This is a genomic window from Lottiidibacillus patelloidae (assembly GCF_002262935.1).
GTDB lineage: Bacteria > Bacillota > Bacilli > Bacillales > SA5d-4 > Lottiidibacillus > Lottiidibacillus patelloidae.
This window is the reverse complement of the sequence record NZ_NPIA01000002.1, coordinates 403701-461371: the sequence shown is the minus strand read 5'-3', so window position 1 is coordinate 461371 and position 57671 is coordinate 403701. Positions and strand designations below refer to the sequence as shown.

General features: G+C 36.1%; 55 protein-coding genes, 1 pseudogene and 3 other annotated features (2 of these 59 cut by a window edge). Of the genes and pseudogenes, 48 read left to right on the top strand and 8 right to left on the bottom strand.

Annotated elements, in window-relative coordinates:
• Positions 1–677: the 3' portion of a hypothetical protein gene (locus CIB95_RS06355; RefSeq protein ID WP_094923352.1), read on the top strand. Its footprint begins 58 nt before the window's first position; 677 of the gene's 735 nt are visible here — the last part of the coding sequence; the start codon falls outside the window, past its left edge; it ends in the stop codon at positions 675–677.
• Positions 678–855: 178 nt separating this feature from the next.
• Positions 856–1026, top strand: coding sequence for a DUF3934 family protein (locus CIB95_RS06350; protein ID WP_094923350.1), 171 nt, complete (start codon positions 856–858; stop codon positions 1024–1026).
• Positions 1027–1360: 334 nt separating this feature from the next.
• Here the strand turns inward: CIB95_RS06350 and CIB95_RS06345 are convergent, their stop codons facing one another.
• Positions 1361–2476 carry a M24 family metallopeptidase gene (locus CIB95_RS06345; protein WP_094923348.1) on the bottom strand — a complete coding sequence of 372 codons (1116 nt, stop codon included), beginning with the start codon at positions 2474–2476 and terminating at the stop codon, positions 1361–1363.
• Between the two features lie 101 nt (positions 2477–2577).
• On the opposite strand from CIB95_RS06345, the gene CIB95_RS06340 reads away from it, so the two are divergent.
• The 4 genes from CIB95_RS06340 (at position 2578) to CIB95_RS06325 (ending at position 5559) form a co-directional block, all read left to right on the top strand.
• Positions 2578–3120 (top strand): cysteine hydrolase family protein, encoded by a 543-nt coding sequence (locus CIB95_RS06340; protein ID WP_094923346.1) that lies wholly within the window; start codon positions 2578–2580, stop codon positions 3118–3120.
• Between the two features lie 18 nt (positions 3121–3138).
• The gene (locus tag CIB95_RS06335) at positions 3139–3822 is read left to right on the top strand and encodes a metal-dependent hydrolase (protein ID WP_094923344.1); all 684 of its coding nucleotides are present in this window, start codon (positions 3139–3141) and stop codon (positions 3820–3822) included.
• Between the two features lie 101 nt (positions 3823–3923).
• Positions 3924–4169, top strand: coding sequence for a hypothetical protein (locus CIB95_RS06330; RefSeq protein ID WP_094923341.1), 246 nt, complete (start codon positions 3924–3926; stop codon positions 4167–4169).
• A 76-nt stretch (positions 4170–4245) separates the two neighbouring features.
• The gene (locus CIB95_RS06325; protein ID WP_094923338.1) at positions 4246–5559 is read left to right on the top strand and encodes a DRTGG domain-containing protein; all 1314 of its coding nucleotides are present in this window, start codon (positions 4246–4248) and stop codon (positions 5557–5559) included.
• Between the two features lie 13 nt (positions 5560–5572).
• On the opposite strand, the gene CIB95_RS06320 is transcribed toward CIB95_RS06325, so the two are convergent.
• Entirely contained in the window at positions 5573–5878 is a 306-nt protein-coding gene (locus CIB95_RS06320) for a YtpI family protein (RefSeq protein ID WP_094923336.1), read from the bottom strand.
• A gap of 92 nt (positions 5879–5970) precedes the next feature.
• Here CIB95_RS06320 and CIB95_RS06315 point away from each other — a divergent pair, with 92 nt between their 5' ends.
• Positions 5971–6909, top strand: coding sequence for a DHH family phosphoesterase (locus CIB95_RS06315; RefSeq protein WP_094923333.1), 939 nt, complete (start codon positions 5971–5973; stop codon positions 6907–6909).
• A gap of 28 nt (positions 6910–6937) precedes the next feature.
• Here the strand turns inward: CIB95_RS06315 and CIB95_RS16320 are convergent, their stop codons facing one another.
• The 3 genes from CIB95_RS16320 to CIB95_RS06300 are packed head-to-tail and all read right to left on the bottom strand — an operon-like array spanning position 6938 to position 8009.
• Complete coding sequence (locus tag CIB95_RS16320; protein WP_094923330.1) at positions 6938–7114, bottom strand: hypothetical protein; 177 nt, start codon at positions 7112–7114, stop codon at positions 6938–6940.
• Between the two features lie 59 nt (positions 7115–7173).
• A complete protein-coding gene (ytrI, locus tag CIB95_RS06305; protein ID WP_094923328.1) occupies positions 7174–7674 on the bottom strand; it encodes a sporulation membrane protein YtrI in 501 nt (166 codons plus the stop codon).
• A complete protein-coding gene (locus CIB95_RS06300) occupies positions 7674–8009 on the bottom strand; it encodes a YtrH family sporulation protein (protein ID WP_094923326.1) in 336 nt (111 codons plus the stop codon). Before CIB95_RS06300 ends, ytrI begins: the two co-directional genes overlap by 1 nt.
• A 130-nt stretch (positions 8010–8139) precedes the next feature.
• Between CIB95_RS06300 and CIB95_RS06295 the strand changes: the two genes are divergently transcribed.
• From CIB95_RS06295 to CIB95_RS06260, 8 genes are all read left to right on the top strand, one after another.
• Complete coding sequence (locus CIB95_RS06295) at positions 8140–11469, top strand: DNA polymerase III subunit alpha (protein WP_094923324.1); 3330 nt, start codon at positions 8140–8142, stop codon at positions 11467–11469.
• Positions 11470–11588: 119 nt separating this feature from the next.
• Entirely contained in the window at positions 11589–12824 is a 1236-nt protein-coding gene (locus CIB95_RS06290) for an NAD(P)-dependent malic enzyme (RefSeq protein WP_094923322.1), read from the top strand.
• A gap of 27 nt (positions 12825–12851) precedes the next feature.
• Complete coding sequence (locus tag CIB95_RS06285) at positions 12852–13493, top strand: FadR/GntR family transcriptional regulator (RefSeq protein WP_094923320.1); 642 nt, start codon at positions 12852–12854, stop codon at positions 13491–13493.
• A 32-nt stretch (positions 13494–13525) separates the two neighbouring features.
• Entirely contained in the window at positions 13526–14383 is an 858-nt protein-coding gene (gene accD, locus CIB95_RS06280; protein WP_094923318.1) for an acetyl-CoA carboxylase, carboxyltransferase subunit beta, read from the top strand.
• Positions 14383–15363, top strand: a complete 981-nt coding sequence (accA, locus tag CIB95_RS06275; protein ID WP_094923316.1) for an acetyl-CoA carboxylase carboxyl transferase subunit alpha — start codon at positions 14383–14385, stop codon at positions 15361–15363. Before accD ends, accA begins: the two co-directional genes overlap by 1 nt.
• Positions 15364–15487: 124 nt before the next feature.
• Complete coding sequence (gene pfkA, locus CIB95_RS06270; protein ID WP_094923314.1) at positions 15488–16447, top strand: 6-phosphofructokinase; 960 nt, start codon at positions 15488–15490, stop codon at positions 16445–16447.
• Between the two features lie 20 nt (positions 16448–16467).
• Positions 16468–18222, top strand: a complete 1755-nt coding sequence (gene pyk, locus CIB95_RS06265) for a pyruvate kinase (protein ID WP_094923312.1) — start codon at positions 16468–16470, stop codon at positions 18220–18222.
• Positions 18223–18308: 86 nt separating this feature from the next.
• Positions 18309–18707, top strand: a complete 399-nt coding sequence (locus CIB95_RS06260) for an FxsA family protein (RefSeq protein ID WP_094923310.1) — start codon at positions 18309–18311, stop codon at positions 18705–18707.
• 17 nt (positions 18708–18724) lie between these two features.
• On the opposite strand, the gene ytvI is transcribed toward CIB95_RS06260, so the two are convergent.
• Positions 18725–19846, bottom strand: a complete 1122-nt coding sequence (ytvI, locus tag CIB95_RS06255) for a sporulation integral membrane protein YtvI (protein WP_094923308.1) — start codon at positions 19844–19846, stop codon at positions 18725–18727.
• 170 nt (positions 19847–20016) lie between these two features.
• Here ytvI and CIB95_RS06250 point away from each other — a divergent pair, with 170 nt between their 5' ends.
• The 23 genes and pseudogenes from CIB95_RS06250 to CIB95_RS06140 all read left to right on the top strand — a co-directional run bounded on the left by CIB95_RS06250 (position 20017) and on the right by CIB95_RS06140 (position 43844).
• Positions 20017–20478 (top strand): DUF441 domain-containing protein, encoded by a 462-nt coding sequence (locus CIB95_RS06250; protein ID WP_094923306.1) that lies wholly within the window; start codon positions 20017–20019, stop codon positions 20476–20478.
• Between the two features lie 163 nt (positions 20479–20641).
• The gene (gene citZ / locus CIB95_RS06245; RefSeq protein ID WP_094923304.1) at positions 20642–21757 is read left to right on the top strand and encodes a citrate synthase; all 1116 of its coding nucleotides are present in this window, start codon (positions 20642–20644) and stop codon (positions 21755–21757) included.
• 86 nt (positions 21758–21843) lie between these two features.
• A complete protein-coding gene (icd, locus tag CIB95_RS06240; protein ID WP_094923302.1) occupies positions 21844–23112 on the top strand; it encodes an NADP-dependent isocitrate dehydrogenase in 1269 nt (422 codons plus the stop codon).
• Positions 23113–23140: 28 nt separating this feature from the next.
• Positions 23141–24079: a malate dehydrogenase gene (gene mdh / locus CIB95_RS06235; protein ID WP_094923300.1), complete on the top strand. Its 939-nt coding sequence runs from the start codon at positions 23141–23143 to the stop codon at positions 24077–24079.
• A gap of 84 nt (positions 24080–24163) precedes the next feature.
• Positions 24164–24640 (top strand): MaoC/PaaZ C-terminal domain-containing protein, encoded by a 477-nt coding sequence (locus tag CIB95_RS06230; RefSeq protein ID WP_094923298.1) that lies wholly within the window; start codon positions 24164–24166, stop codon positions 24638–24640.
• Positions 24641–24726: 86 nt separating this feature from the next.
• A complete protein-coding gene (locus CIB95_RS06225; protein WP_094923296.1) occupies positions 24727–25437 on the top strand; it encodes a response regulator transcription factor in 711 nt (236 codons plus the stop codon).
• 3 nt (positions 25438–25440) lie between these two features.
• A complete protein-coding gene (gene pnpS, locus CIB95_RS06220) occupies positions 25441–27153 on the top strand; it encodes a two-component system histidine kinase PnpS (RefSeq protein ID WP_094923294.1) in 1713 nt (570 codons plus the stop codon).
• Positions 27154–27168: 15 nt separating this feature from the next.
• A complete protein-coding gene (gene polA / locus CIB95_RS06215) occupies positions 27169–29802 on the top strand; it encodes a DNA polymerase I (RefSeq protein WP_094923292.1) in 2634 nt (877 codons plus the stop codon).
• A gap of 66 nt (positions 29803–29868) precedes the next feature.
• Positions 29869–30702 (top strand): DNA-formamidopyrimidine glycosylase, encoded by an 834-nt coding sequence (mutM, locus tag CIB95_RS06210; protein ID WP_094923290.1) that lies wholly within the window; start codon positions 29869–29871, stop codon positions 30700–30702.
• Between the two features lie 72 nt (positions 30703–30774).
• Positions 30775–31410, top strand: coding sequence for a sporulation membrane protein YtaF (gene ytaF / locus CIB95_RS06205; RefSeq protein ID WP_094923287.1), 636 nt, complete (start codon positions 30775–30777; stop codon positions 31408–31410).
• A gap of 31 nt (positions 31411–31441) precedes the next feature.
• Positions 31442–32044, top strand: coding sequence for a dephospho-CoA kinase (gene coaE / locus CIB95_RS06200; RefSeq protein ID WP_094923284.1), 603 nt, complete (start codon positions 31442–31444; stop codon positions 32042–32044).
• 98 nt (positions 32045–32142) lie between these two features.
• A complete protein-coding gene (locus CIB95_RS06195) occupies positions 32143–33165 on the top strand; it encodes a glyceraldehyde-3-phosphate dehydrogenase (RefSeq protein WP_094923281.1) in 1023 nt (340 codons plus the stop codon).
• A 312-nt stretch (positions 33166–33477) separates the two neighbouring features.
• Entirely contained in the window at positions 33478–33861 is a 384-nt protein-coding gene (speD, locus tag CIB95_RS06190) for an adenosylmethionine decarboxylase (RefSeq protein WP_094923278.1), read from the top strand.
• Between the two features lie 256 nt (positions 33862–34117).
• Positions 34118–34576 (top strand): annotated as a pseudogene (gene nrdR / locus CIB95_RS06185) (transcriptional regulator NrdR).
• 60 nt (positions 34577–34636) lie between these two features.
• On the top strand, positions 34637–36049 hold the full coding sequence (locus tag CIB95_RS06180) for a replication initiation and membrane attachment family protein (protein WP_094923275.1): 1413 nt from the start codon (positions 34637–34639) through the stop codon (positions 36047–36049).
• A gap of 16 nt (positions 36050–36065) precedes the next feature.
• Positions 36066–37010, top strand: coding sequence for a primosomal protein DnaI (gene dnaI / locus CIB95_RS06175; RefSeq protein WP_094923272.1), 945 nt, complete (start codon positions 36066–36068; stop codon positions 37008–37010).
• Positions 37011–37068: 58 nt separating this feature from the next.
• Positions 37069–38178 carry a cyclic dehypoxanthinyl futalosine synthase gene (mqnC, locus tag CIB95_RS06170; protein ID WP_094923269.1) on the top strand — a complete coding sequence of 370 codons (1110 nt, stop codon included), beginning with the start codon at positions 37069–37071 and terminating at the stop codon, positions 38176–38178.
• Positions 38179–38285: 107 nt separating this feature from the next.
• Positions 38286–38516 (top strand) — a binding site (T-box leader).
• A gap of 53 nt (positions 38517–38569) precedes the next feature.
• Complete coding sequence (gene thrS, locus CIB95_RS06165; protein ID WP_094923267.1) at positions 38570–40513, top strand: threonine--tRNA ligase; 1944 nt, start codon at positions 38570–38572, stop codon at positions 40511–40513.
• A gap of 274 nt (positions 40514–40787) precedes the next feature.
• Positions 40788–40921, top strand: a sequence feature (ribosomal protein L20 leader region).
• Between the two features lie 63 nt (positions 40922–40984).
• Positions 40985–41488: a translation initiation factor IF-3 gene (gene infC, locus CIB95_RS06160; RefSeq protein WP_094923265.1), complete on the top strand. Its 504-nt coding sequence runs from the start codon at positions 40985–40987 to the stop codon at positions 41486–41488.
• A gap of 22 nt (positions 41489–41510) precedes the next feature.
• Positions 41511–41711 (top strand): 50S ribosomal protein L35, encoded by a 201-nt coding sequence (gene rpmI / locus CIB95_RS06155; RefSeq protein ID WP_094923263.1) that lies wholly within the window; start codon positions 41511–41513, stop codon positions 41709–41711.
• Positions 41712–41743: 32 nt separating this feature from the next.
• Complete coding sequence (gene rplT / locus CIB95_RS06150; RefSeq protein ID WP_094923261.1) at positions 41744–42100, top strand: 50S ribosomal protein L20; 357 nt, start codon at positions 41744–41746, stop codon at positions 42098–42100.
• A 91-nt stretch (positions 42101–42191) separates the two neighbouring features.
• Positions 42192–42686 (top strand): dUTP diphosphatase, encoded by a 495-nt coding sequence (locus CIB95_RS06145; RefSeq protein WP_094923259.1) that lies wholly within the window; start codon positions 42192–42194, stop codon positions 42684–42686.
• A gap of 72 nt (positions 42687–42758) precedes the next feature.
• The gene (locus CIB95_RS06140; RefSeq protein WP_094923257.1) at positions 42759–43844 is read left to right on the top strand and encodes a M42 family metallopeptidase; all 1086 of its coding nucleotides are present in this window, start codon (positions 42759–42761) and stop codon (positions 43842–43844) included.
• 75 nt (positions 43845–43919) lie between these two features.
• Here CIB95_RS06140 and sspI read toward each other — a convergent pair whose 3' ends face one another.
• Positions 43920–44126 (bottom strand): small acid-soluble spore protein SspI, encoded by a 207-nt coding sequence (gene sspI / locus CIB95_RS06135; RefSeq protein WP_094923255.1) that lies wholly within the window; start codon positions 44124–44126, stop codon positions 43920–43922.
• 96 nt (positions 44127–44222) lie between these two features.
• On the opposite strand from sspI, the gene CIB95_RS06130 reads away from it, so the two are divergent.
• The 4 genes from CIB95_RS06130 (at position 44223) to CIB95_RS06115 (ending at position 49697) form a co-directional block, all read left to right on the top strand.
• A complete protein-coding gene (locus CIB95_RS06130) occupies positions 44223–44987 on the top strand; it encodes a TrmH family RNA methyltransferase (RefSeq protein WP_094923456.1) in 765 nt (254 codons plus the stop codon).
• Positions 44988–45037: 50 nt separating this feature from the next.
• Positions 45038–45274, top strand: a binding site (T-box leader).
• A 177-nt stretch (positions 45275–45451) separates the two neighbouring features.
• The gene (pheS, locus tag CIB95_RS06125) at positions 45452–46486 is read left to right on the top strand and encodes a phenylalanine--tRNA ligase subunit alpha (protein ID WP_094923253.1); all 1035 of its coding nucleotides are present in this window, start codon (positions 45452–45454) and stop codon (positions 46484–46486) included.
• Between the two features lie 14 nt (positions 46487–46500).
• Positions 46501–48930 (top strand): phenylalanine--tRNA ligase subunit beta, encoded by a 2430-nt coding sequence (gene pheT / locus CIB95_RS06120; protein WP_094923251.1) that lies wholly within the window; start codon positions 46501–46503, stop codon positions 48928–48930.
• A 323-nt stretch (positions 48931–49253) separates the two neighbouring features.
• On the top strand, positions 49254–49697 hold the full coding sequence (locus CIB95_RS06115) for a hypothetical protein (RefSeq protein ID WP_094923249.1): 444 nt from the start codon (positions 49254–49256) through the stop codon (positions 49695–49697).
• Positions 49698–49722: 25 nt separating this feature from the next.
• Here CIB95_RS06115 and rnhC read toward each other — a convergent pair whose 3' ends face one another.
• Entirely contained in the window at positions 49723–50658 is a 936-nt protein-coding gene (rnhC, locus tag CIB95_RS06110; protein WP_094923247.1) for a ribonuclease HIII, read from the bottom strand.
• 149 nt (positions 50659–50807) lie between these two features.
• Here rnhC and zapA point away from each other — a divergent pair, with 149 nt between their 5' ends.
• From zapA to CIB95_RS06075, 6 genes are all read left to right on the top strand, one after another.
• Positions 50808–51083: a cell division protein ZapA gene (gene zapA, locus CIB95_RS06105; protein ID WP_094923245.1), complete on the top strand. Its 276-nt coding sequence runs from the start codon at positions 50808–50810 to the stop codon at positions 51081–51083.
• Complete coding sequence (locus CIB95_RS06100; protein ID WP_094923243.1) at positions 51076–51627, top strand: CvpA family protein; 552 nt, start codon at positions 51076–51078, stop codon at positions 51625–51627. Before zapA ends, CIB95_RS06100 begins: the two co-directional genes overlap by 8 nt.
• A 97-nt stretch (positions 51628–51724) precedes the next feature.
• On the top strand, positions 51725–53443 hold the full coding sequence (gene polX, locus CIB95_RS06095; RefSeq protein WP_094923241.1) for a DNA polymerase/3'-5' exonuclease PolX: 1719 nt from the start codon (positions 51725–51727) through the stop codon (positions 53441–53443).
• Between the two features lie 12 nt (positions 53444–53455).
• A complete protein-coding gene (locus CIB95_RS06090; RefSeq protein ID WP_094923239.1) occupies positions 53456–55807 on the top strand; it encodes an endonuclease MutS2 in 2352 nt (783 codons plus the stop codon).
• Positions 55808–56006: 199 nt separating this feature from the next.
• Entirely contained in the window at positions 56007–56618 is a 612-nt protein-coding gene (locus tag CIB95_RS06080) for a hypothetical protein (RefSeq protein ID WP_094923234.1), read from the top strand.
• Between the two features lie 95 nt (positions 56619–56713).
• Positions 56714–57671: the 5' portion of a long-chain-fatty-acid--CoA ligase gene (locus CIB95_RS06075; protein ID WP_094923231.1), read on the top strand. The gene runs 728 nt beyond the window's last position; 958 of the gene's 1686 nt are visible here — the first part of the coding sequence; the start codon lies at positions 56714–56716; its stop codon lies beyond the right edge, outside the window.

Sequence of the window (57671 nt, the reverse complement as noted above, 5' to 3'; positions counted from 1 at the left end):
GTTCAGCAAACATGTCATTCGAAAACATCATCTCAAATGACATGGATGTAGTAGAAATAAATGCACGTAACTTTAATGGCTACTTTTATACAATGACTAATAAAGAAAAAATTAAAGAATTTCTAACAATTTTTCAAGAAACATCTTTCATAAAAACAGAGAAGGTCGACGTATTCGGTGGTGTCTCTTTACATTTAGTCGACGCGGAAGGTAATGAAATAACTAGTATATTTCCAGTAGATACAAATGTTTTTCGAATGGGAGAAACGTATTATCAATCAACAAGTGATATCGATGGAAAAGTAAATGCGTATATCGCTGAACATTTCAAACATGAAAACCTTGTTATTGAAGAAGGGATGGTCGTAAATTTAAATGTTGAAGAGATAGAAAAGGTAACGATAAAAGATTTCAAGAAAAATGTTTCAAAGGTAATAGATAATAAAGATTCCATTATAAGTATTGTCAACGTTTTCAACTCGACTAGAAAAGTGGAAGGTATAGTTAATATGGCAAAGCCAGATTACGTATTAAATTTTGGAATAGCTTCTTACTTTGTCTGGATAGATGGCGAAAATATAACGGTTCAAGATACAAAAAACACTCACACCATTTTTAGTTTATCATCAGAAACTGTTAAAGAGGTTAATGATATATTTATTGAGTTATTTAATTAGTTTCACTTTATCTTATTAAGAGTTGCAGATTAAAACTTGCGGCTCTTTTTTATTGTTTTCCATGAAAAGATTTTGTTTTAAACAGAGATATGCTGTGGTATGGTATATATCATTGTCCTATGGTGAAAATGAACGTAAAGGATAAATGAATTTTTTCGTAAATTAATGGAGTGATCATATGAGTAAAGCAAAAGGAAAAAGTGGCACAGGTCGTGGAACTGGTAAAAAAGGCTGGAATCGTTGGCAAAAAAGTTCTAAGAAAAAGAGTGCTAAACCTTATACTAGTAAAAATGTGAAACATGGTGATGCAAAGCCTGAAGGAAGTAAAGAAATAAAAAAGACAGATTAACATAGCAAAGTAAAGATGCTGGGAACATGTGTTTTAAGAATTGTAATAACCGGACTCATTTAGATTTACAATCTGTATGAATTCGGTTATTTTATTCTTTTATTCTCTAAGGAAATATATTAATGCTCCGCCAAAATCCTTCGCTTTCCACGGGCACGGCCTCAGCCTCCTAAGAAAGCAAAATCGCATTGCTTGCTTAGGGGGTCTTCGGACACGGGCTTTTCCGTAGGAGTCTCTGTATTTTGACTTCGCCACTTCTACTACAATTTTCCCAAGTGGAATGCATTTCTTTTCCTAGAACTCTTTTAGTTTTGTCCCAGCCGCTTGCTTTTTCTTACTTAATAATTTGTAATTCCTTCGGAAATTGCGTCAAACTTTCATAGCCATCTTTTGTAATTAATACGTCATCCTCAATTCGCACACCGCCAACTGAAGGAACGTAAATGCCAGGTTCAATCGTAAACGTCATTCCTTCTTGCAATAAGTCATTGTTCGTTTCATTCATTGATGGAAATTCATGAACGTCAATACCTAATCCGTGTCCTAAGCGATGCGGGAAGTATTCACCATAACCAGCCTCTGTAATAATTCCGCGGGCAATTTTATCTAAGTCGCCGATTCTCGTTCCAATTTTGCAAGCTTCAAGAGCTGACACTTCTGCTTTTAAAACGGTATTATAAATCTCTTTTTGCTTATCTGATACGTCACCGTAGGCAACAGTTCTCGTAATGTCTGAACAATAACCGTCAAGGACAACGCCTAAATCAAATAAGACGAAATCACCATTCGCTAACTTTTTCAATCCAGGATTCCCATGAGGGTCCGCCGACTTTTCTCCATAAAGAACCATTGTTGAAAAGGACATTTCTCGAATACCCTTTTTCTTTAATTCAAATTCTATTTGTGCCAAAACTTCCATTTCCGTTTTTCCGCTAGCAAGTGCTGAAACACCAACCTCTACTCCAAAGTCAGCGAGTTTCGCCGCTTCACGAAGAATTGAAATTTCCTGGTCATCTTTTACCATTCGCATGTAGTGGAGTTTTTCCTCAGCAGAAATAAATGTGGCTCCACCTAAAATGTGCCTTAATTGCTCACTGCGTTCATAAGTGAGATGACTACTTTCAATTGCGCATGAATTTACAGTTACATTCCGTTTTTGGATACTTTCTTGCATGAACTGCCACGGATTTTCTGTATCACTATACCCGATAATTTCAAAGTCCCATCCTGCAGCTCGAGCTTGCCCTACTTCCATTTTCGGACAAACTAAAAAAGGTTCCTCATTAGCAAAGATACCAATCCCTAATAATCTTTCGTGTGGATTAGAATAAAATTTACTTAAGTAAAATACATTTGGTGTTGATGTAATAAAAGAAAAATCAATATTTTTATCGTTTAGCCATTTTGTATATTGCTGAATTCTAGTATGCAAACTAACAAATCCCTTCATAGTTTCTTTCCTAAACTTTACCACGATTCCACAATAAAGGTAAAATAGCATTACCTAGCGAATTATTTTAACTAAAATAAAAATAAGGAGAGTGCCTTTTTATGAAAAAAGAAGCCTTATTAATTGTTGATATGAGTAATGATTTTGTCGCAGATGACGGCGGGTTAACAGCAGGTGAGCCTGCACAAAGAATAGTTCCTTATATTATTGACCAAGCTGATCAATTTTTAAAAAATGGTGGCCATGTAGTCGTTACAATGGATGCTCATGAAAAAAACGATCCACATTTTCAACTTTGGCCAGTCCATAATGTAATTGGAACAGAAGGCCAGAAACTTTTTGGTGATTTACACAAGTGGTACGATAAAAATGCTGGAAATGACTCAGTTCATTACGTACCGAAAGCAAATTACAATGCCTTTCACAATACAAATTTAGCTGAACTTTTACGAAGTCATGATGTAGAAAAGGTACATATAGTTGGTGTTTGTACAGATATTTGTGATTTCCTAACGGTTGCCGGCGCAGATGCAGAAGGATTTAAAACAGTTGCACATAAACGAGGGATGGCGACATTTACAGAAAACCATGAATTATTTACTAATCATATGAAACTATGTTTTCACACAGAAATCATTGAATAATAATTTGGAGGTTTTTTAATGAATATTACTTATTATGGACATTCTGTAGTATTAATTGAAGCTGGTGGAAAGAAGATAATAATTGATCCTTTCATAACTGGAAACGGGCTATGCCCTATTAAACAAGAAGACTTACAAGCAGACGTTATATTATTGACGCATGGGCATAATGATCATGTAGGTGATACGGTAGAACTCGCAAAGCGTAACAATGCTATCGTTGTAGCTCCGTTTGAATTAGCAACATATTTAAGCTGGAAAGGAATTACTACCCATCCGATGCATATCGGTGGCTCGTACACTTTCGATTTTGGTAAAGTAAAATTAACGCCTGCTTTCCATGGCTCGAGCTATGAAGAAGAAGGACAAAAGATTATTTATACTGGAATGCCTTCAGGAATCTTATTCACTCATAATGATAAAACAATTTATCACGCCGGGGACACAGCATTGTTCTCGGATATGAAGCTGATCGGAGAGCTAAATTCGATTGAGATGGCATTTTTACCGATTGGCGATAATTTTACGATGGGTCCTGAAGATGCTGCGCTTGCCGCCCAGTGGCTTCGAGCAAAAACTATAGTACCAATTCACTTTAATACTTTTCCTGTAATCGAGCAAAGCCCGGAACAATTTATTGAGCGTTTACCGGATAACAATGGGCTTATATTGAAGCCAGGCGAGTGTATTACGCTTTCATAAATAGTAAAGAAGTGCTGATCAACTTTGAAACGCACTTCTTTTTTTAGATTAAAATCATAATCTAAAATAAACATAATTTTTTATGAAAGAGGGTAATTAATATGAGACAACGTTATTTATTATCATTACTTTGTGCAATCGCAATGCTTTATTACGCACTTCCTCAACTCCCGTTTTTTAGTGGGAACGAAGCTGCTCAACTTTTTGCAGTAACATGGTTTCTATTTGCACTTGTTGTAATAGGTGGAAACCTTTCAGCTATTTTATTTCAAAAGGAACGAAAACAAGCAACTGTCCACAAAGAAGTTACTATGAAAAATAAAGGTAGATTACGCTCCTATCATTGATGTAAATTCTTTTCTTTATGTATAATAGTGGCATTAGGTCACGTTCGTTGGCGGTAGAAAGTACGGTGAAGGTAGATTGACGACTAAACATGAATTAATTATTCAACATATTATCGATCTTGAAGTAGGTAGTAAAATATCGGTTCGGCAAATTGCCAAAGAAATGTCCGTTAGTGATGGAACTGCTTATCGAGCAATAAAAGAAGCCGAAAATCAAGGTCTTGTAAGCACGATTGAAAGAGTTGGCACGATTCGAATTAAACAAAAACTAAAAGAAAACATTGAAACATTAACGTTTGCTGAAGTTGTGAAAATTATTGAAGGACAAGTTTTAGGTGGTAAAGAAGGACTTTATAAAACCTTAAATAAGTTTGTTATCGGGGCAATGGAAGTAGAAGCTATGATGCGCTACATTGATGCGGGTAGTCTTTTAATTGTAGGTAATAGGGAAGAAGCTCACAGGTTAGCACTTGAAAGTGGAGCGGCTGTATTAATCACTGGTGGATTTGATACGAGTGAGGAAATAAAGCGTTTAGCAGATGAAAAACATTTGCCCATTTTATCAAGTACTTACGATTCTTTTACTGTGGCGACGATGATAAATCGAGCAATCTATGATCAATTAATAAAAAAAGAAATTGTTTTAGTATCGGATATATTAATTCCGATTGGTGAAACGCACTTATTACATACACAAGATACTGTTGAAAAGTGGCACCAATTAAACCAAGAAACAAATCATAGTCGGTACCCTGTAATCGATATTTCAATGAAAGTAGTTGGAGTAGTAACTTCAAAAGATATCATTGGCAGTGAACGCACAACTCCAATTGAAAAAGTAATGACAAAAAACCCAATTACAGTCCAAGAAAATACATCACTAGCAACAGCTGCTCATACGATGATTTGGGACGGAATCGAGCTTTTACCAGTAGTTAATCAGTCTAGTAAATTACTTGGAATTATTAGTCGGCGTGATGTTTTAAAAGCGCTCCAAATGATAAAGCAGCAGCCACAAGTTGGCGAAACATTTGAAGAATTAATTGCTAGCCGAATTCAAGAGGTTGAAGCTGGTAACAATGTATACTACCGTTCAGAAGTAACTCCGCAAATGACGAACCATTTAGGGACAATTTCTTATGGCGTATTTACATCATTAGTAACGGAAGCGGGAAGTCGTGCGTTAAGGAAACATAAAAAAGGCGAGCTAGTTGTAGAAAACTTAACATTATATTTTATTAAGCCAGTTCAAATTGATGCAACGATAGATATTTTTCCGCGTGTATTAGAAGTAGGAAGGAAATTTGGAAAAGTCGACGTTGAAATTTTCCATAAAGGGACAGTTGTCGGAAAAGCAATGCTAATGGCACAGCTTATTGATAGGCATTAAAAAAAGCAGCCATTTATGACTGCTGTTCATTTTCTTCAATTGCTTTTGGTAAAAAGAAACGGTAAGCACGGTAGCCTAAAACTACATTTGCACTTCCAAGAATGATAAATATGATGCTAATTACTAAATAAAGCATCTTATCACCATCATGGTAAAGTTGGTTTATCGCAAAAAAGATTAAGAAAAAGCCAATTGCAATAGATGCTTTACTATTTGCCCAACGTTGACGATATGGGAATTTTTTCACTCGGAATGATTTTAATTTGTAGAAGAGATATAAAAATGCTGATAGTACAGTTAATAGACCAATAATTTGCATTGCAAACACCTACTTATCTTTTTATAATCGTTTCATTTCTAATCATTATAATTGTCTACTATATCAAATAGACAGTCAAAAAGGAGTATACGATGAAAGAATTAATTTTGCAAGAAATCAAAGCATTTGACAAAATTGTTATTCACCGTCATGTTCGCCCAGACCCTGATGCACTTGGCTCACAAGGTGGGCTTGCTGAAATAATTAAAGCTAGCTTTCCTAGTAAAACGGTAAAGGTTGTCGGTGACGAAGATCCTTCACTTCAGTTTTTAAATGAAATGGATCAGATAGATGATTCGTTTTATGAAGATGCCCTTGTTATCGTTTGTGATACTGCTAATCAAGAGAGGATTAGCGATGAGCGATATACGCTTGGAAAGAAACTAATTAAAATTGATCATCATCCAAATGATGATGCATACGGCGATATTTTATGGGTGGATACAAATGCTTGTTCAGTTAGTGAAATGATTTATCAGTTTTATTTGTTTGCTAAAGAAGAATTGACTTTAACAGATAATGGGGCAAGGTTAATATATGCAGGTATTGTTGGTGACACAGGAAGATTTTTGTTTCCAAGTACAAATCCAGAAACTTTTCAATATGCAAGTGAGCTTGTGAAATACAATTTCTCCTTTACTGACATTTATCGAGAGATGTACAAAATAAATGTAAATGTTGCTAGGTTACAAGGCTATGTACTTAATAACTTTTCATTGACAGATGAAGGTGTTGGTTTTGTGACACTTTCTGCAGATAAGTTGAAAGAATTTGATGTTGGCCCTAGTGAAGCTTCGCAATTAGTAGGATCATTAGGCAATATTGAAGGGATTAACGCTTGGGCATTTTTCATTGAGGAGCCTGATCAAATTAGAGTAAGGCTACGTTCAAAAGGACCTGTAGTAAATAAAATTGCCAACCGTTACAACGGTGGAGGTCATCCGATGGCAGCTGGAGCAACAATCTATAATTGGGATAAAGTTGAAGAAGTTGTTGGAGATTTAGTCGAAGCAAGTAAAGCGAATAAATAATAAAAAAGCATCCATGCGTGGATGCTATTTATTTTGGTATGAACCAACTTCCAAATTCAGTCACATCTTCGTGAACTTGAATGTTCATTTTCTCTAATTCTTTTTTAAGATAGTCAGCAACTTCTTTTGTTTCTGCAAATGCAGAATAGCCAGCTTTAATTTTTTCGATTTTCTTCATGGCCATTTCTTTTCTACTAATTAACATGACTTTTCCTCCTTTGTTCTAATCTTATTTTATCTGATTTTTATTAAAATTGCGACTTATTATTCGACATGTTTAATTCTTAAGTGCAATTCTAATGTCGTAAATAAGAAGAAGTGCTCTACACGCAGTTGGTATTTTTGGTCATCAATCGTAAATGTTTTTTCTTCTATCGTTTTCATAATAAACTCTTTATTGTTTGCAACTGTTTCAATATCTTTTTTTATTAAATCTCTTAAAAAATCTTTTGTTTGCTGCTGTAATTTTTGGACTGTTAGCATGCTAATTTTATCAGAGTGCTCTAGGTTTATTTCTATATCTTGCACTTTTAATAGCCTTTGATTCTCTTTGTTACATTCTTCATAGTCTTTTTTCCAAATTTCATCAATATCTTTCTTTAAATCATTTATTTCAGCTTGTTTGTTTTTCAGAGCAATGACGTGTCGATCAATCGTGTTTCCATAAAAAAATAAAAAAAGTACCCAACCAAGTAATGTACCTAAGAACACACCAGCTAAAAATCGTTGCCAATGAGGGTTTTTATAATAGGGTGGAATACGCATTATGAAATCGTCTCCTGCGTTAACCATTGTAATATCATCGCACCAGACTGTGCGCCTGCCATTGCCGATAATATAAATATTAACTGTTTAATTAAAATTAAGTGAGTGCCTTCGAAGAAACCACGTTCTAAGTTAGTAAATGTGTCGAAAGTACCACCAATGGCTGCCACTAGTGCCCAAATTTTCAAGCTTCCGGATAGTGCATTTATTTTATGCATTGGTGGTTGATTAACGAGGAAAGCACCAATACCACCAATTAAGGCACCACCAAGAATTACTCCGAATGCAACAAAAAAGGATATTATTATTCTTTCTATAAATAGTTCATCATTCATTTTGACACTCCTAACAGTTTGTCTTACTAAGATATTTATGGGAATTTTACATTTCCTATGCTTGTTTTTCGATGAGATTAGCCGTATCGTTTATAATAGTATTGGAAGAGAAATACAGGGGGCTAGGTCGATGGAATTTGTTCATTTACATGTACATAGTGAATATAGCCTTTTGGAAGGCGCATGCCGAATCACGCAAACAGTAGAAAGAGCAAAAGAGTTAGGTTTTTCTGCTATAGCAATTACAGATAGAAATGTAATGTACGGAGCAATTCCTTTTTATCATGCCTGCATGAAAGCTGGTATTAAACCTATTATCGGGTTGGAATTAGCTGTAGAAGATCTTAAACTCGTGCTCATTGCAAAAAACAATAACGGCTATAAACAATTATTAAAAATTAGTAGTTATATAAATACAGTAGAACATATAAATGATTTAGAGATTTGGGATATTCTTTCGGAAAATAGCAGTTCTCTATTTTGCATTACTCCTGGCTTAGGAGGTCAAATTGAAAACTACGTTATGAAAGATAAGAAAGAAGAAGCAATTTCTACTTTAAATAAATATAAAGAAATTTTTAGTAATCGTTTATTTTTTTCAATCCAAAATCATCGAACAACATCAGAAAAAATATTAAATGAAAAATTAATAGTCTTCGCAAGGGAAAATGCAGTAAAATGTATTGCTACAAATAATGTGTATTACTTACATAAAGAAGACGCGTTTGCACAGGAATGTTTGTTAAGTATTCGAGATGGTGTAACAGTTACTGATGAAAATCGGAAAAGGTTACCGACCGAGGAATATTATTTAAAAAGCGCTGAAGAAATGTTAGAAGTTGTTGATGACCAAGAGTTTTTAACGACAACAAAACGAATTGCCGATGCCTGTAACCTTGATTTTCAGTTTGGTGAGTACCAAATTCCAAAGTACCCACTACGAGAAGGGTTAACAAGTAAAGATTGCCTCAGTAGATTATGTGAAAAAGGCCTATTAGATCGCTATAGTGATGTAACTTCTGAAATAAGAGAGCGATTAAAATTTGAATTAGAAGTTATTAACGAAATGCAATTTAATGATTATTTTTTAATTGTTGCAGATTTTATGAATTATGCTCATAAACAAGGTATTATTACAGGGCCTGGACGTGGATCAGCAGCTGGTTCCCTTGTTGCATATGTATTAAAAATTACAGACGTCGATCCAATAAAACACGGGCTATTATTTGAGCGTTTCTTAAATCCCGAGCGAATATCGATGCCAGATATCGATATTGACTTTGAAGATACTAGGCGAGATGAAGTGATCCATTATGTTGCTGAGAAATATGGACATAGTCATGTAGCTCAAATTATTACGTTCGGAACATTAGCTGCCAAAGCTGTTACCCGTGACGTAGGTAGAGCATTAGGCGTAGAGCTTAAGGAAGTTGACCGGCTTGCAAAAATGATTCCTTCTCAAGTCGGAATAACCTTAAGGACTGCAATAGCGCAAACACCTACTTTAAAACAAGCAATTCAAGAAAAACAAGAGTATAAAAAAATAATAGAAATTGCTTTAAAACTTGAAGGACTTCCGCGCCATAGTTCTACTCATGCGGCTGGTGTTATCATAAGCCGAGAACCATTAACAGAGATGGTTCCATTACAACAAGGTCAAAGTGGAATGATGTTAACCCAGTATCCTATGGATACGTTAGCAGATCTTGGATTATTAAAAATGGACTTTTTAGGGTTAAGAAATTTAACGTTAATACGACATACTGTAAGGCTAATCGAAAACATAACTAAAAAGAAATTTAGTTTAAAAAATATTCCACTCGGAGATGAAAAGGCATTTCATTTATTAGGAGAAGGTAACACAACAGGGATTTTCCAACTTGAATCAGCAGGTATGCGACGTGTACTTCAACAACTTAAACCAAGTGAATTTGAAGATATTGTTGCAGTTAATGCTTTATATAGGCCTGGTCCAATGGAAAGCATTCCAGATTATATAAAAGCAAAACATGGTAAGGTTACTATTTCTTATCCTCACCCTGTCTTAGAAGAAATTTTAAAACCAACATATGGATTTATCGTATATCAAGAGCAAATTATGCAAGTCGCAGCCAAAATGGCAGGTTTTTCTTTAGGACAAGCTGATATCTTACGTAGAGCAGTTTCCAAGAAGAAAATAGAGGACCTTAATAATCAAAGAAAGCACTTTGTTGATGGCTGCTTAGCAAAAGGATTCGATAACGATACAGCGAATACCGTGTACGATTTAATTGTTAAGTTTGCAAACTATGGATTTGCGAGGAGCCATGCTGTTGCTTATAGTATGATTGCCTATCAATTGGCTTATTTAAAGGCTAACTATCCGTTAATGTTTACTGCATCGCTATTATCAAGTGTTATCGGTAATGAGGACAAAACAGCGCAATATATTGCTGAAGCAAAAACGAAAAAATTAAGCATCCATCCTCCTTCGATTAATAAAAGTGAAATAGCTCATACAATTGTAAATAACGGTATTCAATTTAGTTTAGCTGCAATCAAAAATGTTGGCATTCAAGCTGTAAAAATAATCTTACAAGAGCGCAGAAAAAAACCTTTTAGTGATTTTTATGATTTTTGTGCAAGAGTTCCACAAAAAGTTGTCAATCGCAGAACAATAGAATCATTAATTTATGCAGGTTGTTTTGATGAGTTTAATAATAATCGAGCAAGTTTGCTAGCGAGCATAGACCCAGGTATCCAGTATGCAGAATTAATTCAAGCTAGTAATAGTGACAATCAACTAGGATTATTTCCGGATGAAGCTTTACAAATGAAACCTAAATATATTGAGGTACCACCATTTACATCAGAGGATCAATTGCAATTAGAAAAAGAAGCATTAGGATTTTACTTATCTGGCCATCCAATTGAGTCTTTTCAGGACATATTAAGTGATTACGGTGTCGTGAAAAAAGCAATACTTGAAACTGTGTCTGATCAATCTAAGCAAAAGATTGCTGGATTAGTAACAAGTAGCAAAGTCATTAGAACAAAAAAGGGCGAACAAATGGCTTTTATTACGATAAGTGATGAAACAGGAGAACTTGAAGTTGTTATTTTTCCAAATATATATAAGAGACAGCCTACGTTATTTACAAAAGGAAAATTACTTTTTATTGAAGGTTCGATTGAGAATAATCGAGACAGTGTTAAATGTATAGCAAAAGAGGTTAGACTAGTAAAAGAATTAAATACGCGTCTATTCATTAAAGTTAAAAATCAAGATACAGAAAAAATGGCAAAATTAAAACAAATAATATCAAAAAATAAGGGGCTAGTCCCTATAACAATTTATTATGAATCTGAGAAAAAAGCGATGAAGCTTGCTAGTGAGTACAATGTCGATACAAATGAAAGATGCTTACAATTATTGAAGGAACAATTTGGAAATGAGCATGTCGTCCTAGTATCGAAATAAATTACTTTACAGGTTAATAACATTTGTTATAATGAAGAAAGTTACTAGGTGGTCAGACCACTAAAATGACTACAAATAGTACTTTCCAACTGCCTCAAAGAAAAAAGGAGAGAATAGTTTTGACTATTAGAGAAGAAGCACTCCATATGCACCGTGTTAATAAAGGGAAATTAGAAACAACATCAAAGGTACCAGTTAAAAATGCAACAGATTTAAGCTTAGCTTATTCCCCTGGTGTAGCTGAACCATGTAAAGATATTTATGATGACAAAAGTAAAGTATACGAATATACGATGAAAGGCAATACAGTTGCAGTCGTTACTGACGGAACAGCAGTTCTTGGACTAGGAAATATTGGTCCTGAAGCGGCAATGCCAGTAATGGAGGGGAAAGCAGTTTTATTTAAAAGTTTTGCTGGAGTAGATGCTTTTCCAATCTGCCTAAACACTACTGATGTTGATAAAATTGTTGAAACTGTAAAATTACTAGAACCAACTTTTGGTGGAATTAATTTAGAAGATATTGCAGCACCAAATTGCTTTGCTGTTGAGGAGCGTTTGAAAAAAGAGACGAATATCCCAATTTTTCACGATGACCAACACGGGACAGCAATTGTTACAGCAGCAGGTCTTGTAAACGCGCTAAAAATGGTTGGAAAATCAATGTCAGAAATTAGAGTAGTAGCAAACGGTGCTGGAGCAGCAGGGATAGCTATTTTAAAACTTCTAAGAAACTTTGGAGTTCGAGATATTATTATGTGTGACTCTAAAGGTGCCATTTATGAAGGAAGACCATTCGGGATGAATGCAATTAAAAAGGAAATGTCTGAAATTACAAACCTTGATCGTAAAGAAGGATCACTTTCAGATGTCATAGTAAATGCAGATGTATTTATCGGTGTTTCTGTTGAAGGAGCCCTTACTAAAGAAATGATTTCTTCAATGAACGCAGACCCTATTATTTTTGCAATGGCTAATCCAAATCCAGAAATTATGCCACAAGAGGCGAAAGAAGCTGGGGCGAAAGTTATTGGTACAGGTCGTTCGGATTTTCCTAACCAAGTAAATAACGTACTTGCCTTTCCAGGAATTTTCCGAGGGGCATTAGATGTTCGTGCAACGCATATAAATGAAGAAATGAAGAAGGCAGCTGTACATGCTATTGCTAGTCTCGTAAATGAGGACGAACTATCAGATGATTATGTTATTCCAGCTCCATTTGATCCACGAGTAGCTCCTGCGGTTGCAGCAGCTGTGGCAAGAGCAGCAATGGAAACAGGTGTTGCAAGAAGACAAGTTGATCCAGAAGAAGTTGCTGAAAAGACTAGAAGACTTGCAATAATCGGAAAAGAGTAATTTTAGGAAAGTGAGTGATGAACGGCTATGTCATCACAAAAAAAAGTATATATTGAAATATTAAATAAAATCCACGACATTATTGAAACTGATGGTCTTCAAGCTGGAGATAAACTACCTTCTGAACGAGAACTTTCCGATCGACTTAATGCAGGTCGGTCTTCTGTTAGAGAAGCACTACGTTCATTAGAACTATTAGGTTTGATTGAAACTAGACGTGGTGAAGGTACGTATATTGTTGATGCTAATGAATATCGCCTAATCGAAATACTCGGTAGTTTCATTTTGCAAAATGATAAGGTAGTTGAGGATTTAATAGAACTTAAAGATATCATTGAAATGACTGCCTTACCACTTGCTTGTCAGCGGTTGAGCGATAATGAGCTGGATGAACTTCTTCAATTAGGTGAACAAATTTTTAATGAACCTAATGAAGATACATTACAAGCATTTCATCGACGTATTGTAGAAGGTAGTAAAAACAGACTGCTATTTAGAGTTTGGAATATTTTATATCAATATTATAAAAACACAGGTCATCAACTGCAATTAGTAGATAAAGACTCTTACAGCTCCTTGCTTCGTGCTTTAAAAGAGAGGGAAACTAGCAAAGCTTCTGAATTACTAAGTAGAATACTAAGCGTTAATTCAACAACAAGCGCTTTATAAGTAATTCCCAAGTAACAAGGGAGGAAAAACAAATGTTAAAGGATTTATTTGTTAAAAAGAAAAAGTATGCAACGATACCTTCTGAACATGCAAAACAAGAAGTACCAGAAGGGTTAATGACAAAGTGTCCACAGTGTAAAAAAATAATGTATACGAAGGAAATTCAAAAAGCATTGAAGGTTTGTATGCATTGTAATTATCATCACCAAATGTCTGCACCAGAGAGAATAGCAAGCCTTTTAGATCATGATACGTTTGTTGAATATGACAAAAATATGATCTCTGAAAATCCGTTAAACTTTCCAGACTATGAAGACAAGCTTAAAAAAGACCAGAAAAAGACGGGTCTGAATGAAGCAATTGTCACAGGTGAAGGTACGATGGATGGACAAGAAGTTGTCATTGCTGTGATGGATGCTCGTTTCCGAATGGGAAGTATGGGATCAGTTGTAGGAGAAAAGATTACTAGAGCAGTAGAACGTGCAATGGATAAGAAAGCACCATTTATTATTTTCACAGCATCTGGTGGTGCTAGAATGCAAGAAGGTATTTTGAGCTTAATGCAAATGTCTAAAGCGAGTGTAGCCTTAAAAGCGTTTAGCAATCAAGGTGGACTATATATTTCCATTATGACTCACCCTACGACTGGAGGAGTATCAGCAAGTTTTGCTTCTGTAGGCGATTACAACTTTGCTGAGCCAGGTGCATTAATCGGGTTTGCAGGTCGAAGAATTATTGAACAAACAATCAGAGAAGATTTACCTGATGATTTCCAAACTGCTGAATTCTTATTAAAGCATGGTCAACTTGATGGTGTATTACATCGTTCTGATATGAAAGAAACCTTAACGAAAATATTACACATACATCGACGTGGAGGTGAGCAATAATGGCAGTTGGTTTAGATTTTGAGCGTCCAGTTGTAGAACTTCGTGAAAAGATAAAAGAATTAAAGACATTTACAGCAGAAAAAGATATCGACTTATCTGATGAAGTGAGAAGACTTGAGGAACGTTTAATTAAATTAGAGCAAGATATTTATGGTAATATGACTCCTTGGGACCGTGTCCAGCTTGCTCGTCATCCTGAAAGACCTACGTCACTAGATTACATTGAATTACTATTTTCTGATTTTATAGAGTTGCATGGTGATCGTGCATTTGGTGATGATAAAGCAGTTGTTGCTGGGATCGCAACATTTAAAGGGCAACCAGTAACTGTTATTGGTGAACAACGTGGTCGTGATACGAAGGAAAATATATTACGTAATTTTGGAATGCCTCATCCAGAAGGCTATCGAAAAGCGCTTAGACTAATGAAACAAGCAGAAAAATTTCAAAGACCAGTTGTTTGTTTTCTTGACACAAAGGGTGCGTACCCTGGTAAAGCTGCTGAAGAAAGAGGACAAAGCGAAGCGATTGCACGTAACCTTGTAGAAATGGCTGGCTTAACAGTTCCGATTATATGTATTGTAATCGGCGAAGGTGCTAGTGGTGGTGCATTAGCTCTAGGCGTAGGTAACCATGTTCATATGTTAGAGAACTCTTGGTACTCAGTAATTTCACCAGAAGGTGCAGCAGCTTTACTTTGGAAAGATTCTTCTCTTGCTAAAAAAGCGGCCGACACAATGAAGATTACTGCTCCCGATGTAAAACAATTAGGAATTATTGATGAAATTGTTCCTGAAGTTAAAGGTGGAGCTCACCGAAATGCAAAGGAACAAGCGAAAGCAATCGAAGCTATCTTAGATTCTTCTTTACAACAGTTACTACCAATGTCAAAAGAAGAAATCGTTGCTCACCGATATGAGAAATTTCGCACAATCGGTACATTTGCTTTTGTTCAAGATGAAAAAATTAATAATAATTGATAAAATGTGCTTTAGTCAAAGACTAAAGCACATTTTTATGTGAGCGTGAGTATTGTTATGACAAGATGGAAATGGTATGTTTATACAAGTAGTTTTCCAATGATTTAATATTGAGGTGCTAAATATGAAAAAGATTGGTGTTCTAACAAGTGGTGGCGACTCACCAGGTATGAATGCAGCTATACGTGCTGTGGTAAGAAAAGCAATTTACCATGATATTGAAGTGTATGGTGTTTACCATGGATACACTGGTTTAATTAAAGGTGATATTAAGAAATTAGAAATTGGTTCTGTAGGCGATATTATTCATCGAGGTGGAACAATGCTTTATACAGCTCGAAGCGATGAATTTAGAACTGCTGAAGGTCAGAAAAAAGCAATTGACCAGTTAAATAAATTTGGAATAGAAGGACTAGTAGTTATCGGTGGAGATGGCTCGTTTCGTGGTGCAGAAAAATTAACGGAACACGGATTTCCGGCAATTGGGGTACCAGGGACGATAGATAACGATATCCCTGGAACAGATTTTACGATAGGGTTTGATACAGCATTAAATACAGTTATAAATGCGATTGATAAAATTAGAGATACAGCAACATCACATGAACGTACATATGTCATTGAAGTCATGGGTAGAAATGCCGGTGACATTGCACTTTGGTCTGGATTAGCTGACGGAGCAGAGTCAATATTAATCCCCGAAGAAAAATTTCAACTCGAGGATGTCGTTTCTAGATTAATGCGAGGGCATGAACGAGGGAAGAAGCATAGTATAATTGTCGTTGCCGAAGGTGTTGGTAGCGGAGCTGAAATAGGGAAACAACTTCAAGAGGCAACAAACTTAGAAACGAGAGTATCTGTTTTAGGATATATTCAACGAGGTGGAACACCAACTGCATTTGACCGTGTTCTTGCAAGTCGTCTTGGAGCAAAAGCAGTAGATTTATTATTAGAAGGTAAAGCAGGACGCATGGTTGGAATTGAGCAAAATCAAATTGTAGACCATGACATTTCTGAAGCTTTATCGAAAACACATCAAATTGATAAAAAAATGTATGAGTTATCTCAGCAGTTATCTATTTAATTATTTAGGAGGAAATCAACATGCGTAAGACCAAAATTGTATGTACAATAGGACCAGCAAGTGAAAGTGTTGAAACACTTGAAAAACTAATGAAAGCTGGAATGAATGTTGCAAGACTAAATTTCTCACACGGTGATCACCAAGAGCATGGCCAACGAATTATTAATATTCGTCAAGCTGCAGAAAATGTTGGGAAAACGGTAGCAATTCTTCTTGATACTAAAGGACCAGAAATTAGAACACAACAAGTTGAAAACGGTGAAGTGGAGCTAGTTGCAGGCGAAGAACTTATCGTATCGATGGAAGAAGTAATGGGAACAAAAGAGAAAATTTCCGTTACATATCCTGGTTTAATTGAAGATGTAACGATTGGCTCAAACATTTTATTAGATGACGGTCTAATTGGACTAGAAGTTATTGAGAAACGTGAAAAGGAATTAGTGACGAAAGTATTAAATTCTGGAACATTAAAAAATAAAAAAGGCGTTAATGTTCCAAATGTTAGCGTAAAACTACCTGGAATAACGGAAAAAGATGCTGAAGATATTATGTTCGGTATTGAACAAGGAGTAGATTTTATTGCCGCTTCGTTCGTGCGTAGAGCATCTGACGTTTTAGAAATTCGCGGACTTCTAGAGAAAAATGATAGTGCTTCTATTCAAATCATTCCTAAAATAGAGAATCAAGAGGGTGTCGATAATATTGATGAAATTCTTGAAGTATCTGATGGGTTAATGGTTGCGCGTGGAGATCTAGGTGTAGAAATTCCTGCGGAAGATGTACCATTGGTGCAAAAACAATTAATTAGACAGTGTAATATGCTTGGCAAGCCAGTTATAACAGCAACTCAAATGCTAGATTCTATGCAGCGCAATCCACGCCCAACACGTGCGGAAGCAAGTGATGTAGCGAATGCGATCTTTGATGGAACAGATGCAATCATGCTCTCAGGTGAAACGGCTGCTGGGAAATATCCTGTTGAGGCAGTTAACACGATGAATGCCATTGCTAAAAAAACGGAAAGTGCATTGCAATACCGTGAATTACTATCACTTCGCAGTAAAGAAATTGGAATATCTATTACCGATGCAATTAGCCAATCGGTTACACATACTGCACTTAACTTAAATGTCGCAGCTATTATTACTGCAACGCAAAGTGGTCATACTGCGCGTATGATTGCAAAGTACCGTCCTAAAGCACCGATTGTTGCTGTAACAAATTCGGAGTCTGTTTGTCGTAAGCTTGCTCTCGTATGGGGAGTAGTAGCACAATTAGGCGTTACTGCACATTCAACGGATGAAATGTTAACAGTATCTGTTGAAGAAGCGCTAAAAACTGATGTTGTTAATCATGGTGATTTAGTCGTTATTACTGCAGGTGTACCTGTTGGTGAAGTTGGCACGACAAACTTAATGAAGGTGCATTTAGTTGCGGATGTTTTACTAAAAGGGCAAGGACTTGGAAAAAAATCGGTTTATGGTGAAGTTGTAATTGCAAACAACTCTGAAGATGCGATTAGTAAAATGAAAGATGGCGCTATTCTTGTCACGTTAGGGACAGATAAAGAAATGATGCCAGCTGTTCATAAAGCTTCAGCAATCATTACAGAAGAAGGTGGCTTAACTAGTCATGCTGCAGTTGTTGGATTAAGCTTAGGCATTCCAGTAATTGTTGGTGTACAAGGAGCAACTTCGAAATTAAAAGATGGGCAAGACATCACAGTGGATAGTGTCGGGGGAGAAATTTACTTCGGTCGTACTACTATCATTTAACTTTAATTTATGAGAGAAGGAGTTGGCTCCTTCTCTTTTTTTCGTTTACAATAGAAAAGAGATAGAAATGAAAAAAGGGGAAATTAATGATGAGATGGCTAGTACTTCTATTTATATTCGTTCCTGCTTTAGAAATTTTTCTACTAATTTGGTCTGGACAAACGATAGGTGCATTTAATACTTTTCTTTTAATTATTTTTACAGGGTTTGTTGGAGCTTGGTTAGCTAAAAGAGAAGGTGCAGAAGTTTTGCGTCTAACACAAATGCAATTGCAACGTGGTGAAATTCCAAGTCACTCACTATTAGACGGTATTTGTATTTTTGCAGGTGGACTAGTCCTTTTAACACCTGGTTTTATTACTGATGCGCTAGGATTTTTATTGTTATTTCCATACAGTCGTGGCGTAATAAAGCTGTGGCTATCAAAGTGGTTTAAAAAACGTATTCAAAATGGTAATGGTAATTTCATATATTGGAAAATGTAAAAAACAAGATAGGTTCCCTATCTTGTTTTTGTTTTCCCTATTATAAAGTTCCATAAATTTTCAAAAACACCTGCGCTTTGAAGTGCGTTAATTATAACTAATAGAACAGGACCGATAATTAATCCAAGGAAACCAAATAGTTTAAATCCAACGAACAAAGCAACGAGTGTTGCTAGAGGGTCGAGTCCGATATTAGAAGATAAAATTTTCGGTTCCATTACTTGGCGTTGCACGACAACGATAATGTATAAAATAGCAAGTCCAATTGTAGTTGGATAATCTCCTGTTATAAATGTGTAAATAATCCAAGGTACGAATACCGCTCCTGTACCTAAGTATGGTAATAAGTCGACAATACCAATAATAATCGCAATCGTGATAGCATACTCTACACGCAATATTAATAAGCCAATTAATACAATTACTGCCGTTATAGAAATTAAGGTAAATTGAGCTTTAATAAAGCCAAAGAAAGCTTTTTTTAGTTCATTTATTACACTTTGACTACTTTTATGAGCACTAGCAGGGATTAAGTTGTTTATCTTATCGCCAAGACGGTACCAATCTTTGCTGATAAAAAAAGTTGCTAATAATGAAAAAATAAGGACAGTAGCTGCATTTGGTAAACCTAGAAGGAGACTTTGAAAAGCCCCTAAAATAGTAATAAGTATGGTTGAGAAACCATCTACTACAGTAGCGCCAAACTCGTTAATGTTGTTCATAAGCTTATCTTGTTCACTTTGATCTAGCTCTCTTATCATTGCAGTTATATCATTATAAATGGGAACAATTTTTGCTACGAAGAAAGCTTGAATATACTCAACTAACTTTTGAAAATGAGGAGGAACAACCTTTACAAGGTAAGCAGTTCCGGCTACAATTTCTGCCACTAACAAGTACATAATCCCGAAAACAGCTGCTAAAAATACAACAATTGTAACAATTACAGCAATATATCGCGGGAGGTTTGTCTTTTTTTCTAAAAAGTTAACAATGGGATTAATTAAAAATGCAATAATAATAGCGATTAAAAATGGGTAAGTTACGGTAGATACGTAAAACAAACCATACAAACTAACTATAATTGTAGCAATGACGAATAATAACCTTAATGAACTATATAGAATATTTGCATTCAATTATTTTTCCCCTCCAATCTGTATAAGGAATATTTTACATATTTTTTTGCGTTACATCAATTTTCATGTTTTCCATAAGTAGAACGAACAGTTAAAAAGTGAGCAATTTGGTTGTATTTGTTTGTTATGGTAAGATAATATAGGTTTAAGAAGCAGGAAGGAGCGGTAGGATGATTTCCCAAGCAACCGCTTTTTTAATTATTTTGTTAGCTATAGGATTAATAGCGAAAAACCAGTCTTTAATTATCGCGATTGTTGTCTTGTTAACATTAAAATGGACAAATTTAGGTTCTAAACTTTTCCCAATCATTCAAGATAAAGGAATTAATTGGGGAGTAACAATAATAACTATCGCTGTATTAATTCCTGTAGCAACAGGTGATATTGGATTTAAACAACTTACCGATGCAATGAAGTCCTCTTATGCTTGGATTGCGTTATTTTCAGGAATTGCAGTCGCATTAATTGCTGCAAGAGGAATTGATTTGCTACAAACCGACCCACACATTACGACAGCGTTAGTCTTTGGCACAATATTAGCAGTTGCCTTATTTAAAGGGATAGCTGTTGGACCATTAATTGGTGCTGGAATTGCTTATTTTGCAATGAAAATTGTATACTTTTTCCAGTGAACCCTCATTTAGGGAAGAAAATTACTGGAATTTCTCTTAATTCGTCTCTTTTCATTCACAAACGCTTAAAGTTTGATTATAATAAGCAATAGTGTGTGTGAAGAATTACATATTTGAAAGATGCATTAATAACAAAGGAATTAATAGAAAGGGAGAGATAGATATGACGACTGCAAAAGGTTTAGAAGGCGTTGTCGCTACAACTTCATCAGTTAGTTCAATCATTGATGGTGTCTTAACATATCGTGGATACAATATCGATGACCTAGCTGATAACGCTTCTTTTGAAGAAGTTGTTTACTTGTTATGGAACGATAAACTTCCTAACAAAGAGGAACTAACAACATTTAAAAAGGAGCTTGCTGAAAATGCAAGTATTCCAAAAGAAATCATTGAACATATGAAATCTTACCCTGTTGGTGATGTTCACCCAATGGCAGCACTTCGCTCAGCTGTTTCTATGCTTGGATTATTTGATTCAGAAGCTGACGATATGTCTGAAGAAGCAAACTACCGTAAGGCTATCCGCCTACAAGCGCAACTTCCTACAGTTGTAACAGCGTTTTCACGCATTCGTGAAGGGAAAGAGCCTGTAGCTCCAAATACAGAATTAAGTATTGCTGCAAACTTCCTTTACATGCTAACTGGAGAAACACCAGATGAGATTGCTGAAACTGCTTTTAACAAAGCGTTAGTTCTTCATGCAGATCATGAGTTAAATGCTTCTACATTTACAGGTCGTGTATGTGTAGCTACATTATCAGATATGTATTCTGGAGTAACTGCTGCAATTGGTGCTTTAAAAGGTCCACTTCATGGTGGAGCTAATGAGCGTGTAATGAAAATGCTAACTGAAATAGGTGAACTTTCTAATGTTGAGTCTTACATCCAAAACGCATTAGATAACAAAGAAAAAATTATGGGATTCGGCCACCGTGTATATAAAACTGGCGATCCACGTGCGAAGCACTTAAAAGAAATGTCTCGTAAATTAACGACTTTAACTGGACAAGATAAGTACTATGAAATGTCTATTAAAATCGATGAAATGATTACAACGCAAAAAGGACTTCTTCCAAACGTTGATTTCTATTCAGCATCTTGCTACCACAGCTTAGGTATTGAGCATGATTTATTCACGCCTATTTTTGCTGTTAGCCGTGTATCTGGATGGATTGCTCACATCTTAGAGCAATATTCGAACAACCGATTAATCCGCCCACGTGCAGATTACATTGGTCATTCACATCAGAAATATGTTCCTTTAGAACAAAGATAAATGGAATAGCTCAAGCTAAAAATTATAGTGGGAGGCTAATCCTCCCACAAAATAATATTAACAATTATACATAGGGGGTCATTACATTGACACAAGGTCAAAAAATTACTGTAGAAAACGGAGTATTAAACGTACCAAATAATCCAATCATTCCTTTCATCGAAGGAGACGGAACTGGTCCTGATATTTGGGCAGCTGCTTCACGTGTATTAGAAGCTGCAGTAGAAAAAGCTTACAATGGCGAAAAATCAATCGTTTGGAAAGAAGTACTTGCTGGTGAAAAAGCCTTCAAGCAAACTGGTGAGTGGTTACCGAAAGAAACGTTAGAAGATATTCAAGAATACATCTTAGCTATTAAAGGACCATTAACTACACCAATCGGTGGCGGAATTCGTTCTTTAAACGTAGCATTACGTCAAGAATTAGATCTTTTCACTTGCTTACGTCCTGTACGTTACTTTACTGGTGTTCCTTCACCTGTTAAACGTCCTGAAGATACTGACATGGTTATTTTCCGTGAAAACACAGAAGATATCTATGCAGGTATTGAGTATGCAAAAGGTTCTGATGAAGTGAAAAAAGTAATCCAATTCTTACAAGAAGAAATGGGTGCTAACAAAATCCGCTTCCCAGAAACTTCTGGTATCGGAATTAAGCCTGTTTCTGAAGAAGGAACAAAGCGTATTGTCCGTGCTGCAATCAACTATGCACTTAAAGAAGGACGTAAGAGCCTAACTTTAGTTCATAAAGGTAACATCATGAAGTTTACTGAAGGAGCTTTCAAAAACTGGGGTTACGAAGTTGCTGAAGCTGAATTCGGTGATAAAGTATTCACTTGGGCTCAATATGACCGCATCGTAGAAGTTGACGGTAAAGAAGCTGCAGATGCTGCACAAGCGAAAGCTGAGCAAGAAGGCAAGTTAATCGTTAAAGATTCTATCGCTGACATTTTCTTACAACAAATTTTAACTCGTCCACGTGAGTTTGACGTAGTAGCAACAATGAACTTAAACGGTGACTATATTTCTGACGCACTTGCTGCACAAGTTGGTGGTATCGGTATCGCTCCTGGAGCAAACATCAACTATGACACTGGTCACGCAATCTTTGAAGCAACTCACGGAACTGCACCTAAGTATGCAGGTTTAGATAAAGTTAACCCATCTTCAGTAATCTTATCTGGAGTATTAATGCTTGAGCATATCGGTTGGACAGAAGCTGCGAAATTAATTGTAGGTTCAATGGAAAAATCAATCGAAAGCAAAGTAGTAACGTATGACTTCGCTCGCCTAATGGAAGGTGCAACAGAAGTTAAATGTTCTGAGTTCGCTAACGAATTAATTAAAAACATGTAATTTAAATTAATACAAAGGGGGATTCGACATGGCAATTAAGCGTAGAAAGATTACTGTTGTAGGTGCTGGGTTTACTGGTGCTACTACTGCATTAATGGCTGCTCAAAAGGAATTAGGAGATGTCGTATTAATCGATATTCCTAACATGGAAAACCCGACAAAAGGTAAAGCATTAGATATGTTAGAAGCTAGTCCAGTGCAAGGCTTTGATGCTAATATCATTGGAACTTCTGACTATAAAGATACTGCTGACTCTGATATTGTAGTCATTACAGCTGGTATCGCTCGTAAACCAGGAATGAGCCGTGATGACTTAGTTAACACAAATGCCAACGTTATGAAACTAGTTACTAAGGAAATTGTTAAGTATTCTCCTGACGCCATTATCATCGTATTAACAAACCCTGTTGATGCTATGACGTATACAGTGTGGAAAGAGTCTGGTTTCCCTAAGCACCGAGTAATCGGTCAATCAGGAGTACTAGATACTGCACGTTTCCGTACATTTGTTGCGCAAGAATTGAACTTATCAATTAAAGATATTACTGGTTTCGTATTAGGTGGACACGGGGATACAATGGTACCTTTAATACGCTATTCTTATGCTGGTGGTATTCCTTTAGAGAAGTTAATCCCTCAAGATCGTTTAGACGCTATTGTTGAACGTACACGAAAAGGTGGTGGAGAAATCGTTAACTTATTAGGAAACGGTTCTGCATACTATGCACCTGCTGCTGCAATTGTTGAAATGACTGAGGCTATTCTTAAAGATCAACGTCGTGTGTTACCTGCAATTGCTCACCTTGAAGGACAATACGGTTATGATGGTATTTACCTAGGAGTGCCGACAATCTTAGGTGGTAACGGTATTGAACAAATTATTGAGCTTGATTTGACTGACGACGAAAAAGCGCAATTAGATAATTCAGCAGATGCTGTTAAAAGTGTTATGGATGTATTAAGCTAATGTAAAGTAAAGATTCGGGGGAACTAACCCCCGAATCTTTTTAACATTATAATGAAAACGCTTTCTTAAATGGAGGGATAGGCTATGCTTCTTGGGAAAAAACGAAGACTTGGTAGACATATTGAAGAGATCAAAGTTGGAGAAAAGTTAGAACGTACAGAAAAAATTGAAGATAAAGATATTCTTTTATACTTAGGATTATCAGATGATGGGAACCCTTTATTCATACAGCATGATTATGCATCTCAAACGCCGTTTAAAAAGCCAATCGTTCCTCAAGTAATGCTTACTGGGATCATTACATCGGCTGTTTCAAAATACTTACCAGGGCCTGGTAGTGCAGTTATGAAGCAAACGCTTGAATTTGTTAAGCCAGTTTATCACTATGCAACATTTACGGCTTTATTTGAAGTGACAGATGTTGACCATGAAAGTCACCTCATTACCATTTCCGTTGTTGCAAAAGATGAAGACGGGGATGAGGTCATTAAAGGGGAGTTAAAAGTATGTCCTCCACATCCGAAAAAACCTTTAACAGGTGCAACGTTAGATAATTTTTAAAGAAGGCGCTAGCCTTCTTTTTTTTGTATAAATTTATTCCCCATAGTATGATAGATTTAACAAATGTTAATAAAGTGGGGTTTCAAATGGATACAAAAATCATGGTTGTTGATGATGAAATTTCGATAGTTACGTTACTTGAATTTAATTTAGAAAAAGCAGGATTCCAAGTTATTACAGCTAACGATGGGAAAGAAGCAGTTCAAATTATAGAAAACGAAAACCCTGATTTAATCGTTCTAGATTTAATGTTACCAGGAATGGATGGTATTGAAGTTTGTAAGCATTTACGTCAAAAGCAAATTACGACACCAATCCTAATGCTAACTGCTAAAGATGATGAGTTTGATAAAATATTGGGGCTTGAACTTGGTGCAGATGATTACATGACAAAGCCATTTAGTCCTCGTGAAGTAGTTGCACGGATTAAAGCAATATTAAGGCGTGTCAACATAATTTCTGAAAAAGCAGAACCTGTACTAGAAGAAAAAGAAGGGAAATTGTCTTTTGGCGATGTAGAAATATATCCAAACCATTTTGAAGTGTTTGTCCGAGGACAGTTACTTGAATTTACTCCGAAAGAATTTGAACTATTAACTTACTTAACAAAACATAAAGGCCAGTTACTGACGAGAGACCAATTATTACAGTCCGTTTGGAATTATGATTATGCTGGAGATACGCGAATTGTTGATGTACATATAAGTAGGCTTAGAGAAAAGATAGAAGAAAATACTAAGAAACCAGTCTATATTAAAACAATTCGAGGCTTGGGCTACAAATTGGAGGCAAAATAATAGATGGCAAAAATACGATCACGAATGAATCTATCTTTTCTGCTCCTATTCTTTATTGCACTTTTTGTAATTGGCCTTTGGGTGGCTCATCTATTTAAAGTTGCCTACTTAACCTCTTTCCAAGACAAGTTGGAGAATGAATCTAAGATTGTTGCTGAATATGTTAACGAAATTGGATTAACTAGTCCTACATTACCTGCAAAAATGAAAAAACTATCTGACCAACTAAAAACAAATGTGACGATTTACTCTACAGATGGAAACCTAATCAATGATACAGAAGCAGAAGTGAAATATAAATTTCGAAGTGTAGAAGGCTTTCATGAGGAAGTTAGCAGTGGCGTTTATTATTTCTCACAGCCTATAAAATCTGGTGATGTGATTGAAGGTTATGTTCACGTTTATTATGAAGCTGATACGTTACGTAATTATTATAAATCTATATGGACGATATTATTTATTAGTTTAGGTGTCGCATATCTTGGTGTTTTATTAATTAGCTTCAGAATTACGAAACATATTATCAAACCAATTGAAGATATTAATCGAGTAGCATTAGAGCTTGCTAATGGCAATTATGAAGCGAGAACATATGAAGAACGTCTAGATGAAACAGGGGAGTTAAGCAAATCAATAAATCACTTAGCACACAACCTTTCTAAAATGACACAAGAAAAAGAAAAACAAACGAACCGTTTGCAAACATTAATTGAAAATATGGGCAGCTGTCTTTTATTAATAAATGAAAAAGGGAATGTATCTCTAGTAAATCGTGCTTTTACTAAAACCTTTGGATCTTACGCAAAAAAATGGAAAAAGCAAAATTATAAAGATGTTATTCCTTTTGAAGAGATAACAAGGTTAATTGAAGAGACATTTACTTTTGGAGGAAATGTAAAAAAGCAAGTCGTCATTCCTATAAAAATTGAACGGAAACATTTTATTATCTACAGTGCCCCAATCTTAAATGATGAAAAAGAGATGCAAGGTGTTGCATTATTATTTCACGACATTACAGAGTTGAAAAATTTAGAAGATATGAGAAAAGACTTTGTAGCAAATGTTTCCCACGAATTAAAAACACCAATGACATCAATCAAAGGATTTGCAGAAACATTATTGGATGGAACATTAGAAAATAAAGAAATTAGTGAAAAGTTTTTAGGAATTATCTTAAAGGAAACAGATCGCCTTCAGCAGTTATTACAAGACTTACTCGAGCTTTCAAAGTTAGAGAGGGAAGATATTCAACTCGTAATGAATAATGTGTCGCTAAAAGATATTGCGGAGGAAAGTATCTTAATGTTGAAGAGTAAAGCAGAAAAGAAAGAAATCGTTATTTCTTCGACAATAGATGGCAACACTAGAGCTGTAGTAGATCAAGCTAGGGTCAAACAAGTATTCTTAAACTTACTAAACAATGCTATTGCTTATACGCCAGATGGAGGAAAGATATCTATCTCATTGAAAGAAAGTGAAAAAAGCATTACATTTAAAATTCAAGACACTGGAATTGGGATAGCAAAGTCACAGATTCCACGTATATTCGAGAGATTTTATCGCATTGATAAAGCTAGAAGCAGGCAATCGGGTGGAACAGGTTTAGGACTAGCGATTGTTAAACATATTGTCGAAGCGCACAATGGGAAAATTAAAGTAGTAAGTGATGAAGGAAAAGGTACTACGTTTATAATTTCATTTCCAAAGAAGAATTAATAGTGGAGGTATATGATGGGGAAAAAAGTAGTTTTAATAGATGGTAACAGCATAGCATACCGTGCCTTTTTTGCACTTCCTTTATTAAATAATGATAAAGGTGTATATACGAATGCGGTGTATGGTTTTACAACGATGTTACTAAAGATCATTGAAGAAGAAAAACCGAGTCACTTATTAGTTGCATTTGACGCTGGAAAAACAACGTTCAGACACAAAACATTTACTGAGTATAAAGGTGGAAGGCAAAAAACACCACCAGAACTTTCTGAGCAATTTCCATTAATACGTGAATTGCTTGATGCATTTAACATTAAGCGATTCGAATTAGCGGATTATGAAGCGGACGATATTATCGGTACAATCTCAAAAGATGCTGCCAATGATGGTCTTGAAGTGAAAGTTTTTTCTGGAGACAAAGATTTACTTCAACTTGTTTCTGATAAAATTACAGTTGCAATAAACCGTAAAGGTATTTCTGAAGTAGATACATATGATGAAGAGTTGATTGCTGAAAAGTATGGAATACCACCTCTAGCAATTATTGATATGAAAGGTTTAATGGGAGATACATCGGACAATATTCCAGGCGTTCCTGGAGTAGGGGAAAAGACGGCGCTAAAATTATTAAAACAATTCGGTTCACTTGAAGAAACCTTACAATCTATCGACCAAGTTTCTGGAGCGAAATTGAAAGAAAAATTAGCAGACAATAAAGAGCAAGCACTAATGAGTAAAAAACTTGCGACAATTTATCGTGATGTGCCTTTACCATTAAGTGTAGATGACTTAGCATATTCCGGTTTTGAAGTTGAGAAAGTAGCAAATATATTTAACGAGCTTGGCTTTAACTCTTTAATAAGCCGGATCGGTGGAGAAGAAGTAGAGCAAAGTGAAGTGAAAGTCGAAGATATTTCCTATGAAATATTATCAACGTTTAAAGCAGAGACGTTTACATCAGAAACAGCATTGCATGTTGAAATGATTGACGATCATTACCATCAGTCTCCGATATTAGGTATCTCGCTAGCTAATGAGACCGGCAACTTTTTCTTGCCAGTTGATATTGCGAAACAATCCGAAGAATTTAAGAACTGGGCTGAAAGCGAAAACAATAAAAAGATTGTTTTTGATGGAAAAATGGCAATCGTTTCATTAAAATGGCAAGGGATAACACTAAATGGCGTAGATTTTGATGTTCACTTAGCCTCCTATTTAGTAAATCCAAATGATTCTAGTGACAAAGTAGCGGAAGTAGCAAAAATACATGGCGTTACCTTTGTGAAAGATGACGAAGCTGTATATGGCAAAGGTGCAAAACAAAAAGTACCAGAAACTGATCATTTAGCAGACCATGTTGCAAGGAAAGCTTTTGCAATTAGACTTTTAAAAGAAAAGCTAGAAGAGAAAATGAAAGAAAGCGACTTAGTAAAATTATACGAAGAGCTTGAATTTCCACTTTCGAAAATATTAGCGGAAATGGAGTACACAGGTATTAAAGTAGATGTTTCAAGGTTGCAAGAAATGGGCAAAGATTTAAGTGAGCGTATTAAAAACCTTGAAAATGAAATTCATGAAATTGCCGGAACAGAATTTAATATCAATTCGCCAAAACAACTTGGTGAAGTGCTTTTTGAAAAGCTGGAATTACCACCTGTCAAGAAGACTAAAACAGGCTATTCCACTTCAGCTGACGTGTTAGAAAAACTAAGTAACAAGCATCCTATCATCGAGAAAATATTGTTATTTAGACAATTAGGTAAGTTGAATTCCACATATATTGAAGGATTATTGAAAGTTGTTAATGAGAATACAGGAAAAGTTAATACACGTTTTAACCAAGCGTTAACACAAACAGGTCGTTTAAGCTCAATAGATCCAAACTTACAAAACATTCCGATCCGACTTGAAGAAGGACGAAAAATAAGACAAGCTTTCACAGCGGAAAAAGAAGGCTGGCTCATCTTTGCTGCGGACTACTCACAAGTTGAGCTTCGCGTATTAGCTCACATAGCTGATGATGCTAAACTTGTTGAAGCATTCCGTGAAGGATTAGATATTCATACAAAAACGGCGATGGATGTATTTAATGTTTCGGAAGAGGAAGTTACATCAGAAATGAGAAGAAGTGCTAAAGCAGTAAACTTCGGTATTGTTTATGGCATTAGTGATTACGGATTATCGCAAAGTTTAAACATTACAAGAAAAGAAGCAGCTTCATTTATTGAGAAATATTTTGAAAGCTTCCCAGGTGTTAAACAATACATGGCAGACATCGTCCAACAAGCAAAGCAAGAAGGTTATGTGACGACATTATTTAACCGTCGTAGATATTTACCAGAGATTACGAGTCGTAACTTCAATCTCCGTAGCTTTGCCGAAAGAACAGCAATGAATACACCAATTCAAGGTAGTGCGGCAGACATCATTAAAGTTGCCATGGTAAAAATGGCGAAGCGTTTAAAAGATGAAAAGTTGCAAACGAAAATGCTTCTGCAAGTACATGATGAATTAATTTTTGAAGCACCGGAAGATGAAATTGAAAAGCTAAAGGAAATTGTTCCTGATGTGATGGAAAATGCGATGCAACTAAAAGTCCCTCTTAAAGTAGACTACTCTTTTGGTCCATCTTGGTATGATGCAAAATAAGTAATAAATAAAGAGCAATGGTGCATTCACCATTGCTTCTTCTATAGAGAGAAAGGAGCAACTAGAATGCCAGAACTACCTGAAGTAGAAACGGTAAGAAGAACATTAGTTCAACTAGTATTAAACAAGACAATAAAAGATGTCGACGTATTTTGGCCAAACATTATAAAGAAGCCAGCAGATATTGAACAATTTAAACATTTACTTCTCGGACAAACAATCCATGACATTGATCGACGAGGAAAGTTTTTAAAATTCATGCTAGATGACTATGTTTTATTATCACATTTAAGGATGGAAGGTCGTTATGTTTTTCAGAAAGCGGATGAAATAGAGGATCATGATAAACATACACATGTCATTTTCTCATTTACGGATGGAAGTCGTCTCCTGTATCGTGATGTCCGTAAGTTTGGCACGATGCATATATTTACTAAAGGCGAGGAAGAAAAAAGTAAACCTTTAGCTCAATTAGGGCTCGAGCCATTCTCAGATAAATTTACCGAAGAACATTTATACAAAGGCTTAAAAAAGACAGAACGCTCGATTAAAGTAGCATTACTCGATCAACAAATTGTCGTTGGGCTTGGCAATATTTATGTCGATGAAGCATTATTTAAAGCGAACATTCATCCAATGCGTAAAGCGGCAACAATTAAAAAAAGAGAAATAGGGCCTTTACATAAAGCGGTTGTACAAACATTACAAGAAGCAGTGGACCGCGGTGGCAGCACGATTCGTTCCTATGTAAATTCACAAGGTGAGATGGGGATGTTTCAGCTGCAATTAAATGTTTATGCGCAAAATGGTAAGCCATGTCCAAATTGTGGACATGAAATCGAAAAAACTGTCGTCGGAGGAAGAGGGACACATTATTGTCCTAAGTGTCAGAAGATTTAAAATTCAGTACCGAAAATAGGCTCCTGCCATATACTATCGTAGCGGATTGCGATAGGAGAGGAGTCTTAATTTATGACACAATTGCTTTCGTTATTACTTCTAGCATTTGCAGTAAGTTTAGATAGTTATTCCGTAGGGTTTACTTACGGTGTTCGAAAGATGTTTTTACCATTTAGATCAATTGTTATTATCGCGTGTTGCTCCGCAATAACATTGTTATTTGCGATGGGAATTGGCGGAATAATCGTTCAATTTTTATCACCGAGCATTGCTGAAAAAATTGGTGGCATTATTTTAATTGGGATTGGAGCTTGGGTACTGTACCAAGTGTTCAGACCAGAAAGATCTGAGAAGAATGTCAGTGTTAAAGAAACAATAATTAAATTTGAAATTCGTTCATTAGGAATTGTTATCCAAATATTACGAAAACCAACTGCAGCTGATTTTGATAAATCTGGAACAATTACAGGAATAGAGGCAGTCCTACTCGGGGTTGCTCTTTCATTAGATGCTTTTGCAGCTGGAATTGGGGCGGTCTTAATCGGATATTCACCTTGGATTATGGCTATATCAGTAGCAGTTATGAGTTCATTATTTGTAACATTCGGCATGAAGTGTGGGCATTTTTTTTCTAATTTTAAATGGATGGATAAATTTTCGTTCCTTCCAGGTTTAATCTTAATTATTTTAGGGATTTGGAAATTCTGAAATTAGGTAAGTAGGAAAAGTGGGGGAGCATATGGCACAAATTATTGGAATTACAGGTGGAATTGCAAGTGGGAAAAGTACAGTAACAGGTATGCTCCGTAACCGAGGATACGCAATCATCGATGCAGATATCGTTGCAAGAGAAGTCGTCGAGCCAGGTGAAGAAGCTTATAATCTTATTGTCAATCATTTCGGGAGAAAGATAATCGGGGAAAACAGTTTTTTAGATCGACAACTACTTGGTGAAATTATTTTTAATGATCAAAAGGAAAGAGAAGTATTAAACAGTATCGTTCATCCAGCAGTTCGTTTGCGGATGAACGATAAAAAAGATATGTACATAAGTGAAGGTCGTAACACAGTGATTTTTGATATTCCATTGCTCTTTGAAAGTAAACTACAGTATCTCGTTGAAAAAACAATATTAGTTTATGTAAACGCGGAAACACAATTACAACGATTAATGAAAAGAAACGAATTCTCAGAGCAAGAGGCTGTAGCGAGAATACGTTCACAAATGCCTTTGGACGATAAGCGCCCATTAGCGGATATAATCATAAATAATAATGGTACAGTAGGCGAAACAGAGGAGCAACTTGAAAAAATCATCATAAATTGGAATTTATCTGTATAATTTTAAAAAAAACAGTAGCAAAGCGCTTTCAATATGTTATACTATTTGTGAGTAAACGTATATAAGTATAACACATATATTTAGGGGGACTTTTTTATATGAAAGCAAAAATTGCAATTAATGGGTTTGGCCGTATTGGAAGAATGGTTTTCCGTCAAGCAATGAAAAATGATAATTTAGAGGTTGTAGCAATTAACGCAAGTTATCCAGCAGAGACGTTAGCACACCTTATTAAATATGATACAATTCATGGTACTTACGATAAAGAAGTAAAAGTGGGTGAAGGTGAATTATTAATTGATGGGCATGCTGTAAAGCTTGTCAGCAATCGTGACCCGAAGCAATTGCCTTGGAACGAACTAAATGTTGATATTGTAATTGAAGCTACTGGAAAGTTCACTTCAAAAGAGACAGCTGGATATCACATTGAAGCTGGAGCTAAAAAAGTAATTATAACAGCTCCTGGTAAAGATGAAGATATTACAATTGTTATGGGAGTAAATGATAGCGATTACAATCATGAAAAACATGATGTTATTTCAAACGCTTCTTGTACTACGAACTGCTTAGCTCCTGTTGCTAAAGTTATTGATGAGAAGTTTGGAATTGTAAATGGAATAATGACTACAGTTCATGCATATACAAATGACCAAAAGAACATTGATAATCCACATAAAGATTTACGCCGTGCACGTGCTTGTGCACAATCAATAATCCCAACAACAACTGGGGCTGCAAAAGCTATTGCAAAAGTGCTTCCACAACTTCAAGGAAAGCTTCATGGGATGGCATTACGTGTTCCAACACCGAATGTTTCTTTAGTTGACTTAGTAGTTGACTTAAAGCGTGAAGTTTCAATCGAAGAAGTGAATGCAATTTTAAAAGATGCAGCAGAGCATGAATTAAAAGGAATTATGGCATTCTGTGATGAGCCATTAGTTTCCATTGATTTCAATGGAAATGAAAACTCAGCTATTGTTGATGGCTTATCTACAATGGTGATGGACGGAACGAAATTAAAAGTACTTGCTTGGTATGATAATGAGTGGGGATACTCATGCCGTGTCGTTGATTTAGCGGTCCTTGTGGCAAAAGGTATTGAAGCAAAGATGTCAGTATAACTTCATACAATGAATTCGAAAACAGGCATTGTAAATGCCTGTTTTTCTTTAGATTCGAATAATAATTTCCTTGAAGGTTATGTTAAAAAAGGAATCGCCACAACGAAGTCAAGAAGATGTTTTAAAAAAAATAATAAAAAATATTGCAAAACATATTTATTAGAAGTATACTATTTTTCGTGAACTCGATTACTCAAATAGAATGTTTCTACTTAAAGGGTTAGGACCTCTCTGGACTAACTTTCCCCCGTGGTAGCGATGTTCTCGATTGAGATGGAAGTGCTTTAAAAATGTTAAAAGGGGGATTTATCAATGGATACTATGGGACGTCACGTTATTTCTGAGCTTTGGGGATGTAACACTGACAAATTAAATGACATGAAATTTATTGAAGAAACGTTTGTAAATGCAGCATTAAATGCAGGTGCTGAAATTCGTGAGGTAGCATTTCATAAATTTGCTCCACACGGTGTTAGTGGTGTAGTTATTATTTCTGAATCACACTTAACTATTCACAGCTTTCCTGAGCATGGTTATGCGAGCATTGATGTATATACTTGTGGTGATCGAATTGATCCAAACGTTGCTGCTACATACATTGCAGAAGCGTTAGGAGCAGATAAGAATGAAAGTATTGAAGTTCCACGTGGGATGGGACCAATCGAAGTAAAACAAAAATTATCAGCAATGTCATAGTTTGAACTTTTAAGAGAGGTGGAGACACCTCTTTTTTTTATTGTTTAAAAATATTCTCTATCTATTCTCGTCGCTAAAGTGCTCCAGCTTATACGTCAAGAACTAGGACGGTGAGGAATTTCACGTTGCCCACAGGACGTGGGCGTATTTAGTGAAATTTGTTTCGCTTGCGCTTTTCTTAAAAATACTTGTCAGAAACCGTCGTTTTTAATAAGATTGAAGTAGTATATTCGTAAAATGAGCGGAGTTGGTTTGTATGCGTTGCCCGAAATGTCAGCATAATGGAACAAGAGTGTTAGACTCCCGTCCAGTCTTAGAAGGAAATTCCATTAGAAGAAGACGCGAGTGCGAACAATGTAGTTATCGATTTACTACATTTGAAAAAGTAGAAGAATCGCCATTAATCGTCGTTAAAAAAGACGGCACACGGGAAGAATTTAGCCATGAGAAAATTTTAAGAGGCTTAATTCGAGCTTGTGAAAAAAGACCAGTACCTCTTCAAAACCTTGAAGATATAGTTAATAAAGTTGAGGGTACTTTACGAGCACAAGGAATGTAAGAAGTTAATAGTCAAGATGTTGGTGAATTAGTGATGGAAGAATTAGTTTCTATTGATGATGTTGCCTATGTAAGATTTGCTTCTGTTTATCGCCAATTTAAAGATATAAATGTATTTATTAGTGAATTAAAGGACTTAATTAATCGCGAAAAGTAGAAGCATAAGCAAATTATTTTGATATGCTTCTTTTTATTTATTAAGTTAGGGGTTAAAGGGATGACAGCACATTGGAAAGAGCTACTTGCTCAAGATCGATTTATCGTTCGGACGAACGGTCTACTGCACGAGTATCATAAAAAAATTGTTACAATGCTTTACCAACCATTGATTGGTGCTACAGCAAATAGTCTTTACATGACACTTTTGTCTCTCATTGAAAAAGATGATCTTTGGGGAGAGGAATTATCACACCATAGTTTAATGAATTTAATGGGCGTCGACTTAAAACAGATTTTTCTTTATCGAGGTAAACTGGAAGGTTTAGGCTTGCTTAATGTGTATGTCAAACAAGTGGAGGAAAATAGATACTTTATCTATGAATTACAACCACCACTAACTCCTGAACAATTTTTTACGGACGGATCTTTGGAAATTTTCTTATTTAATCGCCTTGGTAAGAAACGTTTCGATCAACTAAAAAAACAATTTATCACAGCAAAAATAGACAAGTCATCTTATCGGAACATTACCAAATCCTTTAGTGAAGTATTTGAATCTGTCCATGCAAGTGAACTAATGCCTTCAGGAAGTGAAGAATTAATGAATTCACTTACGCTTCCTAATAACATTGAACACATCGATGAAAAAGAAGGTAATGGAATTTCAGTTGGAGAAATGGAGACATTTGATTTTCAATTACTGATGGATGATTTATCAACTATTTTTGTGCCGAAAGAAGTTATTACAAAAGAAGTTAAAGAGACAATATTAAAGCTAGCTTATATATATAAAATTAATGATGCTTTGCAAATGAGTAAAATCATACAAAATGCCTTCTTGCATGAAGAAAAAATTAATCTTGAACTGCTGAAAAAAGAAGTGCAGCGCTGGTATCAATTTGAACATGAGAATAAATTGCCTTTCTTATCGTTACGACAACAACCGAAAAAATTTCAACAGTTATCGAACAAAGAGCCACAAACAGATGAAGAGAGAACGATTAAGGAGTATGAAACATTATCTCCTTATGATTTGCTTAAAGAACGTTCAGGCGGTGGAAAACCGGCTTTAACCGACTTGAAAGTAGTAGAAGCAATTATGTTTGAACAAGGGCTCTTGCCAGGTGTTGTAAACGTATTAGTCGACTATGTTTTATATATCAATAATTTAAAGCTACCGAAGGCATATGTCGAAAAAATAGCTGCTTATTGGTCACGTAAACAAATACGTACTGTCCAAGAAGCAATGGCGTTAGCAAGAGAAGAAAATAAAAAGTATAGAGAATGGTTAAGTGAAAAATCACAGCCACAAAAAGCAACGAGAAAACGTCAAGCAAATGTTCGTGAAGATGTCCTGCCGAAATGGATGACAGAGCAAAAGGAAAAAGAAAACCAAACGAAACAAGAACAACCAGCAAAAAAAGCACCAAGTAAAAATAATTTAAAAGAACGACTACGAAATATGAAGTAAGAAGGGAGGTATTGATATGGAACCAATTAATCGTACGTTATCAAAAATGATGAACGTTCCAAAGTTTAAAGAACGATATGAGATGCTTAAACAAGAACTTTTAAATGAACCACAGATCCGTTCATTTATTGCTGCCAACCCAGAATTAACCGAAGCAGAGATTGAGAAAAGTCTGCCAAAGCTTTTTGAATATAAATCACAGGTTCGTGACTGCAATGAATGTGGATCAGTGGAACAATGTAAAAATATGATGCAAGGGTACCATCCTGTCCTTATTAAGAGTCGTAATTATATTGATATTAAATATGAAGCATGTGAGATGAAAATAAAGTCTGATGCCAAGAAAAAGCATGCAGAACGAATTAAAAGCTTATTTATGCCGAGGGATGTTTTAGAAGCAAGCTTTGATAAATTGGATGAAGCAATGCATGACTCCCATGATGAAGATAGAGAAGCGGCAATTCGTCGTGCTTTAGATTTTGTTGAAAACTATGAAAATAAACGAAGTGCAAACGGACTTTATTTGTACGGACCATTTGGTGTTGGGAAAACATATATTATGGGTGCAATCGCAAACAGATTAGCAGAAAAAGGCATTAGTTCACTAATTGTTTATTCGCCGGAATTTTTTAGAGAAATGAAAAACTCTATCGGAGATCAAACGTTGCAAGAAAAACTTGAAACGGTAAAAAAAGTACCTATATTAATATTCGATGACCTCGGTGCAGAAACGATGACAAGCTGGACGAGAGATGAAATTTTAGGTGTTATTTTACAATATCGTATGATGGAAAAACTTCCGACCCTTTATACGTCTAATTATGACTATGACGAATTGGAAGAACATTTAGCCTATTCACAAAAGAATGGGATTGAACGAGTGAAAGCAAAGCGAATTATGGAACGAATCCGCCATTTAACGGATAGTTCATTCGTTGGTGGAAAGAATAGGCGTAATTAAAGAAAACTTTCTTTAGATATGTTAGGATTGATGTAAAGAGACGTATGGGGGGATACAAATGAGTATCGATCATATATTAGAACGCGCAGTCAATGGAGAACGCATTTCCTATGAAGATGCCGTTGAATTATATAAAAGTGATGAAGTAGAAAAAATGGGTGCTGCAGCTGATAAAATTATGAAGAAATGGCATCCAGAACCGATAACGACATTTGTTATTGGACGAAACATAAATTATACAAATGTTTGTGATACGTATTGTCGTTTTTGTGCATTTTATCGAGCGCCAGGCTCAGATGAAGGGTATGTACTTGACGATGAGTTAATCATGAAAAAGATCCAGGAAACAATTGATGTTGATGGTACGGAAATATTAATGCAAGGTGGGACAAACCCGAACTTGCCATTTTCTTATTACACAGACTTATTAAAGAAGATTAAAAAGAACTTCCCTGAAATTACGATGCATTCCTTTTCACCAGCTGAAATTTGGAAAATGGTTGAAGTGTCAGGTCTTTCTTTAGAAGAAGTACTTCGTCAGTTAAAAGAAGCGGGGCTTGATTCCCTTCCTGGCGGTGGTGCTGAAATTCTTGATGAACGTACGAGATCACGTGTTAGTAAAATTAAAAATACGTGGCAAGAATGGATGGAGTGCATGAAGACGGCGAAAAAAGTCGGTATGCACGGCACTGCAACAATGGTTATTGGACTTGGCGAAACGATTGAAGAGCGTGCATTGCATTTACAGCGCGTACGTGATGCGCAAGATGAGACAGAATGTTTCTTAGCGTTTATTTCATGGACATTCCAACCAGATAACACGAACATGAAAGGCGAGAAAATTACGCCAAGAGGCTATTTGAAAAACTTAGCGATCTCTCGTATTTTCCTTGATAATATTCCGAACTTCCAATCTTCTTGGGTAACAATGGGGCCAGAAGTAGGAAAGCAATCATTATCATATGGATGTAATGACTTCGGAAGCACAATGATGGAAGAGAACGTAGTATCAGCAGCAGGAACGACACATAAAGTAAACACGAACCTAATACTACAATTAATTCGTGAGGCTGGGAAAGTTCCAGCACAGCGAGATACGAAATATAATACATTACGTGTCTTTGAGGAAGCAGAAAAAGTTGATAAAGACTTCGTTATTCAAAATTAATTGGATTGAAGGATTTAATCTATTTTCTATGCAAAATGAAATTTTTTCCGTTTTGCCCCTTGCAAATGCGAAATGAGACATATATAATACCAAATAACAATTATAATTCACTAGTAATGATGAGGACATGAGTTCTTTTTACGGTTTTTTAGAGAGGGAAATCACCGGCTGAAAGTTTCCTAAACACGAAAAAGTATCTTACCACCTCTGAACTTCAGCAGGGAACGTATAGTATCTGCTGACGGCTAAATACCGTTATCCCTTTTCTTGAGCTAACCACGCCTATTTGTCGTGCGTTAGAAACAAGGGTGGAACCGCGAATAACACTCGTCCCTTTTCCTAGGGATGTAGTGTTTTTTTTATTTTCAAAAATAGAATTGGAGTGAGGAAAATGTCAGAAATGATTAAATTAACGTTTCCAGACGGTGCGATAAAGGAATTTGATCGTGGAACAACAACGGAAGATGTAGCAGCTTCCATCAGCCCAGGCCTTCGTAAAAAAGCGTTAGCTGGAAAATTAAATGGAGAAATGATTGATTTACGTCGTCCAATTAACGAAGACGGAAAAATTGAAATTGTTATGCCTGAAACTGAAGATGGTTTAGAAATCATCCGCCACAGTTCAGCTCACTTAATGGCACAAGCATTAAAGCGTGTCTTTAAAGATGAAAAAATTAATCTTGGTGTCGGACCAGTTATTGATAGTGGTTTTTACTATGACATCGACATGGAACACCGCTTAACAGAAGAAGATTTCCCGAAAATTGAAAAGGAAATGAAGCGAATTATCGATGAAAACATTGAGGTTGTTCGTAAAGAAGTATCACGCAATGAAGCGTTAGAAATGTATGAAAAATTAGAAGACCCTTTAAAAATTGAATTATTAAGTGCTATTCCAGAAGATGAAACAATTACTATTTATGAGCAAGGTGAGTTTTCAGATCTATGTCGCGGACCTCATATTCCGCAAACTTCAAAAATTAAAGTATTTAAGTTAATGAGTTTATCAGGTGCATACTGGCGCGGTGATAGCAAAAATAAAATGCTTCAACGTATTTATGGGACAGCTTTCTTTAAACCAGCAGAGCTTGAAAACCATTTACGTTTATTAGAAGAAGCAAAAGAGCGTGATCACCGTAAGCTAGGTAAAGAGTTAGATTTGTTCACAGTATCACAAAAAGTTGGCCAAGGATTACCTTTATGGCTACCAAAAGGAGCAACAATACGTCGCGTCATTGAACGCTACATTGTCGATAAAGAAGAGCGACTAGGCTATAGCCACGTGTACACTCCGATTTTAGGAAGTGTAGAGCTATACAAAACGTCAGGACATTGGGATCACTATCAAGAAGATATGTTCCCGGCAATGGGAATGGACAATGAAGACTTAGTTCTTCGTCCGATGAACTGTCCACACCATATGATGGTTTACAAAAACAACTTATATAGCTACCGTAACTTACCAGTTCGAATTGCTGAATTAGGGCAAATGCACCGTTATGAAATGTCTGGTGCGTTATCAGGCTTACAACGCGTTCGAGGAATGACTTTAAATGACGCGCACATCTTTGCCCGTCATGATCAAATTCAAGATGAGTTTGTCCGAGTTGTTCGGTTAATTCAAGAAGTATATAAAGACTTTGGAATTACAGACTTCTACTTCCGCCTTTCTTATCGCGATCCAGAAGATACTGAAAAGTACTTCAATGATGACGAAATGTGGAATAAAGCTCAAGCAATGTTAAAAGGTGCGATGGATGAACTTCAATTAGATTATGTTGAAGCTGAAGGTGAAGCGGCATTCTATGGTCCTAAGCTAGATGTGATGGTTAAAACAGCATTAGGGAAAGATGAAACTTTATCAACTGTGCAACTTGATTTCTTATTACCAGAGCGTTTTGACTTAACTTACATCGGTGAAGATGGTAACCATCATCGTCCAGTAGTAATTCACCGCGGTGTAGTTTCAACAATGGAACGTTTTGTTGCCTACTTAATCGAAGAATACAAAGGTGCATTCCCTACATGGCTTGCTCCAGTACAAGTGAAAGTAATCCCAGTTTCAAATGATGTACATTTAGATTATGCGAAACATGTATTAGAAACATTGCAATCAAAAGGAATACGTGTTGAATTAGATGAGCGAGAAGAAAAGCTTGGCTATAAAATCCGTGAAGCGCAAATGCAAAAAATTCCTTACATGTTAGTACTAGGGGATCAAGAAAAAGATAGTAATGCAGTTAATGTGCGTAAGTATGGTGAGCAAAAATCAACTTCACATGCATTAGATGAATTCGTAGCATCTATTGTAGAAGAGGTAACAAAAATTAAATAAATGATTGAGAAAGAGGCTGGGACAAAACAAGGAGCCAGGCACCTCACGCTACAATCTTTTGTATACACAAGATTAATTAGTGCGTACATGTAGAGAGTGCAATGAGGAGCCAGGCACTTGTGCCCCCGCCTCTTTTATCTAGTGAAAAATATCTCTTGCAATACAACTGTTATTTATGTATTATTAATTGCGTGATAAAGATTAATAAAGCAAACCGTGCTTGACAGTTGGGTTTGACTTATGATATATTTCTTAGGTAATTAAATAGTTTGTATATTGAAAGTAGAAGCACCCGCTTCTCACCTCGTCAACGCATATTTGCAGTTGAGTGGTAGATGAACTAATCATTTAATAGTCAGATTAGGACTTTAGTGTGGGTGCAGTATGTACCGACGCTTTTTTTAATGCTTTGCTTTCGAAAACAACTATTTCTTTTATATCACTTGGAGGTGACTCAATATTAGTAAAGACATGAACGTAAATGAGGGAATTCGTGCTCGCGAAGTCCGACTCATTGATGTAAATGGTGAGCAGCTTGGAATTAAAACGAAGAACGAAGCTCTTGAAATTGCAGCAAATGCGAATTTAGATTTAGTTGCGGTAGCACCAAATGCTAAACCACCTGTATGCCGTATTATGGACTACGGAAAATTCCGTTTTGAACAGCAAAAGAAAGAAAAAGAAGCTCGTAAGAATCAAAAGATTATCAACTTAAAAGAAGTGCGATTAAGTCCTACGATTGAAGAGCATGACTTTAATACGAAGCTTCGTAATGCACGTAAATTCTTAAGCAAAGGTGACAAAGTGAAAGCGAGTATTCGTTTCCGCGGACGTGCCATTACTCACTCTAAAATTGGAAAAGACGTTCTAGAACGTCTTGCTAAAGAGTGTGAAGACCTCTCTACCATTGAAACGAAGCCTAAAATGGAAGGGCGCAGCATGTTCTTAATTTTAGCGCCAGTAAACGAAAAGTAATTGATCTAAGGAGGAACTATCCATGCCTAAAATGAAAACTCATCGTGGTTCAGCTAAGCGTTTTAAGAAAACAGGAAGCGGTAAATTAAAACGTTCTCATGCGTATACAAGTCATTTATTCGCAAACAAGTCTACGAAGGTTAAACGTAAATTACGTAAATCTGCAGTAGTTAGCTCTGGTGATTACAAGCGTATCCGTGAGCAATTAACAAACATGAAATAATTCAATCATAGAAGTACTAGGAGGGAAACTAAATGCCAAGAGTAAAAGGCGGTACTGTAGCTCGTTCACGTCGTAAAAAGGTATTAAAATTAGCTAAAGGTTATGTTGGTTCAAAACATAGATTATTTAGAACTGCTAAGCAACAAGTAATGAAAGGTTTAACTTACGCTTATCGCGATCGTCGTCAAAAGAAACGCGACTTCCGTAAGTTATGGATTGCTCGTATTAACGCAGCAGCTCGTATCAATGGTCTTTCTTACAGCCGTTTAATGCACGGTTTAAAGTTAGCTGAAATTAACATTAACCGTAAAATGCTTGCTGAATTAGCTGTAAATGACGAAAAAGCATTTGCTGATTTAGCTGCTAAAGCTAAAGAAAACTTAAAATAATTATTTTGACCATCCTATTGCAGGGTGGTTTTTTGTTTTTTTGGAAATCATTTTGTTATAATAAATGCATCTAATATAAAGGGGAAAAGCAATGCTTAATTTTACTGAATTATATGCGATGCAAAAGTCTTTAGATGAAAAAATTGAAAAACAACACGGTTTAGAAAATAAAAAGTTAATTCAAGAGAGGATTTTAGCTCTTTATGTCGAAATTGGAGAATTAGCGAATGAAACGAGATGTTTTAAATTTTGGAGCACTAAGCCAGCAAGTGATCGTGAGAAAATTTTAGAAGAATATGTTGATGGACTACACTTTATTTTATCATTAGGGTTAACTTTTTCTTATGAAGTAGAACAACTATCAGAACAACAACAGAGGAATGATGTTAGCCTTACATCCTTATTTAACACCCTTTATGAAACCCTTGCAAAGTTTGATAAAGAAAAAACGAAGAGCAATTACATAAATCTTTTTGAAAATTTCCTTATTATTGGACAAAAACTAACATTTTCCAACGAAGAAATAATAGGGGCATACATAGAGAAAAATAAAGTGAATATAGTACGTCAACGTACCGGATACTGATTAAAAATTGTTATCTCTAAAAGAAATCTGTATAATGGAAGTAATAGTCCGATTGGGAGGGTATTTTTAACAATGAGTAAACTAGATGCAACTTTACAAATGTTAAAGGAATTAACCGATGCAAAAGGGATTCCTGGAAATGAACGTGAGCCTAGAGAAGTAATGAAAAAATACATAGAACCATTTGCTGATGAAGTGGTTACAGATAACTTAGGAAGCTTAATTGCTAAAAAAGTTGGAGATGAGAATGGTCCGAAAATCATGGTAGCAGGTCACCTTGATGAAGTTGGATTTATGGTTACTCAAATCGACGATAAAGGATTTTTACGCTTCCAAACGGTTGGTGGTTGGTGGTCACAAGTAATGCTGGCGCAACGAGTGACAGTGATGACGAAAAAAGGTGATATAACTGGTATTATCGGTTCAAAACCACCTCATATCCTTCCTCCTGAAGCGAGAAAGAAACCAGTAGATATTAAAGATATGTTCATTGATATCGGTGCTTCAAGTCGTGAAGAAGCAATGGAATTTGGTGTTAAACCAGGGGATTCTGTTGTTCCTTACTTTGAATTCACAGTAATGAATAATGACAAAATGCTCCTTGCTAAAGCTTGGGATAACCGTATCGGTTGTGCAATTGCAATCGATGTGTTACGTCAATTAGAAGGTGAAAAGCATCCTAATATCGTTTACGGTGTAGGAACTGTTCAAGAAGAAGTTGGTTTACGTGGTGCTAAAACTGCTACGAACTTTATTAAACCAGATATTGGATTTGCAGTAGATGTAGGTATTGCTGGTGATACACCAGGAGTGTCAAGCAAAGATGCAGCTAGTAAAATGGGGGAAGGTCCGCAAATTATTCTTTATGATGCTTCAATGGTTTCTCATAAAGGACTACGCGACTTCGTAACAGATGTTGCTGATGAAAAGGGAATCCCTTACCAATTTGATTCAATTGCAGCTGGTGGAACAGATTCTGGGGCAATCCATATTACAGCGAATGGTGTACCGGCTCTTTCTATTACTGTAGCATCACGCTACATTCATTCAAATGCAGCGATGATTCACCGTGACGATTTCGAAAATGCAGTTAAATTAATTGTAGAAGTAATTAAACGATTAGATGCTGATACAGTAAAAGAAATTACTTTTAACTAAGAAAAGTGAACTAGACAATAAATAGAACAAAGCCAGCGGATCTCCCGCTGGCTTTGGTTTTTCTAATAGTATTGCTTATTTAAGTCCTTGCTCAAGTGTTTCCAATAACTCTTGTTGCGTACTTTGATCAGAATTTTGCCATATTACTTCAAATAAAACACCAAGACCTGGAAGCATCTTTTCCTCTTTACTTTGAATTGCATCAACAATTGTGTCTTTTAGCTGGTCTTGAGAATTGCCAGTAACATTTGTTATAATAGCATTTCTTAAATTTAAGTTCATCACCATCACCTCTTTATAGTCATAGTAAAACCTATTTGGTAGTTTTCTCTAAAGAGTGAAAAAATATGTATCAATGAGAAAGAAGGAAAAATAATGATGAAGATGATCGATTCACTTCAAAACCCTTCCGTTAAAAAGTGGAAGAAGTTACATACGAAAAAAGAGCGTGAAAAAACAAATACGTTTTTAGTAGAAGGTTTTCACCTTGTTGAAGAAGCGTTAAAAAGTGATGTGGAAATTACGACAATCATTGTCGACCAGGATGCAAACTTACCACGTGCACTAGATTTCTCTAATGTGTCAATGACATATGTTTCAAATCAAGTAATGAGAGCAATTAGTGAAACAGAAACACCTCAAGGTATTATCGCTGTTTGTAAAAAGCAAGAAACAAAAGATATCTCAAGTGGTCGTGGGCAAAAATGGTTATTACTTGATCGCATTCAAGATCCAGGTAATGTTGGCACAATGATTCGCACTGCAGATGCGGCTGGATTAGATGGTGTTTTATTAAGCCCTGGTTGTGCAGATATTTATAACGCAAAAACAATTCGCGCGACACAAGGCTCACTTTTTCACATTCCAGTAGTTACAGCTGAACTTACGACTTGGTTAAATACGTTCAAGGAAGATAGTGTCCCAGTATACGGTACAGCACTTGAAGGTGGAGTTCCTTATCAAGAAATGGATAGCAATCCAGAACGAGGCTTTGCTTTAATTGTAGGTAATGAAGGTAGCGGAGTTGACGCTTCTTTACTTTCGCAAACAGATAAAAACTTATATGTACCAATCTATGGTAAGGCTGAATCATTAAATGTATCTCTTGCTGCAGGAATTTTATTATATTATTTACGAGGATAGTTGCACATTCTAAAGAGTTTTGCGTATAATAGAGGAAATTAATTCTATATGGAAAAGCTATGAAAGAGAGTAGTAAATTACCGCTCACCATCAAGGGAGAGAATGCCAAAGACTGAAAGCATTCTTATGGATGATGTAGTTGAATTCACTCTGGAGCTGTCACTTGGACGTTGCTAATTACAACTAAAGGTGAACCGGTTTCATTACCGTTATAAAACTTGAGTGAGCGATATTGTATATTTTTATATCGTTAATTAGGGTGGTACCACGGAATCTTCGTCCCTTTGCGGGAGTGAGGATTTTTTTTATTTTACACGTTTAAATAGTATAACTTTTTAGCACTGAAGATTTACGAAGATGCAAAAAAGTTTACGTACTAAGTGTAAGTGCAACTATGCCTCTGCCTACACAAAAGGCTTGGCAATCGGCAAGTTTACTTTACAAAGATTTTTGGAGGGAAAAAAATGAAAGAACGCCTGGAACAATTAAAGCTTGAAGCAATTGAAAAGGTTGAAGCAGCTGCAAATCTAAAGGAATTACAAGATATTAAAGTTGCCTATTTAGGAAAAAAAGGTCCAATTACAGAAGTAATGCGTGGCATGGGAAAATTATCTGCTGAAGAACGCCCTGTCGTTGGTCAAATTGTAAACGTTGTCCGTGCTGAAATTACAGCGAAGCTAGATGAAATGGTCGCTAAATTTGAGCAGGCAGAAGTCGAAGCAAAACTTCGCGAAGAAACAATTGATGTCACGCTTCCAGGACGTAAAGTAAACACTGGAAACCATCATCCATTAACAGCTGTCGTTGAGGAAATTGAAGACTTGTTTTTAGGAATGGGCTTTACGATTGCTGAAGGTCCTGAAGTAGAACAAGATTACTATAACTTCGAAGCGTTAAATTTACCAAAAGGACATCCAGCACGAGACATGCAAGACTCTTTCTATATTACTGAGGACATTTTACTTCGTACGCATACATCACCAGTACAAGCACGTACGATGGGTAAGCATGAAGGCAAAGGTCCTGTGAAAATTATTTGCCCTGGTAGTGTATACCGTCGCGATAGTGATGATGCAACACACTCACACCAATTCATGCAAATTGAAGGACTACTTGTTGATGAAAATGTTCGCATGAGTGACTTAAAAGGAATTTTAGAAACATTTGCGAAAAAAATGTTCGGAGAAGAGCGTGACATTCGTCTTCGTCCTAGCTTCTTCCCATTCACAGAGCCATCTGTCGAAGTTGATATTTCATGTATGATGTGCGGTGGATCTGGCTGTAATGTTTGTAAAAAAACTGGCTGGATTGAAATTTTAGGAGCTGGAATGGTACATCCGAATGTACTTGAAATGGCTGGTTTCGATTCGAAAAAGTATACTGGATTCGCTTTCGGAATGGGTGCTGAACGTATTGCGATGCTGAAATACGGTGTAGATGACATTCGTCATTTCTATACGAATGATACTAGATTTTTAAAACAATTCGGACGAGTGTAGAAAGGGAGAGTTCAATGTTTGTTTCTTATAATTGGTTAAAAGAATATGTTGATATAAATGATATTTCTGCAGAAAAATTAGCAGACTTAATTACGAAAAGTGGTATTGAAGTTGAAGGTGTCGAAACGTTAAACAAAGGCATTTCTGGCGTTGTCGTTGGTCATGTTGTGGAATGTGGGCAACATCCGAATGCCGATAAACTTCGTGTAACGAAAGTCGATATCGGAGAAGAAGAATTAGTACAAATCGTTTGTGGTGCACCAAATGTAGCACAAGGACAAACGGTTGCTGTTGCAAAAGTCGGCGCAGTCTTACCAGGAAATTTCAAAATTAAAAAAGCAAAACTTCGCGGTGAAGCATCACACGGAATGATTTGTTCGTTATCAGAGCTTGGAATTGATAGCAAGTTAGTTGCAAAAACATATAGCGAAGGAATTTTCGTCTTTCCTACAGCAGTAACACCTGGGCAAGATGCTTTAGAATACTTAAACTTACATGATCATGTCTTAGAACTTGGTTTAACACCAAACCGTGCTGACTGCTTAAGTATGTTAGGTGTCGCTTATGAAGTTGCAGCAATTTTAGGAAAAGACGTGAAAACGCCTCAGCCAGAAATAACAGAAGCAGCTGAAAAAACGAGCGATTACATTTCTGTATCGATTGATGCAAAAAAAGAAAATCCATACTACGCTGCAAGAATTGTTAAAGACGTAAAAGTTGGTCCATCACCTTTATGGATGCAAACGCGCTTAATGGCAGCTGGGATTCGCCCGATCAGCAATATTGTTGATATTACAAACTACATGTTATTAGAATATGGCACGCCTCTACACGGATTCGATTATGACCGTATCGGTTCTAAAGAAATAGTTGTCCGCCTTGCTAAGCAAGATGAAGAAATTGTAACACTTGATGATGCAACTCGTAAGTTAAACGACCACCACCTAGTAATTACGAACGGTAAAGAGCCAATTGCCGTTGCTGGTGTGATGGGTGGAGCAACTTCTGAAGTGCAAGATGACACGACAACGGTATTAATTGAAGCAGCATACTTTGATGCTCAAACAGTTCGTCAAGCATCAAAAGATTTAGGCTTGCGCAGTGAAGCTAGTAGCCGTTTTGAAAAAGGAATTGATCCAAAACGTGTCAAAGCAGCATGTGACCGCGCGGCAGCATTAATGGCAGAACTTGCTGGTGGAACAGTTTTGGAAGGTGTAGTTGAAGCTGGCGAAGTTAACACGGAAGCGACTACAGTTTCTGTCACGGCAGATCGCATTAACGCTGTTTTAGGAACATCATTAACTAGTGATGAAGTTGGCGCGATTTTCACTCGCCTTCAATTTGCTTACAAAGAAGAAGCAGGTAACTTTACAGTAGAAGTACCGACAAGACGTTGGGACATTACAATTTCTGAAGATTTAATTGAAGAAGTTGCACGTCTATTCGGTTATGACGAAATTCCAACAACATTACCGGTAGGAGCTTCTACTCCAGGAACGTTAACAGAATATCAATATAAGCGTAGAATGATGCGTCGCTTTATGGAAGGTGCAGGAATGTACCAAGCGAAAACATATGCATTAACTAGCTCAGAAAAGTCATTACAATACGCATTTAACAATGAAGGACTTTACCCTGTTACATTAAAAATGCCAATGAGTGAAGAACGTAGTCAATTACGTACGAGCTTAATCCCGCATCTTTTAGAGGTTGTTCATTATAACCAAAGTCGCCAAATGGAAGATGTTGCTATTTATGAGATTGGCAAAGTGTTCTTAACGAAAGAAGAAAACCTTGAAAACTTACCAGAAGAAAAAGAGCGCTTAGCAGGTGCAATCTCTGGGAACTGGCATGAAAACAAGTGGCAAGGGGAAAAGAAAGCAGCAGACTTCTTCGTTGCTAAGGGACTATTAGAAGGGTTGTTCGCTAAGCTAGGAATTGATGCGGATACTGTAACATTTAAACAAGATGAGCGTGAAGGATTACATCCTGGTCGTACAGCTTCTATCTATATCAACGACACATTCATCGGATGTATTGGTCAAGTACACCCGACAGAAGAAAAAGCTTATGAAATTAGTGAAACATATGTATTTGAATTAGATGTTGATGCTTTAATATCAATTAACGTAGAAGCACTAGCTTATGATAAATTACCACGCTACCCTTCAATGACGAGAGATATCGCTTTAGTTGTTGAGGAAACAGTTCAAGCTGGAACGCTTCAGTCTGTTATAAAAGAAGCAGGCGGAGAACTTCTGAAAGATGTTCACTTATTTGATGTATACCAAGGAGAGCATATGGAAGCTGGTAAAAAGTCACTAGCATTCTCCCTTCGCTATTACAATGATGAACAGACGTTAACAGAGGAAGAAGTAACAAAAGCACACCAAATAGTTCTTGATGCTTTAGCAGAAAAAGCAGGAGCAACTTTAAGAGGATAATTTTATTAAATGATCCCAAAGTGTACCCTTTAAAGTAGACGATAAAACGTTTACTTGGAGGGTACATTTTTTCTGTAAAAAAACTTTAATTCAATACACAAATGACCTGTATTTTTTCCAAGATCGACTCCATCATAAGTCCTAAACAATAGCTTTTGTGAAATGAATTTACTACATTTAAGACAACAAACTCATCAGCATGAACTTAAACGGCTAAGAATATTTCTACGTGTACAACTTGCAGGGGGAAGTAGTAAGTTTAAGAAAAAATATATTGTGGTATAATAAAACTATCAAACTATTATCAAAAAGGGGCGCTTCTAATGGAAAATAATGAAATATTAAAAGCTATTTTAGACCGATTTGATAAAGTCGATATGAAATTTGATAATTTTGATAAGAAAATGGATCAACTCGATAAGAAATTCGAACATAGGTTTAATGAAGTTGATAAGAGGTTTAATGAAGTTAATAAGAGGTTTAATGAAGTTAATAAGAGGTTTAATGAAGTTGATAAGAGGTTTAATGAAGTTGATAAGAAGTTTACTGTAGTAGATAAGAAATTTAATGTAGTTGATAAGAAGTTAGAAGAAGTTATACACCGACTTAATAATATAGAAAAAAACCAGCAAGAAGATATTAAAGCAACTCTTAACTTAATTAATAAAAAAGTTGATAGTTTAACATATGATATTGATTATTTAAGTGAGAAAACAGGAAAGCATGATACAAAAATTAATAGTCTTGAAAAAAGAATCCAGTCATAAAAAAATGGCTGGATCCTTTTAATTTTTATATCTTCTCAGCAATTTTCTTCGCTTTCTCTGTATTCGCAAAGTGATGTTTTGTAAATGTCCACAATGCTTCCGCACCTTGCTGCTTAATTAACTTCGCCGCAGCGTTATCAACATGGCTTCCTGCACCTTTTGGAATCGTAAATCCTGCTTTTGTACTTAATTCATCCATTTCCTTTAAAAAAGCGTATCGTGCAATGATGGAGGAAGAGGCAACAGATAAGTGAATGCCTTCAGCTTTTGTCGCAAGGTAAACATTTTCCTTCATTACACTTTTCTCTGCTTTTAAATAGTTAAAATACACTCCCGGTTCGGCAAACTGATCAATTAATATGCCATCGAGCTTTTGTCCTTCAATCTTTCGTAACAAGTGATTAATAGCCTGATTATGAAGAAGAGCTTTCATTTTCCCTTGCGAATAGCCTTTCTTTTGCAATTCATTGTACTTAGGGTTATGTAATGTTAATAAACTATAAGGGATTGTCTTAATTAATATTTTTGCTATTTCAATAATTTGCGGATCAGTTAAATTTTTTGAGTCTTTTACTCCTAGTGCTTGGAGAGTCGGAATGTGATCAGAACTTACATAGCTTGCAACAACTGTGATTGGTCCGAAATAATCACCAGTCCCAACTTCATCAGAGCCGATAATTGACATTGTGCCAATATTTTTAGGTGGCGCAAAGTTATGTACTTTTTTAGTTGATACTTTCTTTTTATCTTTTGGATTGCTAATTCCCCATATCCCAGACTCGCTTTCAGCTTCTTTTCCTTGAAATAGTACTTTTCCAGATTTATAGGCAGTGATCGAACATCCATCAACTTTTGCTGCAAAGACAGCCCCTTGTGGAGTTTTGCCTGTTAAGTATGGTTTATAATGGTCTTTCATTTTTTCAATTGTGATTGCATTTACTGTAATTACGGAGTTCGCCATTGTTCGTCTCCCATCATGAAATATGAATTATTTCTTTCTAGTATAACGAATTTTTCCAAGATGAGGAATTCCTCATCTTTTCAATAGACAACTATTCATGTTAAAATTAAAAAGAGTATATACGCTATGTAGGGGGAGGGATAGCATTAATGGATAGTAAAGACGAAAAAAAGCGTACCGTCGTTGATATATACGGTCATCAATATACAATTGTTGGCAGTGAAAATAGCTATCACGTTAAGGCGGTTGCAGAGCTAGTCGATTCAAAAATGCGTTCCATCCAAACGAAAAACACCTACATAGATACGAAGACATTAGCTGTCTTAACAGCGGTAAACATCGCAAATGATTATCTGAAACTAAAAGATGAATATGAGCGACTTCAACAGAAAAATAGTGAAAAGGAAAGAGAAAACTATGCTTGATTTAATTTTATTTATTACCTTAATTGCAGGATTTTTTATTGGGTTACGTAGAGGACTAATTTTACAAGTTGTTCATTTAACAGGTTTTATTATTGCATTTATCGTCGCTTATTTTAATTACGAGAGTTTAGCAGGGAAAATAGATTTACTTGTACCTTATCCACAGTTTTCAACAACTGGCCAAATTAGTATGTTACTAGAATCATTTAATTTAGAAGAAGTTTATTATAATGGTATTGCTTTTGCTGGGTTATTTTTCGGTACAAAAATCGTCTTGCAAATCATAGCTTCCATGCTAGACTTTTTAGCAGATTTACCACTGTTAAACCAAGTTAATCGCTCTTTAGGTGGCGTACTTGGATTTGTGGAAGTTTACTTAATTGTCTTTTTTGTTCTTTATGTTGGGGCATTATTACCAATAGAAATGGTTCAAAATCAATTGACAGGGTCAGCAATTGCTGGATTTATTGTCGAGCATACACCTATTTTTTCTGATCAAATTAAAGAACTATGGGTCGAGCATATGGACCACTTTAAAAAGTAAGCAGAAAAACTTCTCCAATCGGAGGAGTTTTTTTACATTCAGTCAAATGAAATTTATAATATGAGTAACTGATTTGTTTCGACTTGGATGAGGAGGTATTACGATGAATAAAAAAGATATTATTAAAACGTTAGAGCTTATTGCTTTTTACTTAGAGATTAAAGGGGAAAATCCGTTTAAAACATCAGCATATAGAAAAGCCGCAGCTGCACTTGAAGGGGACTTAAGAAGCATATCTGAAATTGAAGATGTAGCTAAAATAAGTGGAATTGGAAAAGGAACAGCTGGAGTAATTAATGAGCTGATTGAAACAGGGAAAACAGAAGTACTAGAGACTTTAAAGGAAGAAGTTCCGGAAGGTCTTTTACAATTGAAAAAACTTCCTGGGCTTGGCGGTAAAAAAATTGCAAAGCTATATAAAGAATTAAACATAACTGATATAGCTTCATTGAAAGAAGCTTGTGAGCAAGAAAAAGTGCAAAAGCTAGCAGGGTTTGGTGCAAAAACGGAAGAGAAAATTCTTGAAGGATTAGCATCTTTAGGAATAAGACCAGAACGCTTACCACTTTCATTCGTTTTGCCGATTGCAATAGAAATTGAAGCGAAACTGAAAACAATGGATGAAGTTGTGAAATTTTCACGTGCAGGAAGCCTTCGCAGAATGCGAGAAACTGTGAAAGATTTAGACTTTATTATCGCTTCTGAAAAACCAGCAGTAGTGAAAGAACAATTATTAACATTGCCACATATCAAAAATGTCATCGCAAGTGGGGATACGAAAGTTTCGGTTGAATTGGAATACGATTATGACATTTCAGTAGATTTTCGAATTGTTAAGCCGGTGGAGTTTGTCACGACTTTACACCACTTTACAGGTAGTAAAGATCACAATGTAAAACTTAGACAAATAGCTAAACAACGTGGAGAAAAGATTAGTGAGTACGGCGTTGAAAATGTTGAAACAGGTGAAGTATTAACATTTGAAAGTGAAGCGCAATTTTTTAACCACTTTAATTTACCATACATTCCGCCAGAAGCTAGAGAAAGTGGCAAAGAAACGGAATTAGAAGAGCGGATGAACGATATCATATCCCTTACTGATATACAAGGTGATTTACATATGCACTCGACTTGGAGCGACGGTGCACATACGATTGAAGAAATGGTGGAACGTGCTAGAAGTAAAGGCTATAAATTTGTGGCAATTACCGATCATTCACAGTTTTTACGTGTTGCTAATGGTCTGACTGTAGAACGTTTGCTTGAGCAACGAAAAGAGATTGAGCGTGTCCGCGAAAAGTTCAGTGACATAACGATTTTAGCTGGCATAGAGATGGATATTTTACCAGATGGCACACTCGATTATGAAGATGAAATACTTGAGGAGTTGGACTTTGTTATTGCCTCTATACATTCATCTTTTTCACAAAATCAAGAAACGATTATGAAACGACTTGAAACTGCATTACGCAACCCACACGTAGATTTAATTGCACACCCGACTGGTCGAATTATAGGTCGAAGAGATGGCTATGACGTAGATTTAAATAAACTAATACAATTGGCTAAAGAAACGAACACTGCGCTTGAATTAAATGCGAATCCGAATCGTTTAGATTTGGCGACAGAATGGCTAATGAAAGCTGAAGAGGCTGGAGTTATTTTAGCAATTAATACAGATGCCCATCATCTCGATATGTTAGAAGATATGGAAATTGGCGTAAGTTACGCGAAGAAGGCTCTTCTATCAAAGAGTTCTGTTATGAATACATGGGATGAAGAGAAATTACTATCATTTTTAAAGAGAAATGATTGAGGGGGATAACAATTGCAACAACGAGTATATAAAACATTAGAGTTCAATAAAATTATCCAAAAGCTGATTACGTTTGCATCTTCCTCACTTGGAAAAGAAAAAGCGGAAAAGTTACTACCATCACTTATCCTGTCAGAGGTAGAAGAGAGACAACTTCAGACAGATGAAGCAGTAAAAGTTTTGCGGTTAAAAGGTAATGTTCCTTTAGGTGGAATTCGCAATATCCGTAGTAGCGTGAAGAGAGCTGAAATTGGCGGAGTTTTAAATATAGAGGAATTAATGGATGTCGCAAGTACTGTCCATGCTGGCAGAAGGTTGAAGAAATTTATCGAGGCTATGGTGGCTGACGAGATTGAAGTGCCAACACTTGAAAATTACGCAGAGCAAATTGCTCTTTGCGTTAATGTTGAAGAAGAAATAGAACGAACAATTGATGATAATGGCTCAATCTATGATCACGCCAGTCAAACGTTACGGACAATTCGTTCGCAAAAGAGAAGCCTAGAAGCGCGAATTCGTGAAAAGCTCGACTCATTACTTCGCTCAAAGTCAAAAATGCTGTCAGATACATTAGTTACGATAAGAAATGACCGATACGTTGTTCCTGTAAAACAAGAATACCGTCAAGCATTCGGTGGTACTGTCCATGATCAATCAAGTTCAGGTGCAACATTATTTATTGAGCCACAAGCAGTAGTTGCCGCCAATAATGAACTGCAAAATGCAAAAATGAAGGAACAGCGTGAAATCGATAAAATTTTAAAAGAGCTTACGATCTTAGTTGCTGAACATGGAGAAGAGCTCGTAAGTAACCTAGCTATTTTAGCAGAAATCGATTTTATGTTTGCAAAAGCGAAATATAGTAATCATTTGAAAGGCTCTAGACCAAAGCTAAATGAAGCAGGATATATTCGCTTAAAAAAAGCACGTCACCCACTCATCTCAACTGATGAAGTAGTTCCTCTTGATGTCGAACTCGGTGATGACTTTACAGCCATCGTTATCACAGGGCCGAATACGGGAGGAAAAACAGTAACGTTAAAGACAATTGGCTTACTAACGTTAATGACACAATCTGGTTTGCAAATTCCAGCAGAAGATGAGTCGGAAATGGCCATTTTCCAATCGGTGTATGCAGATATCGGTGATGAGCAATCAATTGAACAAAGCTTAAGTACGTTTTCATCACATATGACAAATATTATTCAAATTTTAAAAGACTTCGATGCTAATAGCTTAATTTTATTTGATGAATTAGGTGCAGGAACAGACCCGCAAGAAGGAGCGGCACTTGCCATTTCCATTCTTGATGAAGTAATTGGCCGCGGGGCACGAACGGTCGCAACAACGCATTATAGTGAATTGAAAGCATATGCTTATAACCGCAAGAAAGTAATTAATGCTAGTGTTGAATTTGATGTTGAGACACTGCGCCCGACCTATCGCCTATTAGTCGGAGTGCCAGGTCGAAGTAACGCATTTGAAATTTCGAAACGATTAGGACTAACTGATGACATTATTACCCGGGCAAGAGGGCAAATAAGCACAGAAGGTAATAAAGTAGAAAATATGATTGCTTCACTTGAAGAAAGTCAAAAACGAGCAGAGCAAGAAATGAATGATGCAATTCAGACAAGAGAGCATTCTGAAAAGTTAAAAGAAGAACTAGAACAAAAATATAATGAACTTCTTGCCGAAAAAGAAGAAATTTTAGAAAAAGCAGAGCAAGAAGCGCGTGATGCCGTTGAAAAAGCTAAAAGTGAAGCAGATGCTATTATTAAAGAATTAAAACGTGTGAAAAAGCAGCATCAAGCTGAAATTAAAGAGCACGAACTAATTGAACAGAAGAAAAAGCTCGAGCAAGTAAAACCGACACTTGTAGATAAAAAGAAGAAAAAGGTCAAAGTGAAAAAGCAAGTATCCTTTAAACCCGGAGACGAAGTGAAAGTGTTAACGTTTGGGCAAAAAGGTCACGTTGTTAACAAAGCGAGTGAAACAGAATATTTAGTACAAATAGGCATTATGAAAATGACAGTGAAAAGTGACCAATTGCAGCTTCTCGAAGCAAAGACGCCGACACCAACAAGAACAGTTGCTACAATAAAAGGAAACGAAAGTCATGTGAAAACAGAACTCGATCTTCGAGGTGAACGCTATGAAGAAGCACTTTCAAGAGTGGATAAATACATTGATGAAGCGCTGGTGGCCGGCTATCATCAAGTTTCTATTATTCATGGAAAAGGAACTGGTGCACTTCGCAATGGGGTTCAAACATTTTTGAAGAACCACTCATCAGTGAGTAACTTCCGCTATGGGGCGGCAAGTGAAGGTGGCTTAGGAGTTACTGTAGTAGAGTTAAAGTAAGGGTTATTGAAAAGGGGAGACAACGATGGAAACGTTGGCAAAAGTATTAGTCGCGTTTTGCCTCTTATTTTTTGCGGCAGGAGTTATTTACTTACTATTTTTTTAAGAATAGAAATGGAAGAAGACGACAAATGTTGTCTTCTTTTTTTGCAACTTTTTTCACATCACGTTCGTCATATAAAAAAAAAGGGGACATTAAATGAAAATAGTAAAACTGTTACTAATCTTATTCATTTCACTAAGTATCTTTTCTCCAACTCGTGCTTCCGCATGCTCTTGTGTTGAACCGGCTCCAGTAGAAACGGAATATAAGAGAGCAGAAGCAGTATTTGTAGGTACTGTTAGCAATGTCATCGAAAAGAATCCTTTTAATGGCACTCCACATAAAAGTGTTCTGCTTGAGGTGGAAACGGTATGGAAAGGGGAAAAGACAACGCAAGTAATCATTACAACAGGTTTGGGTGGTGGTGATTGCGGAATTAGCTTTAAGGAAGGAGACAAATATTTAGTTTATGCTTTTGAATCCTATGATAATCCTAAGTTGTTACGTACTGGTATTTGTAGCCGGACAACGCTTTGGAAAGAGTCCTTAGAAGACTTTTCTGAGTTAGGACCAGGAGAGGTCCCTACAGATAAGGTAGATTTAACAGGAGAAATGGAGCAGTTTAGTATTGCTGAAGTTGCCGGAAATACAGCATCGAAAATGGAAGAGGCATTTGCTGATAACACAGCAATAAAATGGTTTTCTATTATTGGCTTTGCCATCTTAGTAACAGTAGGAATTATCTTCATTAAAAAAAGAGGTAAATAACTTTTCCAAGTAAATTAGGCTTATTTTCTGCATCCTCGCATGATGACTATGTTTGTTGAATATACATTAGCAAACAAAGTCTAAGGAGGAATAAGATGAATCCAGAAAACAAACCGTGGCTTTCCTTCTATCCAGATGAAATTCCCAAAAGTATAAATTATGAAGAAAAACCGCTTCACTATTTTCTAAAAAGAGCCGCAAGCGAAAACCCTGATGCAAAAGCAATCACTTTTTACGGTACGAACATGACCTACAAACAGTTGTACGAGCAAACCTGTGCGTTTGCAAATGAACTTCATTCACTCGGGCTTGGTAAAGGAGACCGAGTATCAATTATGCTACCGAACTGTCCACAAGCTGTCATTAGTTATTACGCAATATTAATGATTGGCGGAATCGTCGTTCAAACGAATCCAACCTATGTAGAACGGGAACTACGCTATCAAATGAATGACTCTCAAGCAAAAGCGATTATTTGCCTCGACCTTTTATATCCGCGTGTCCAAAAAGTAAAAGCAGACACAACGCTCCAACATGTGATCGTAACGAGTGTTAAAGATTACTTACCGTTCCCTAAAAATATGCTTTACCCAATTAAGCAGAAAAAAGAATACGGTGTAATCGTCCATGTCGAATATTCCTCTCGTGTTCACGCCTTTAAAAAACTAGTAAAATCCGGTGATAAACAAGAATTCATGATAGATATAGATCCTAAAAAAGATTTAGCACTACTACAATACACCGGAGGTACAACAGGGTTTCCTAAAGGAGTAATGCTAACGCATTACAATTTAGTTGCCAACACGCAACAAGCGTCAAGTTGGATGTATAAATTAAAAAAAGGGAAAGAGAAAATATTAGGAATTCTCCCTTTCTTCCATGTATATGGTATGACAGTTGTCATGAACTTTGCTGTTATGGCGAATTCTCATATGATTTTGCTTGCGAAATTTGATCCGACAGAAACATTAAAAACAATTGCCAAACAAAAGCCGACCATTTTTCCTGGTGCACCAACCATATATATCGCCTTATTAAATCATCCACAAATTT

Coding starts and splice junctions, on each gene's coding strand:
- CIB95_RS06350 (WP_094923350.1), top strand. CDS start 856: ATGAGTAAAGCAAAAGGAAAAAGTGGCACAGGTCGTGGAACTGGTAAA.
- CIB95_RS06345 (WP_094923348.1), bottom strand. CDS start 2,476: ATGAAGGGATTTGTTAGTTTGCATACTAGAATTCAGCAATATACAAAA.
- CIB95_RS06340 (WP_094923346.1), top strand. CDS start 2,578: ATGAAAAAAGAAGCCTTATTAATTGTTGATATGAGTAATGATTTTGTC.
- CIB95_RS06335 (WP_094923344.1), top strand. CDS start 3,139: ATGAATATTACTTATTATGGACATTCTGTAGTATTAATTGAAGCTGGT.
- CIB95_RS06330 (WP_094923341.1), top strand. CDS start 3,924: ATGAGACAACGTTATTTATTATCATTACTTTGTGCAATCGCAATGCTT.
- CIB95_RS06320 (WP_094923336.1), bottom strand. CDS start 5,878: ATGCAAATTATTGGTCTATTAACTGTACTATCAGCATTTTTATATCTC.
- CIB95_RS06315 (WP_094923333.1), top strand. CDS start 5,971: ATGAAAGAATTAATTTTGCAAGAAATCAAAGCATTTGACAAAATTGTT.
- CIB95_RS16320 (WP_094923330.1), bottom strand. CDS start 7,114: ATGTTAATTAGTAGAAAAGAAATGGCCATGAAGAAAATCGAAAAAATT.
- ytrI (WP_094923328.1), bottom strand. CDS start 7,674: ATGCGTATTCCACCCTATTATAAAAACCCTCATTGGCAACGATTTTTA.
- CIB95_RS06300 (WP_094923326.1), bottom strand. CDS start 8,009: ATGAATGATGAACTATTTATAGAAAGAATAATAATATCCTTTTTTGTT.
- CIB95_RS06295 (WP_094923324.1), top strand. CDS start 8,140: ATGGAATTTGTTCATTTACATGTACATAGTGAATATAGCCTTTTGGAA.
- CIB95_RS06285 (WP_094923320.1), top strand. CDS start 12,852: ATGTCATCACAAAAAAAAGTATATATTGAAATATTAAATAAAATCCAC.
- accD (WP_094923318.1), top strand. CDS start 13,526: ATGTTAAAGGATTTATTTGTTAAAAAGAAAAAGTATGCAACGATACCT.
- accA (WP_094923316.1), top strand. CDS start 14,383: ATGGCAGTTGGTTTAGATTTTGAGCGTCCAGTTGTAGAACTTCGTGAA.
- pfkA (WP_094923314.1), top strand. CDS start 15,488: ATGAAAAAGATTGGTGTTCTAACAAGTGGTGGCGACTCACCAGGTATG.
- pyk (WP_094923312.1), top strand. CDS start 16,468: ATGCGTAAGACCAAAATTGTATGTACAATAGGACCAGCAAGTGAAAGT.
- CIB95_RS06260 (WP_094923310.1), top strand. CDS start 18,309: ATGATGAGATGGCTAGTACTTCTATTTATATTCGTTCCTGCTTTAGAA.
- CIB95_RS06250 (WP_094923306.1), top strand. CDS start 20,017: ATGATTTCCCAAGCAACCGCTTTTTTAATTATTTTGTTAGCTATAGGA.
- citZ (WP_094923304.1), top strand. CDS start 20,642: ATGACGACTGCAAAAGGTTTAGAAGGCGTTGTCGCTACAACTTCATCA.
- mdh (WP_094923300.1), top strand. CDS start 23,141: ATGGCAATTAAGCGTAGAAAGATTACTGTTGTAGGTGCTGGGTTTACT.
- CIB95_RS06230 (WP_094923298.1), top strand. CDS start 24,164: ATGCTTCTTGGGAAAAAACGAAGACTTGGTAGACATATTGAAGAGATC.
- CIB95_RS06225 (WP_094923296.1), top strand. CDS start 24,727: ATGGATACAAAAATCATGGTTGTTGATGATGAAATTTCGATAGTTACG.
- pnpS (WP_094923294.1), top strand. CDS start 25,441: ATGGCAAAAATACGATCACGAATGAATCTATCTTTTCTGCTCCTATTC.
- polA (WP_094923292.1), top strand. CDS start 27,169: ATGGGGAAAAAAGTAGTTTTAATAGATGGTAACAGCATAGCATACCGT.
- mutM (WP_094923290.1), top strand. CDS start 29,869: ATGCCAGAACTACCTGAAGTAGAAACGGTAAGAAGAACATTAGTTCAA.
- ytaF (WP_094923287.1), top strand. CDS start 30,775: ATGACACAATTGCTTTCGTTATTACTTCTAGCATTTGCAGTAAGTTTA.
- coaE (WP_094923284.1), top strand. CDS start 31,442: ATGGCACAAATTATTGGAATTACAGGTGGAATTGCAAGTGGGAAAAGT.
- CIB95_RS06195 (WP_094923281.1), top strand. CDS start 32,143: ATGAAAGCAAAAATTGCAATTAATGGGTTTGGCCGTATTGGAAGAATG.
- speD (WP_094923278.1), top strand. CDS start 33,478: ATGGATACTATGGGACGTCACGTTATTTCTGAGCTTTGGGGATGTAAC.
- CIB95_RS06180 (WP_094923275.1), top strand. CDS start 34,637: ATGACAGCACATTGGAAAGAGCTACTTGCTCAAGATCGATTTATCGTT.
- dnaI (WP_094923272.1), top strand. CDS start 36,066: ATGGAACCAATTAATCGTACGTTATCAAAAATGATGAACGTTCCAAAG.
- mqnC (WP_094923269.1), top strand. CDS start 37,069: ATGAGTATCGATCATATATTAGAACGCGCAGTCAATGGAGAACGCATT.
- thrS (WP_094923267.1), top strand. CDS start 38,570: ATGTCAGAAATGATTAAATTAACGTTTCCAGACGGTGCGATAAAGGAA.
- infC (WP_094923265.1), top strand. CDS start 40,985: ATGAACGTAAATGAGGGAATTCGTGCTCGCGAAGTCCGACTCATTGAT.
- rpmI (WP_094923263.1), top strand. CDS start 41,511: ATGCCTAAAATGAAAACTCATCGTGGTTCAGCTAAGCGTTTTAAGAAA.
- rplT (WP_094923261.1), top strand. CDS start 41,744: ATGCCAAGAGTAAAAGGCGGTACTGTAGCTCGTTCACGTCGTAAAAAG.
- CIB95_RS06145 (WP_094923259.1), top strand. CDS start 42,192: ATGCTTAATTTTACTGAATTATATGCGATGCAAAAGTCTTTAGATGAA.
- CIB95_RS06140 (WP_094923257.1), top strand. CDS start 42,759: ATGAGTAAACTAGATGCAACTTTACAAATGTTAAAGGAATTAACCGAT.
- sspI (WP_094923255.1), bottom strand. CDS start 44,126: ATGAACTTAAATTTAAGAAATGCTATTATAACAAATGTTACTGGCAAT.
- CIB95_RS06130 (WP_094923456.1), top strand. CDS start 44,223: ATGAAGATGATCGATTCACTTCAAAACCCTTCCGTTAAAAAGTGGAAG.
- pheS (WP_094923253.1), top strand. CDS start 45,452: ATGAAAGAACGCCTGGAACAATTAAAGCTTGAAGCAATTGAAAAGGTT.
- pheT (WP_094923251.1), top strand. CDS start 46,501: ATGTTTGTTTCTTATAATTGGTTAAAAGAATATGTTGATATAAATGAT.
- CIB95_RS06115 (WP_094923249.1), top strand. CDS start 49,254: ATGGAAAATAATGAAATATTAAAAGCTATTTTAGACCGATTTGATAAA.
- rnhC (WP_094923247.1), bottom strand. CDS start 50,658: ATGGCGAACTCCGTAATTACAGTAAATGCAATCACAATTGAAAAAATG.
- zapA (WP_094923245.1), top strand. CDS start 50,808: ATGGATAGTAAAGACGAAAAAAAGCGTACCGTCGTTGATATATACGGT.
- CIB95_RS06100 (WP_094923243.1), top strand. CDS start 51,076: ATGCTTGATTTAATTTTATTTATTACCTTAATTGCAGGATTTTTTATT.
- CIB95_RS06080 (WP_094923234.1), top strand. CDS start 56,007: ATGAAAATAGTAAAACTGTTACTAATCTTATTCATTTCACTAAGTATC.